The 55,386-nt window shown below is 64.5% G+C and carries 55 protein-coding genes and 1 pseudogene (2 of these 56 cut by a window edge); 9 read left to right on the forward strand and 47 right to left on the reverse strand.

Translation table 11 applies throughout. The features are described from left to right. A protein-coding gene (locus QX132_RS25920) for a hypothetical protein (RefSeq protein WP_315776614.1) crosses the window boundary here: on the forward strand, window positions 1-48 show its 3' end. Its footprint begins 393 nt before the window's first position; 48 of the gene's 441 nt are visible here — the last part of the coding sequence; its start codon lies off the left edge, out of view; its stop codon occupies window positions 46-48. 101 nt (window positions 49-149) lie between these two features. Here QX132_RS25920 and QX132_RS25925 read toward each other — a convergent pair whose 3' ends face one another. Next, window positions 150-1,538, reverse strand: a complete 1,389-nt coding sequence (locus QX132_RS25925; RefSeq protein WP_315798654.1) for an RluA family pseudouridine synthase — start codon at window positions 1,536-1,538, stop codon at window positions 150-152. 106 nt (window positions 1,539-1,644) lie between these two features. On the opposite strand from QX132_RS25925, the gene QX132_RS25930 reads away from it, so the two are divergent. After that, on the forward strand, window positions 1,645-2,592 hold the full coding sequence (locus QX132_RS25930) for an alpha/beta hydrolase (protein WP_315798655.1): 948 nt from the start codon (window positions 1,645-1,647) through the stop codon (window positions 2,590-2,592). A 133-nt stretch (window positions 2,593-2,725) separates the two neighbouring features. On the opposite strand, the gene QX132_RS25935 is transcribed toward QX132_RS25930, so the two are convergent. The 4 genes from QX132_RS25935 to QX132_RS25950 all read right to left on the reverse strand — a co-directional run bounded on the left by QX132_RS25935 (window position 2,726) and on the right by QX132_RS25950 (window position 7,448). Then, complete coding sequence (locus tag QX132_RS25935) at window positions 2,726-3,820, reverse strand: hypothetical protein (protein WP_315737616.1); 1,095 nt, start codon at window positions 3,818-3,820, stop codon at window positions 2,726-2,728. A 465-nt stretch (window positions 3,821-4,285) separates the two neighbouring features. Beyond that, the gene (locus QX132_RS25940) at window positions 4,286-5,620 is read right to left on the reverse strand and encodes a replication-associated recombination protein A (protein WP_315776617.1); all 1,335 of its coding nucleotides are present in this window, start codon (window positions 5,618-5,620) and stop codon (window positions 4,286-4,288) included. Next, entirely contained in the window at window positions 5,617-7,011 is a 1,395-nt protein-coding gene (locus tag QX132_RS25945; RefSeq protein WP_315776618.1) for a DegQ family serine endoprotease, read from the reverse strand. The genes QX132_RS25940 and QX132_RS25945 overlap by 4 nt, the downstream gene beginning before the upstream one ends. Before the next feature lie 59 nt (window positions 7,012-7,070). Beyond that, entirely contained in the window at window positions 7,071-7,448 is a 378-nt protein-coding gene (locus QX132_RS25950; protein WP_315737613.1) for a helix-turn-helix domain-containing protein, read from the reverse strand. Between the two features lie 117 nt (window positions 7,449-7,565). Between QX132_RS25950 and QX132_RS25955 the strand changes: the two genes are divergently transcribed. After that, complete coding sequence (locus QX132_RS25955) at window positions 7,566-8,582, forward strand: zinc-binding alcohol dehydrogenase family protein (protein ID WP_315776619.1); 1,017 nt, start codon at window positions 7,566-7,568, stop codon at window positions 8,580-8,582. 223 nt (window positions 8,583-8,805) lie between these two features. Next, window positions 8,806-10,026, forward strand: coding sequence for a chromate efflux transporter (gene chrA / locus QX132_RS25960; protein ID WP_315776784.1), 1,221 nt, complete (start codon window positions 8,806-8,808; stop codon window positions 10,024-10,026). A 78-nt stretch (window positions 10,027-10,104) separates the two neighbouring features. Here chrA and QX132_RS25965 read toward each other — a convergent pair whose 3' ends face one another. Next, entirely contained in the window at window positions 10,105-10,401 is a 297-nt protein-coding gene (locus QX132_RS25965) for a hypothetical protein (protein ID WP_316163222.1), read from the reverse strand. Window positions 10,402-10,765: 364 nt separating this feature from the next. Here QX132_RS25965 and QX132_RS25970 point away from each other — a divergent pair, with 364 nt between their 5' ends. Continuing rightward, window positions 10,766-12,229: a hypothetical protein gene (locus QX132_RS25970; protein WP_316163223.1), complete on the forward strand. Its 1,464-nt coding sequence runs from the start codon at window positions 10,766-10,768 to the stop codon at window positions 12,227-12,229. 142 nt (window positions 12,230-12,371) lie between these two features. On the opposite strand, the gene QX132_RS25975 is transcribed toward QX132_RS25970, so the two are convergent. Together QX132_RS25975 and QX132_RS25980 are read right to left on the reverse strand one after the other, a co-directional pair. After that, window positions 12,372-12,551 (reverse strand): hypothetical protein, encoded by a 180-nt coding sequence (locus QX132_RS25975; RefSeq protein WP_316163224.1) that lies wholly within the window; start codon window positions 12,549-12,551, stop codon window positions 12,372-12,374. 4 nt (window positions 12,552-12,555) lie between these two features. After that, window positions 12,556-12,799 (reverse strand): annotated as a pseudogene (locus tag QX132_RS25980) (chloride channel protein); the annotation flags it as partial. Window positions 12,800-13,008: 209 nt separating this feature from the next. Here QX132_RS25980 and QX132_RS25985 point away from each other — a divergent pair. After that, entirely contained in the window at window positions 13,009-15,009 is a 2,001-nt protein-coding gene (locus QX132_RS25985; RefSeq protein WP_316163225.1) for a HAMP domain-containing methyl-accepting chemotaxis protein, read from the forward strand. 199 nt (window positions 15,010-15,208) lie between these two features. Here QX132_RS25985 and rplQ read toward each other — a convergent pair whose 3' ends face one another. From rplQ to rpsL, 31 genes are all read right to left on the reverse strand, one after another. After that, window positions 15,209-15,622 carry a 50S ribosomal protein L17 gene (gene rplQ / locus QX132_RS25990; protein WP_315754213.1) on the reverse strand — a complete coding sequence of 138 codons (414 nt, stop codon included), beginning with the start codon at window positions 15,620-15,622 and terminating at the stop codon, window positions 15,209-15,211. Window positions 15,623-15,782: 160 nt separating this feature from the next. Beyond that, window positions 15,783-16,814, reverse strand: a complete 1,032-nt coding sequence (locus tag QX132_RS25995) for a DNA-directed RNA polymerase subunit alpha (RefSeq protein WP_315737606.1) — start codon at window positions 16,812-16,814, stop codon at window positions 15,783-15,785. A 112-nt stretch (window positions 16,815-16,926) separates the two neighbouring features. After that, window positions 16,927-17,316, reverse strand: a complete 390-nt coding sequence (rpsK, locus tag QX132_RS26000; RefSeq protein ID WP_012045029.1) for a 30S ribosomal protein S11 — start codon at window positions 17,314-17,316, stop codon at window positions 16,927-16,929. A gap of 128 nt (window positions 17,317-17,444) precedes the next feature. After that, entirely contained in the window at window positions 17,445-17,813 is a 369-nt protein-coding gene (gene rpsM, locus QX132_RS26005) for a 30S ribosomal protein S13 (protein ID WP_006611860.1), read from the reverse strand. Between the two features lie 196 nt (window positions 17,814-18,009). Continuing rightward, on the reverse strand, window positions 18,010-18,891 hold the full coding sequence (locus tag QX132_RS26010; protein ID WP_316163226.1) for an adenylate kinase: 882 nt from the start codon (window positions 18,889-18,891) through the stop codon (window positions 18,010-18,012). Window positions 18,892-18,975: 84 nt separating this feature from the next. Next, on the reverse strand, window positions 18,976-20,310 hold the full coding sequence (gene secY / locus QX132_RS26015; protein WP_315714557.1) for a preprotein translocase subunit SecY: 1,335 nt from the start codon (window positions 20,308-20,310) through the stop codon (window positions 18,976-18,978). A 156-nt stretch (window positions 20,311-20,466) separates the two neighbouring features. After that, window positions 20,467-20,952: a 50S ribosomal protein L15 gene (gene rplO, locus QX132_RS26020; RefSeq protein WP_315737604.1), complete on the reverse strand. Its 486-nt coding sequence runs from the start codon at window positions 20,950-20,952 to the stop codon at window positions 20,467-20,469. 11 nt (window positions 20,953-20,963) lie between these two features. Then, window positions 20,964-21,155 (reverse strand): 50S ribosomal protein L30, encoded by a 192-nt coding sequence (gene rpmD / locus QX132_RS26025; protein ID WP_006611856.1) that lies wholly within the window; start codon window positions 21,153-21,155, stop codon window positions 20,964-20,966. A gap of 45 nt (window positions 21,156-21,200) precedes the next feature. Further along, window positions 21,201-21,773, reverse strand: a complete 573-nt coding sequence (gene rpsE / locus QX132_RS26030) for a 30S ribosomal protein S5 (RefSeq protein ID WP_006611855.1) — start codon at window positions 21,771-21,773, stop codon at window positions 21,201-21,203. A gap of 48 nt (window positions 21,774-21,821) precedes the next feature. Then, window positions 21,822-22,184 (reverse strand): 50S ribosomal protein L18, encoded by a 363-nt coding sequence (rplR, locus tag QX132_RS26035; protein ID WP_006611854.1) that lies wholly within the window; start codon window positions 22,182-22,184, stop codon window positions 21,822-21,824. 11 nt (window positions 22,185-22,195) lie between these two features. After that, on the reverse strand, window positions 22,196-22,729 hold the full coding sequence (gene rplF, locus QX132_RS26040; RefSeq protein WP_172108074.1) for a 50S ribosomal protein L6: 534 nt from the start codon (window positions 22,727-22,729) through the stop codon (window positions 22,196-22,198). Between the two features lie 13 nt (window positions 22,730-22,742). Further along, the gene (gene rpsH, locus QX132_RS26045) at window positions 22,743-23,141 is read right to left on the reverse strand and encodes a 30S ribosomal protein S8 (protein ID WP_315714559.1); all 399 of its coding nucleotides are present in this window, start codon (window positions 23,139-23,141) and stop codon (window positions 22,743-22,745) included. 13 nt (window positions 23,142-23,154) lie between these two features. After that, window positions 23,155-23,460: a 30S ribosomal protein S14 gene (gene rpsN / locus QX132_RS26050; protein ID WP_315737603.1), complete on the reverse strand. Its 306-nt coding sequence runs from the start codon at window positions 23,458-23,460 to the stop codon at window positions 23,155-23,157. A 43-nt stretch (window positions 23,461-23,503) separates the two neighbouring features. Beyond that, window positions 23,504-24,061, reverse strand: coding sequence for a 50S ribosomal protein L5 (gene rplE, locus QX132_RS26055; protein ID WP_315737602.1), 558 nt, complete (start codon window positions 24,059-24,061; stop codon window positions 23,504-23,506). Next, a complete protein-coding gene (rplX, locus tag QX132_RS26060; RefSeq protein ID WP_315737601.1) occupies window positions 24,054-24,368 on the reverse strand; it encodes a 50S ribosomal protein L24 in 315 nt (104 codons plus the stop codon). The genes rplE and rplX overlap by 8 nt, the downstream gene beginning before the upstream one ends. Further along, a complete protein-coding gene (rplN, locus tag QX132_RS26065) occupies window positions 24,368-24,736 on the reverse strand; it encodes a 50S ribosomal protein L14 (RefSeq protein ID WP_006611848.1) in 369 nt (122 codons plus the stop codon). The genes rplX and rplN overlap by 1 nt, the downstream gene beginning before the upstream one ends. A gap of 99 nt (window positions 24,737-24,835) precedes the next feature. Continuing rightward, window positions 24,836-25,084, reverse strand: a complete 249-nt coding sequence (gene rpsQ / locus QX132_RS26070) for a 30S ribosomal protein S17 (protein ID WP_008963469.1) — start codon at window positions 25,082-25,084, stop codon at window positions 24,836-24,838. Between the two features lie 10 nt (window positions 25,085-25,094). After that, complete coding sequence (rpmC, locus tag QX132_RS26075) at window positions 25,095-25,301, reverse strand: 50S ribosomal protein L29 (RefSeq protein ID WP_006611846.1); 207 nt, start codon at window positions 25,299-25,301, stop codon at window positions 25,095-25,097. A gap of 5 nt (window positions 25,302-25,306) precedes the next feature. After that, window positions 25,307-25,720 (reverse strand): 50S ribosomal protein L16, encoded by a 414-nt coding sequence (rplP, locus tag QX132_RS26080; protein WP_315737600.1) that lies wholly within the window; start codon window positions 25,718-25,720, stop codon window positions 25,307-25,309. 40 nt (window positions 25,721-25,760) lie between these two features. Beyond that, entirely contained in the window at window positions 25,761-26,471 is a 711-nt protein-coding gene (gene rpsC, locus QX132_RS26085) for a 30S ribosomal protein S3 (protein WP_012045041.1), read from the reverse strand. Window positions 26,472-26,492: 21 nt separating this feature from the next. Next, a complete protein-coding gene (gene rplV / locus QX132_RS26090) occupies window positions 26,493-26,873 on the reverse strand; it encodes a 50S ribosomal protein L22 (protein WP_315714562.1) in 381 nt (126 codons plus the stop codon). A 10-nt stretch (window positions 26,874-26,883) separates the two neighbouring features. Then, window positions 26,884-27,162: a 30S ribosomal protein S19 gene (gene rpsS, locus QX132_RS26095; RefSeq protein WP_006611842.1), complete on the reverse strand. Its 279-nt coding sequence runs from the start codon at window positions 27,160-27,162 to the stop codon at window positions 26,884-26,886. 12 nt (window positions 27,163-27,174) lie between these two features. Next, window positions 27,175-28,008 carry a 50S ribosomal protein L2 gene (gene rplB / locus QX132_RS26100; protein WP_006611841.1) on the reverse strand — a complete coding sequence of 278 codons (834 nt, stop codon included), beginning with the start codon at window positions 28,006-28,008 and terminating at the stop codon, window positions 27,175-27,177. 12 nt (window positions 28,009-28,020) lie between these two features. After that, on the reverse strand, window positions 28,021-28,320 hold the full coding sequence (locus QX132_RS26105) for a 50S ribosomal protein L23 (protein ID WP_315737599.1): 300 nt from the start codon (window positions 28,318-28,320) through the stop codon (window positions 28,021-28,023). Then, window positions 28,317-28,937: a 50S ribosomal protein L4 gene (gene rplD, locus QX132_RS26110; protein ID WP_316163227.1), complete on the reverse strand. Its 621-nt coding sequence runs from the start codon at window positions 28,935-28,937 to the stop codon at window positions 28,317-28,319. The genes QX132_RS26105 and rplD overlap by 4 nt, the downstream gene beginning before the upstream one ends. Continuing rightward, window positions 28,938-29,657: a 50S ribosomal protein L3 gene (gene rplC, locus QX132_RS26115; RefSeq protein ID WP_006611838.1), complete on the reverse strand. Its 720-nt coding sequence runs from the start codon at window positions 29,655-29,657 to the stop codon at window positions 28,938-28,940. It abuts the gene before it with no gap. A 58-nt stretch (window positions 29,658-29,715) separates the two neighbouring features. Next, on the reverse strand, window positions 29,716-30,024 hold the full coding sequence (gene rpsJ, locus QX132_RS26120) for a 30S ribosomal protein S10 (protein ID WP_002712302.1): 309 nt from the start codon (window positions 30,022-30,024) through the stop codon (window positions 29,716-29,718). Between the two features lie 91 nt (window positions 30,025-30,115). After that, entirely contained in the window at window positions 30,116-31,306 is a 1,191-nt protein-coding gene (gene tuf / locus QX132_RS26125) for an elongation factor Tu (protein ID WP_006611837.1), read from the reverse strand. 39 nt (window positions 31,307-31,345) lie between these two features. Continuing rightward, a complete protein-coding gene (gene fusA / locus QX132_RS26130) occupies window positions 31,346-33,418 on the reverse strand; it encodes an elongation factor G (RefSeq protein ID WP_315798658.1) in 2,073 nt (690 codons plus the stop codon). 33 nt (window positions 33,419-33,451) lie between these two features. Beyond that, window positions 33,452-33,922 (reverse strand): 30S ribosomal protein S7, encoded by a 471-nt coding sequence (gene rpsG, locus QX132_RS26135; RefSeq protein ID WP_006611835.1) that lies wholly within the window; start codon window positions 33,920-33,922, stop codon window positions 33,452-33,454. 30 nt (window positions 33,923-33,952) lie between these two features. Beyond that, window positions 33,953-34,324, reverse strand: coding sequence for a 30S ribosomal protein S12 (gene rpsL, locus QX132_RS26140; RefSeq protein WP_006611834.1), 372 nt, complete (start codon window positions 34,322-34,324; stop codon window positions 33,953-33,955). 648 nt (window positions 34,325-34,972) lie between these two features. Between rpsL and QX132_RS26145 the strand changes: the two genes are divergently transcribed. After that, window positions 34,973-36,199 carry an NAD(P)/FAD-dependent oxidoreductase gene (locus QX132_RS26145; protein WP_316163228.1) on the forward strand — a complete coding sequence of 409 codons (1,227 nt, stop codon included), beginning with the start codon at window positions 34,973-34,975 and terminating at the stop codon, window positions 36,197-36,199. On the opposite strand, the gene QX132_RS26150 is transcribed toward QX132_RS26145, so the two are convergent. The 6 genes from QX132_RS26150 to rplJ form a co-directional block, all read right to left on the reverse strand. Continuing rightward, a complete protein-coding gene (locus QX132_RS26150) occupies window positions 36,133-38,436 on the reverse strand; it encodes an ABC transporter ATP-binding protein (protein WP_316163229.1) in 2,304 nt (767 codons plus the stop codon). The genes QX132_RS26145 and QX132_RS26150 overlap by 67 nt on opposite strands. Window positions 38,437-38,523: 87 nt before the next feature. Beyond that, complete coding sequence (locus QX132_RS26155) at window positions 38,524-40,587, reverse strand: FAD-dependent oxidoreductase (RefSeq protein WP_315811483.1); 2,064 nt, start codon at window positions 40,585-40,587, stop codon at window positions 38,524-38,526. 338 nt (window positions 40,588-40,925) lie between these two features. After that, complete coding sequence (gene rpoC / locus QX132_RS26160; RefSeq protein ID WP_315737593.1) at window positions 40,926-45,125, reverse strand: DNA-directed RNA polymerase subunit beta'; 4,200 nt, start codon at window positions 45,123-45,125, stop codon at window positions 40,926-40,928. Window positions 45,126-45,256: 131 nt separating this feature from the next. Beyond that, window positions 45,257-49,375: a DNA-directed RNA polymerase subunit beta gene (gene rpoB / locus QX132_RS26165; protein WP_315737592.1), complete on the reverse strand. Its 4,119-nt coding sequence runs from the start codon at window positions 49,373-49,375 to the stop codon at window positions 45,257-45,259. 543 nt (window positions 49,376-49,918) lie between these two features. Then, on the reverse strand, window positions 49,919-50,290 hold the full coding sequence (rplL, locus tag QX132_RS26170) for a 50S ribosomal protein L7/L12 (RefSeq protein ID WP_315737591.1): 372 nt from the start codon (window positions 50,288-50,290) through the stop codon (window positions 49,919-49,921). A gap of 60 nt (window positions 50,291-50,350) precedes the next feature. Next, a complete protein-coding gene (gene rplJ, locus QX132_RS26175) occupies window positions 50,351-50,869 on the reverse strand; it encodes a 50S ribosomal protein L10 (RefSeq protein WP_315737590.1) in 519 nt (172 codons plus the stop codon). Between the two features lie 794 nt (window positions 50,870-51,663). Here rplJ and QX132_RS26180 point away from each other — a divergent pair. Together QX132_RS26180 and QX132_RS26185 are read left to right on the forward strand one after the other, a co-directional pair. Then, window positions 51,664-52,083, forward strand: a complete 420-nt coding sequence (locus QX132_RS26180; RefSeq protein WP_315811485.1) for a carboxymuconolactone decarboxylase family protein — start codon at window positions 51,664-51,666, stop codon at window positions 52,081-52,083. A gap of 106 nt (window positions 52,084-52,189) precedes the next feature. After that, a complete protein-coding gene (locus tag QX132_RS26185) occupies window positions 52,190-52,714 on the forward strand; it encodes an OsmC family protein (protein WP_315798664.1) in 525 nt (174 codons plus the stop codon). 275 nt (window positions 52,715-52,989) lie between these two features. On the opposite strand, the gene QX132_RS26190 is transcribed toward QX132_RS26185, so the two are convergent. Both QX132_RS26190 and QX132_RS26195 read right to left on the reverse strand, forming a co-directional pair. Further along, a complete protein-coding gene (locus QX132_RS26190) occupies window positions 52,990-53,637 on the reverse strand; it encodes an Isoquinoline 1-oxidoreductase subunit (RefSeq protein WP_315798665.1) in 648 nt (215 codons plus the stop codon). Continuing rightward, window positions 53,634-55,386: the 3' portion of a xanthine dehydrogenase family protein molybdopterin-binding subunit gene (locus QX132_RS26195; RefSeq protein WP_316163230.1), read on the reverse strand. Its footprint extends 431 nt past the window's final position; the window shows 1,753 of its 2,184 coding nt (coding positions 432-2,184); its start codon lies off the right edge, out of view; its stop codon occupies window positions 53,634-53,636. The genes QX132_RS26190 and QX132_RS26195 overlap by 4 nt, the downstream gene beginning before the upstream one ends.

The following is a 55,386-nucleotide window of genomic DNA, read 5'->3' on the forward strand; positions in this document are numbered from 1 at the left end:
ACGCCGCACGATTCACTGCGGCTGTTCCTGGAGCAGTTCCGGAACTGAGCGGCTGCGTAGCCCGGATGAGCGAAGCAACATCCGGGGCCTTACGCGCCGTGCGGATGAACCCGCATGTCGCTTCGCTCATCCGGGCGACGAGATGCCGCTCACTCCTCCGGCGCGTTCTCGATCGGGTCGAAGCGGTCGTGCTCCAGCCCGAGCAGATTCCACGACTGCAGCATGTGCGGCGGCAGCGGTGCGGTCGCATCGATCACGCCGCCGCGCGGATGCGGGATGACGATGCGGCGCGCCAGCAGATGCAGCCGATTCTGCAGGCCGCCGGGCAGCGCCCAGTTCTCGATGTTGAAATATTTGGGATCGCCGACGATGGGGTGGCCGATATGGGCCATGTGCGCGCGCAACTGATGGGTGCGCCCCGTGACCGGCTTCAAGGACACCCAGGCGAGCTTGTTGGCCGAGGCCTCGACCACGGCGTAATAGGTCACCGCGTGGCTGGCGCCCTCGTCGCCATGCGCAGCGACGCGCATGATGGTATCCTCCTCGCTCTCCTCCTTGGCGAGATAGGTCGAGATGCGGCCCTGCTTCGGCTTGGGCACGCCGGCCACCAGCGCCCAATAGACCTTGCGGGCCGAGCGATGGCGGAACGCGCCGGTCAGATGGGTCGCCGCAAAGCGGGTCTTGGCGACCAGCAGACAGCCCGAGGTCTCGCGGTCGATGCGGTGCACGAGCCGCGGCTTCTGGCCCTTGGCGTCGCGCATCACCTCCAGCATCTGGTCGATGTGGCGGGTCATGCCGGAGCCGCCCTGCACCGCGAGCCCGGCCGGCTTGTTGAGGACGAGCACGTCGTCGTCCTCGTACAGCGTCATCGACTTCAGGCTTTCGAGCGTCTTGCGCTCGCCCTCGGTGAGGCCAGCGCGCTCCTTCGGCGCATCGAGCTTGAGCGGAGGGATGCGCACGCTCTGGCCTTCCTCCAGGCGATCCTTGCTATCAGCGCGCTTGCCGTTCACCCGCAGCTCGCCTTTGCGGACGATGCGCTGGATGTGGGAGAACGACAGGCCGGGGAAGCGTGCCTCGAGGAAGCGATCGACGCGCATGCCGTTCTCGTCGGCGGTGACGACGACGGTCTGCACCTTGGTCGGCAGCACCGGCGTCTCGGGCTCGGGCTTCTTCGGCGGCGGTGCGGCGACCGGCTTGCGCTCGGCCCGCTCGGCGCCAAAGCGCACGGGCTTGCCGGCACTGGTGCGCTTGGCCGGCGGCCGCTCGCGCGACTCGAACGCGTCGCGACGATCCTCGCGCTCGGCGCGCGGGGCGCGGACGCGATCGCCCTTGCCCCGACCAAACTCGCTACGCGGTGCCGCCTCGCGCTCGCCGGCAAAACGGTCGCGCCGCAGCCGCTCGCCATCCGGACGCTTGGATGGCTCGCGCTTGGATGGCGCGCCTGCGCTGCGCGCAGCCTCGGCCTTCGGCCGCTCGCCCTTGCGGCGGTCGGCGGGACGGTCGGATTTGCTCTGGGTTCGCTTGATGCGGCGGCTCATGGCAGGTTGCGTATCTCAAAAGCCACTGCCAGTCACGGCGAAATCGGGATAAATCGGCCCGGCGAGGCCTTGCCCCGCGAAATCGGACGTGATCGGAGCGAATTGAATGACGCTGACGAAAGTGGCCCTGAGCATCGTAGCGACCGCGCTGACGCTGGGTGCCGCGCAAGCTCAACAAAGCCCGATGCCCGACGACATTGCCTGGAAGCTGATCGAGATCGGCCGGGCCATCGACCCGCCGAAGACCGCCGCGATCTACGCGCCGCTGCAGGCCAGGGAACCCTACATCGGCGTCAAGGTTCAGCGCGATGTGAGATACGGCACGGCCGAGCGCAATCTGCTCGACGTCTTCACGCCGGACAGCGCCGCCGCGCCCCGCCCGATCCTGATCTTCGTGCATGGCGGCGCCTTCATCGGCGGCAACAAGCGCACCACGCCGGACGGCCCGTTCTACGACAACATCATGCTATGGGCCACCAAGCACGGCTTCGTCGGCATCAACATCACCTACCGCCTGGCGCCGAAATTCCCCTGGCCCGCCGGCGTCGAGGACGTCGCCAGCGCGGTGCAATGGGTGGCCGCCCACGCCGCCGAGAACGGCGGCGATCCCGCGCGCGTCTATCTGATGGGCCATTCGGCCGGCGCGGTGCACGTCGCGACCTATGTGGCGCATCCCGAATTCCACAAGGTCGCCGGTGGCGGCCTTGCGGGCGCGATCATGGCCTCGGGCGTCTACGACCTCACCGCGACGCCGCTCGGCGACCAGGAGATGGCCTATTTCGGCACCGATCCCTCGCGCTTCAAGGAGCGCTCGTCGCTATCAGGCCTGCAGGCCTCGAGCCTGCCGCTGATGATCGCCTCCGCCGAGCTCGACCCGCCGCGCTTCGTCGAGCAGTTCGACCTCCTGAAGCAGGCCGCCTGCAAGCGGCCTGCGGGCTGTGCGCGCGCGGTGATGCTGCCGCAGCATAGTCACATGTCGGAGGTCTACTCCATCAACACCGAGGACGACCGGCTGACGCGGGAGATCGTGGAGTTCGTGCAGAGCGGGAAGTAAACTAACGTTCTGCTGTCACCGCAACGACGGCAGCTCTCTCAACCTAGGACGCGCCGGGTCGTCGGGCGCGTCCTCCGGCCCTAGCGCTGCGCGTGCAATTGGAGAGACTGCATTTCCGCTGCAGCGCTTGCGTCTATTTTCCGATCACCGATATGCTGACATTCTTTGGAATGTTGATTGGGTCGTTGGACTGGTTGGCAAAGTCCATGTGCCACCAGGTATTATCTATGAAGACGCTGATTACAGGAAGCGCCCCCGACTGTTTAACAGTGATGTTGTTACCGTTGCTCTGGAAGCTTGTTCCGATGCCGGCATTCACAGTATCGATGGTGCCGCCAGAAGACTTGGCAAGATCGAAGACCTCGGTCTCCTTGTCTCCAATGAATTTGATCTGCGAATGCCAGTTTAAGCGGACCGGTCGTGCCGCACTGGGCACAACGCTCAACGAAACTGCGTAGGTGCCAGCCCTCAACCTGTCGCAAGTCCATGAGAACGAATTGCCTCTAGTCACGGGTCCGGGGTCATCGGTCTGTGTAATAACACACCGGTTGGCGAATTTTTGCTCCGGAGGAATCGGAGGCGGCAAAGGCGTCAGAATCAGCGAATCGGAAAAACCGGCGTTTGCATCGTCGTTGAGCGCCAGCATGGAGGACTTGGCCGGTCTGTCGATGACGATAATTTTTTCACCGGCACTCACCGTTCCCGGCAGGGAGGCGTCCTTCGCCGCGGCACCCATCCATTTCACAGGAAGCGGGTTGGGACTGCCGCCAACCACGCCGTAAACTACACGGAACGACAGGTCGGAATCGGTTGCCTTATCGGGAACAATGTACAAGCCTCGACTCTTCTGCCTGATACATTCCTTGTAAGCATCCGCCGCCTCGGCCCCGAGGCCTGTCCAAGAAATGTTGTGGAATTGCTCCTGCGAAAAACTCTCCGTCGTGCTTGTCTTGTAGCGGTCGATACTCTCGCGGAACTGGTCGTAATTTGCGCCCACCGGCACTCCGTATATGACAGCAGATGCACCGGCCGATTCCTTGATCTTGTTATAAGCCTCCTTGTCTACGAACGTCGCCATTCGCCAATCGGACTTGGAAGCATCTATTTTGTTGTAGGTAGAGACGATCAGTGCTGCGTTGCACTCCGACAAGGACGCAGCCGCTGCACTTCCAGCGCCGAAAATCACAAGGCTTACAGTGGATGCGACCGCTCCCAGCTTGAATATCATGGCTCGCTCCTGCGGGTATGAATTGTAAAAAAAGCTTTCCTAATGAGAGGAAGCTGCCCTTAAAGAATCGCTTTGTCCAGCTCCGAAAATGAGTTGCGACCGGACAGGGTCTCACAACAACTAGGGCTGCTGTCGAACTGCAGTCCCGCCTTCACAACACTCGCCGACAACGCACTTGTTGGGCCAACGAGAAAGATGAGCTGGACGCGCGACGCAAAAATCGGTCTCGGGATTTCAAAAGTAGTCGCCAGAGTCGATGAAGGTGTCAAGCGAAGTCCAAGATCGATCCCGCCTGCTTAACAAGGCCGCATCGCGACCGCTGCACCCAACGGCAGGCTTGCTGCACTGCGCAAAATGGCGGAAGCTAGAAGAAGGGCCGCGGTACCAGTCTGATTTTCTTGCTGGACGGTAAAATCAACGTAGTCCGGCGGAGCAACGATCAACGCCTCTGGAACGAGGCGCTATTCAACCGCCCCGCTCCTTCCTCAGCTTCGCCCAATAATCCAGCCGTTTCCTGATCTCGCGCTCGAAGCCGCGCTCGGGCGGGTCGTAGAACTGCTGGCGGCCGAGGGCTTCGGGGAAGTAGTCCTGCCCGGAGAACGCATCGGGGGCGTCGTGGTCGTACTGGTAGCCGGCGCCGTAGCCTTCGCCCTGCATCAGCTTGGTCGGCGCGTTGAGGATGTGCTTCGGCGGCAGCAGCGAGCCGCCCTCCTTCGCCACCCGCTTGGCGGCGCCGAAGGCCTTGTAGGCGGCGTTGGATTTCGGCGCGGTCGCGACATAGATCACGGCCTGCGCGATCGCGAGCTCGCCTTCCGGCGAGCCCAGGAAATCATAGGCGTCCTTGGCGGCGTTGGCGATGACCAGCGCCTGCGGATCGGCAAGGCCGATGTCCTCCACCGCCATGCGCACGATGCGGCGCGCCAGGAACAGCGGGTCCTCGCCGGCGTCGAGCATGCGTGCGAAATAGTACAGCGCCGCATCCGGATCGGAGCCGCGCACCGCCTTATGCAGCGCCGAGATCAGGTTGTAGTGGCCGTCGGCCGACTTGTCGTAGATCGGCGCCCGGCGCTGCAGGATGTCCTGCAGTTGCACCGCGTTGAAGATCTCGTCCTTGCGCGCCGAGCGCCAGACTTCCTCGGCGAGCGTCAGCGCGGCGCGGCCGTCGCCGTCGGCCATGCGGATCAGCACGGCGCGCGCCTCGTCGTCGAGCGGCAGCTTGCGGCCCTCGACCGCTTCGGCGTTGCTGTAGAGCCGCTCGATCGCGGCGGCGTCGAGCGAGTGGAACACCAGCACGCGCGAACGCGACAACAGAGCGGCGTTGAGCTCGAAGGACGGGTTCTCGGTGGTGGCGCCGACCAGCACGACGGTGCCGTCCTCCATCACCGGCAGGAAGGAATCCTGCTGGGCGCGATTGAACCTGTGCACCTCGTCGACGAAGAGAAGCGTGCCCTGCCCGGTCTCGCGGCGGGCGCGCGCGGCGTCGAACACCTTCTTCAGGTCGGCGACGCCGGAGAACACCGCGGAGATCTGCTCGAAATGCAGCTCGGTGGCATCGGCCAACAGCCGCGCCACCGTGGTCTTGCCGGTGCCGGGCGGGCCCCAGAAGATCAGCGAGCCCAGCGTCCGCGTCTCCAGCATGCGCGTCAGCGCGCCGTCGGGGCCGAGGATGTGATCCTGTCCGACGACGTCGGAGAGCTTGTGGGGGCGCAGCCGCTCCGGCAGCGGCCGCGGCGCATCGTGCTCCATCCCCGCCGCGGCGAAGAGGCTCGGGCCTCCCTGCTGGGGGCGCTTCGGACTCATCCGCCGAGCGTGACGTTGATCTGCTGGCCGCCGCGCAGCACGGTGATGCGCCAGACGCGGGCGGTCTCGCGCGCGGCCTTGTCGAGATCAGCGGTCTTGGCGATCTTCTGGTTGTTGACCGCCATGATCACGTCGCCCTTCTGGAAGCCGACATTGGCCGCCGTGGTGCCGTCGCCCGGCTCGAGAATGACGACGCCCTCGGTGTCGGCATCGAGATGCAGCTCGTCGGCCACCGCGGGCGAGATGTTGGCGACCTTGGCACCCTGGAACGGCGAGCGGCCGTTGATGACCATCTCGTTGCGCCCCGTGTCCGGCGCCGTCTCCAGCGCGACCGCGACCTTCACCGGCTTGCCGCCGCGCTGCACCTCGATCTGCGCGGTGCCGCCGAGCGGCCGCGTGGCGAAGCGGTAGTCGAAGGCGTTGGGATCGTCGACGGTCTGGCCGTCGATCGACACGATCAGGTCGGACGACTTGATGCCCGCCTTCGCCGCCGGGCTGTTCGCGACCACGGAGGCGACCAGCGCGCCGGTCGGTGAGCGCAAGCCGAGGCTCTCGGCGATCTCAGGGGTCACCGCCTGCAGCCGCGCGCCGAGCCACGGACGCTTGACCGCCTTGCCGCCGCTCTTGGCAGACGCCACGACGACCCGCACCATGTTGGCGGGAATCGCGAAGCCGATGCCCTGCGAGCCGCCGGACTTGGAATAGATCGCGGTGTTGATGCCGACCAGACGGCCGTTGATATCGACCAGCGCACCGCCGGAATTGCCGGGATTGATCGCGGCATCGGTCTGGATGAAGAACTGATAGTCGGTGATGCCGACCTGCGTGCGCGCCAGCGCCGAGACGATGCCGTGCGTCACGGTCTGGCCGACGCCGAACGGATTGCCGATCGCCAGCACGATATCGCCGACCAGCAGATCGTCGGAATTGGCGAGGTCGAGCGTGACGAACGACTCGCGCGTTCCCTTCAGCTTGAGCACAGCAAGGTCGGTGCGGCTGTCCTTCAGCACGATCTCGGCCTCGAATTCGCGCTTGTCGGACAGCGACACCTTCACCTCGTCGGCGCCCTCGATGACGTGCACGTTGGTGACGACGAGACCCGACTGATCGATCATCACGCCCGAGCCGAGCGAGCGCTGCATCTGCTCCTGCGGTCCGCCCTGCAGGCCGAAGAAGCGGCGGAAGATGGGATCGTCGAGGAAGGGATTGCGGTTCTGCACCACCTTGGCGGCGTAAACGTTGACGACTGCCGGCTGCACCCGCTGCACGATCGGCGCATAGGACAGCCGGAGCTCGGCCTGGGACTGCGGCACGCGCCGGTCCTGGGCCGCGAGCGGAGAGGCGGCCAGCAGGGACAGCAGCAGGACCACGGAAGTGCGAATCAACGTCATGCAAAGAATCCCGGACAATGAGGACTTCGATATAGGCGGAACGGCGGGTGCGGCCAAGCTCAGGCGGTCTGATGCGGCGCTTTGATGGTCTCCGCAACGGGTGCGCAGGACAGCCGTTCCTGGTGCCGCTCGCCCCAGCTTCTGAGAACCTCGATCACCGGCCGCAGGCTCTCGCCGACCTCGGACAGGCTGTATTCGACGCGCGGCGGCACCTCGGCATAGACCTTGCGGACGACCAGCCCGTCGTCCTCGAGCGCCCGCAGCTGCTTGGTCAACATGCGCTGAGTGATGCCGGGCATCAGCCGGCGCAGCTCGCCGAAGCGCTGGCTGCCACCCTGCAGGTGGTAGAGGATCACGCCCTTCCACTTGCCGTCGATCAGATCGAGCGTGGCTTCGACCGCGCAGCCGGGACGGCGGGTGAAATTCTTCCGTTTCATCGCGTTTTGGCCCAATAGTATCCAAATGGGGACTAGTTCCCCATTTTTACAGTACTTGCTGAAGTGATGCCAGCAGGACAAACAGATCCTATTGCCAAGCCAACCAGGAGGCTGTTCATGAAGGCCGTCGGATACCAGCAGTCGCTGCCCATCACCGAGGACCGCGCGCTGTTCGATTTCGAGACCGCCAAACCCGAGCCGAAGGGACGCGACATCCGCGTCGCCGTGAAAGCGGTCTCGGTCAATCCGGTCGACACCAAGGTGCGCAAGCGCGCCGCACCGCCCGCCGGCGAAACCAAGATCCTGGGCTATGACGCCGCTGGCGTGGTCGAGGCTATCGGCCCGGACGTGAGCCTGTTCAAGCCCGGTGACGAGGTGTTCTACGCCGGCTCGATCCTGCGCCAGGGCACCAATGCCGAATTCCATCTGGTCGACGAGCGCATCGTCGGCCGCAAGCCGAAGAGCCTGTCGTTCGCCGAAGCCGCCGCCCTGCCCCTGACCTCGATCACGGCCTGGGAGCTCTTGTTCGACCGGCTCGGCGCAATCCCCGGCAAGAGCCTCGACGACCGCACTTTGCTGATCACGGGCGCCGCCGGCGGCGTCGGCTCGATCCTGATCCAGCTCGCGCGCCGGCTCACCGGGCTGACCGTGCTCGCCACGGCGACGCGACCGGAGTCGCGCGACTGGTGCCTGAAGCTCGGCGCCCATGCCGTGATCGATCATGGCAAGCCGATGAAAGAGCAGATCGACGCGCTGAAGCTGCCGCCGGTCGCGCTCATCGCGAGCCTCACCCACAGCGACCAGCACTACAAGGCAATCGCCGACTTCATGACGCCGCAGGGCAAGTTCGGCCTGATCGACGATCCCGCCGAGTTCTCGCTCGCCGCCTTCAAGGGCAAGGCGATCTCGATCCACTGGGAGTCGATGTTCACGCGCTCATCTTTCACGACACCCGACATGATCGCGCAGCACCATCTGCTCAACGACGTGTCCGACCTGATCGACAAGGGCGTGATCCGCACCACCCTTGGCGACAATTACGGCACCATCAACGCGGCCAACCTCAAGCGCGCGCACGCGTTGATCGAGAGCAACACCTCCCGCGGCAAGATCGTGCTGGAGGGATGGAGCTAACTAGCAGGCAACAATGGGCAAAGGCGCACAGGCGGTCTCCTCGCGCGAGATCGCGGGGGCGCCGTGCCCACCATTCCACCGATCGAAAGCATGAGATGGCCAGCAGCCGACGCGCGGTCCGATCAGCGGCCATGAGCGATTGAGACTGGCCGACGGTCCCGTTTCCCCTTAACGAAAGCCGATAGGAACCTCCTCGCGACTGGAACGAACGTCCGTGAGCAGCCTGAAGTCCGCGACCAACCCGCCCGCCGATCACGGCGGGCGCTCCGGATCTGCGCTCGAGGTCCTGCGGATCTTCCTCACGCTCGGCCTGACCTGCTTCGGCGGTCCGATCGCCCACATCGGCTACTTCCGCGACGAGTTCGTCGTCAGGCGGAAGTGGATCGACGAGCATGCCTATGCCGATCTGGTGGGCCTCTGCCAGTTCCTGCCCGGCCCCGCCAGCAGCCAGGTCGGATTCTCCATCGGGCTGATGCGGGCCGGCTATCTCGGCGCGCTCGCCGCCTGGACCGGCTTCACCCTGCCATCGGCCGCGATTCTCGTGCTGTTCGCCTATGGTGCCGGCCAATTGAGTGGTCCGGTCGGCGACGGCCTGCTGCATGGACTGAAGCTGACCGCGGTCGCCATCGTCGCGCAGGCGGTCTGGGGCATGGCGCGCACGCTCTGCCCCGACCGGACGCGCGCCTCGATCGCGGTCGCCGCAACCCTCGTCATCCTATTCAGCACCGCCTCGCTCGCCCAGATCGGAGCGATCGTTCTCGGCGGACTCGCCGGTCTGTGGCTCTGCCGCGGCGAGGCGGCGCCGTCCGGACACGTCGCGATTCCGGTGTCGCGGACCGTGGGGCTGGTTGCGCTCGCCATGTTTGCCATCCTGTTGGCGGGACTTCCGCTGCTGCGCGGCGTGACGGGATCGACCGGCGTCGCCTTGTTCGATGCCTTCTATCGCTCGGGCGCACTCGTGTTCGGCGGTGGGCACGTCGTGCTTCCGCTGCTGCGCGAGGCCTTCGTCGGACCTGGCTGGCTGAGCGACGACGCCTTTCTCGCTGGCTACGGCGCCGCGCAGGCCGTACCGGGCCCGCTCTTCACCTTCGCCGCCTATCTCGGCACCGTCGTCGCTCCGGAGCCGCATGGGATCGTCGGAGCCGCGCTCGGTCTCCTGGGCATCTTCCTGCCGGGCATGCTTGTCCTGCTCGCCGCGCTGCCGTTCTGGGACTCGTTCCGCAAACGCGCAGGCGCCCAGGCCATGATGCGGGGGGTCAACGCCGCGGTCGTCGGTGTGCTGGGAGCGGCCCTGTACGACCCGGTCTGGACAACCACCATCCACAACGCCGCGGATTTTGGCATCGCCCTGATCGGCTTCGTCCTGCTGGTCGCATGGCGCGCGCCGCCGCTCGTCGTGGTCGCGTTCAGCGCCGCTGCCGGCGTCACGGTCGCGCTGGTGTGAGCGGCGCCGCCGTCGCATCACATGATGGCAAAGCGCCGCCACGGCGGCGCCTTGCCGCCAGCGAACCGCCGTGCGCGGCTAATTGTGCTTCTTCCAGAAGATGCGCGCGCCCTGCACGGATTGCGCGACGTTGATGCGGGCACGCTCGAACGGCGTCACCACGCCGTCCACCTTGGCCTTGTTTTCCAGCTTCTGGACGTGGATCTGACCGCGGACGAGCTGCTGCGCCTCCGGATAGGTCAGCCGTCCGCTCGCGATGCCGCTGTAGACGCGATGTGACTGGTTGTGCTGACGCGCATCGATCAGCGGCGTGCCCGCAAGGCTTGCGCCCGATGTCAGCACGAGCAGCAACGCAGCGGCCATGATGGACTTCATTTCACTCTCCTGTGGTTGTCGTCCACTGGCGTGAAGACCTCATTGTCCGCACTTCTCCAGCGAACGGCCGCAAGGATGCGCGCGATCAGCGGTGCCGGCCGTGCCCGCGCTCACACTGCAGCCCCTGTCGGCCGATGAAGACGAATGCAGCCGCGATCGACCGTCCGGCAGAGCCGCATTTCACGCCGCGAGGCGCCTCCGAAAAAAAACGCGGGTTGCGTGAGCTACCGGTCTTGCAAATCTCACCTTTGGGTGCATGTTCGCCGCGCACTACTTTTGAATGAATCATTTTCAGCAATCATTTGCGACGCATGGCGGCGAGACCATCGGCCCATCCCAGCGCGCACATCAATGGAGACCGGCCATGAAGACGATTCAGTGGCTCATGCTCACTTTCGCGACGACCATCACCGCAAGCGGCCTTGCCGGCGCCTTCAGCCCGGCCAGCGCCGCCCCTCCACCGCCGGCGAAGAACTGCCCGGCCTTCGGCTGGTCGGAGGGACTGGGCAATTATCTCAAGCCGGACGCCGCCTTCCCCACCTCCGACACCAAGACCATCCCGACGCCGGACTGCAATTTCCATCAATGGTCGTGGGAGGCGTTCGTCTGGGCGACGGCGCTGGTGAAGGATTCGGGCTCCGGCGCCGCCGTCCCGCGGTTCATGACCTTGGCGACGCCCGACGAGTTGCTCGGCAACGCCGAGAATGCCGGCGCACCACGGCCGCGCCCGCTGACGCTGGCGGCCCGTGCCCAGGTCTTCCACGGCACGGCCGGCTTCACCGAAGGCGCCGGCGCTATCGTCGAAGCCGACGGCAACATGCTGGTCGCGCAGAACGGCTATCCCGTCTACGCCTCGGTTCACATGAACCAGAGCTATTTCAGCACGGCGCGCAAGAACCTGATCGTGACCGGCGGCTACCAGAGCCAGCCGGCGGATTCCTCCTTCGCCGTTGGCGATGCGGTGTTCAAGGCGACGTGGCTGCGGCTCGACCCCGGGCAGGCACCGCCTGCGGGCGCCTATACGACCCAGGCGCAGGTGCCGGTGCTGGAGAACAACATCACCCCCGGCCTGATCACGATCCGCCCGGTGCCCGGCAAATTCGTCACCGTGACCGTGGCGCTGATCGGGCTCCACGTGGTCGGCTACACCGAGAACCACCCCGAATTCCTGTGGGGCACGTTCGAGCTGAAGAACAACTCGCCGCAGACGCCGGACAACACCTTTGCGCCATCGGCGAGCCGCTCGGATCCGAAGAGCTACACGCTCTACAAGGGCCGCACGCCGTTCTCACAGGTCAACATCCCGGCTCTGCCCGGCGCCAACCGGCCGCAACTGCGGCTCGATCCGGCGACCCAGAAGCTCACACCGGTGAGCAACGTCGTGCTCGAGAATCAGACCGGCGGCGAGAACCAGCCCAATGGCGTCGGCAACATCTTCGCGATCACGGCGCAAGCCCAGGGCTTTCTCTCCGGCCTGAAAGGCCCGCAATCGACGTTCGCGAACTACGCCCTCGACGGCACGGTCTGGATGCTCCCCAACTCGTATAATCTGAACAGCAACCAGACCAGCGCGGTCGGCTCGGTCAATCTCGCCAACGCCACCGCCGAGACCTTCGTGCAGAACGCCGACAACACGCCGATCAAGAACGTGCTGAATTGCTTCCTGTGCCACAACCCGACGTCGTATTCGTTCCAGACGCCGCCGCCGGCCAAGCTGCCGAACCGGCTGATCGCGCTGAGCCACGTGCTGTCGATCGGCTCACCCTACGAGGTGCCGAACTCGATCTCCGGCCGGCTCCTGATGCGGCCAGATCCGTTCAGGAAGTAGAGCGACGAACCTTGCGCGACGGCGCCGGCAACGGGGCCGCCGACGGTCATTTCGCACTGATGGCAGATCCCAGGATCTGCCATCAAGCGATTGAACCGACGCCGTTATCGGCGCGCGCCGAACACTGTGGATGAGCGCGAGGTCAGGACGGCGCGGCAAACCGCTTCGGTCCTTGCGCTGCCTCAGCCTTTGTCTCAGCTCTGGCGACGAAGCCCTTGGCGAGGGCGTGATGGAGCCCCTCCTCACAAATGAGACGCGAGGTGCCGTAGGCGATCAGCGCGGCCGTCATCAGCGGCACCACCATGACGTGGTTGTCAGTCATCTCGCAGCACCTTGCCGATGGCGATGCGGATCGACACCAGCGGGCTGCGCGCGCTTGTATCCGTCAGGTGGCGTGCGGCGATCGCCTGCGGGATTGCCGCTGCCTTGCGCGTTCAGGAAGAAGCGCTGGGTCAGATAGACCGACAGCGCGAAAACCGGCGGGCGTCACCACCAGCGACGCGTAGCGTGACTTCGACAGCAGCCAGTTGAAGGCGAGCCGGCCAGGTCGGCGAGCTCAGCCAGCGCGACGCCGCACAACCGGCTGCAGTGCGCAAGAAAACATCCATGCGTTTGACTCCGCGGGAGATTTTGTCTCCATTTCGAACTTTCCGTCACGAATGTTTTAAGATCGACGAGGTATTTGCGTAGTTGCGCGTGTGAAACGTCGCGAACACTCTCAACCTTCTCTGCGACGTCTCTCCGCCCGACGGCTCCCGTTCAGACCTGATGTGACAGAAATGCAGCAAGCCCTGTTTGCGCACGCAAGCCGCCTCCTCTCCGTGCTCTTCCAGCGACTACGTCCAAGCCTCGCCACCCAGATCGCGGCGCTCGGCACCGCCGGCGTAATCGTGGTCGGTGCGCTCTGCCTCGGCGGCCTGGAGCATGCGGCCCAGATCCAGCAGGCCGCGGACGACGGCATGCGGTTCCGCATTCACATCGCCACCCTGTCGGAGGGCTTTCTTGAGACCCAACAGCTCGCCACGCGATTCCTGCGCAGCCGCGACGAGAGCCTGATCGCCAGGCACGCCGATCGCCTCGCGCAGGGGCTGCGCGCGCTCGACGCCGTCGAGGCCTATGTCGCGACCGCGCCCCAGGGAGACCCCATCGGCGAGGTCGGCGCGCTCCGCCCCGGCATCAACCTCTACGCGACGCGGTTCCAGAACATCGTCGGCGCGCAGCGCGTGCTTGGCTTCCGCGACGGCGACGGGCTGCAAGGCCGGCTGCAGAATGCCGCCCGCCCGTTCGAGACCGTGGTCACTCAAATCAGCGATCCCAGGCTGTCGCTCGCCATGCTGGCCATGCGCCGGCTCGAGACCGAGTTCCTGCTGCGCGGCGAGGAGAGGATCAGCGACCGCTTCGACGAGGCCGAAAGCGAGTTCGAGGCGGCGCTGGCGCGCGCGCCGGTCGCGGCAGCCAGCAAGTCGGAGCTCCTGCCGTTCGTCCGCGCCTACAAGCAGGCCTTCGCGGCGGTGGCGGTCTCGCGCCAGGCGCTGGACGAGCAGGCCGAGGACCTCGACCAGATCTTCGATCGCATCCGCCCGGCGCTGGTCAAGGCAGCGGCCGCCGCTCAGCGGCGCGCCGACGCGGGGGAGCGCAGGGCGGCGGAAGTCCGGCAGCTGCTGACATGGATCACCGGTGCGACCGCAATCGCGCTCGCGGTCGCCGCCGTGCTGTTCGGCCGCCGCGTCGCGCGGTTGATCCGGCGTATGAGCACGGCGATGTACGAGCTCGCCGCCGGCCGCTTCGAGATCGTGCTGCCCGGCCTCGGACGAAGCGACGAGATCGGCGCGATGGCGCAGGCGGTCGAGCAGTTCAAGCTCAAGGCCCGTGAGCGCGCGGACGCCGAGCTCGAAATCCGCCGCGAGGAGGACCGGCGCGCTGCCGAGCGCCATCGCGCCGGGCTCGCGCGGCTGGCAGAGGCGTTCGAAGCCACCGCCGGCCAGGTGATCGTGTCGGTGTCGTCCGCATCGCAGGAGCTGACGCAGTCGGCGCATGGACTGACCGAGACGGCCCATCACACCCAGGCGCTCTCGGCGGCCGTGGCCTCGGCCTCCCAGGAGGCCTCGCACAACGTGCAGCGCGTCGCCGCCGCGACCGAGCAGATGATGGCCTCGGCGGCCGAGATCGGCCGGCAGGTCGACATCTCCGCAGCCATTGCGCGCGACGCCGTCGATCAGGCGAGGCAGACCGACGAGCGGATGGCAATGCTGGCCGCCGCGGCCGACCGCATCGGCAGCGTCATCCAGCTGATCGCCACGATCGCGCAGCAGACCAACCTGCTGGCGCTCAATGCGACCATCGAAGCCGCGCGGGCCGGTGAAGCCGGTGCCGGCTTTGCCGTGGTCGCCCAGGAGGTCAAGACGCTCGCCAAGCAGACCGCGGATGCGACCGAGGATATCCGCGAGCAGATCGCCGGCATCCAGACGGCGACGCGGGATTCCGTCGGTGCCATTGGCGCCATCGTCGACATCATCAGCCGCATCTCGGAGATCGCCTCGCACGTCGCAACCGCGATCGAGGGTCAGGGCAATGCCACGCGCGACATCGTCCGCAACATCCAAGGCGCGTCCGAGCGCACCGCCCAGGTGGCGCACAGCATCGGCGAGGTCACACAGGGCGCCTCACGGACCGGCGAGGCCTCATCTCAGGTCCTCAGCGCCGCCCGGCTGCTGACCGAAGGCAACGACCGCCTCCGCCATGACCTCGATGACTTCGTCCGCACCATCCGCGCGGCGTGAGTGAGCGCGACCGTCCCACTTCATGTCGCTGCGAGCACAGCGACGGAATCAACTTTGCGCAGCCCTGGATGCGTCGCTGCGCGCGCGTGACGATGTGGCAAGAGGACGAGACACCCTCCCCGCCTCATCCGGCCACGCCACCTCAAACGAAAACGGCGCCCGAAGGCGCCGCTCTGCAAACCCTGGATCGGAGCGACCGTTACGCCGCTTCCGAGGTCTCCTGCACCGGACCGGAGTCCAGGCCCTTGGCATCGACGTCGCGGTCGACGAACTCGATCACGGCCATCGCGGCGTTGTCGCCGTAGCGGAAGCCGGCCTTGATGATGCGGGTGTAGCCGCCGTTGCGGTCCTTGTAGCGCGGCGCCAGGACGTCGAACAGCTTCTTGACCTGGTCGACATCGCGCATCTCCGCGATCGCCTGGCGGCGCAGCGCCAAGCCGCCCTTCTTGCCGAGCGTGACGAGCTTCTCGACGATCGGCCTGAGCTCCTTGGCCTTCGGCAGCGTGGTGACGATCTGCTCGTGCTTGATCAGCGCGGCGCACATGTTGGCGAACATCGCCTTGCGATGCTCGGCGGTGCGGTTGAGCTTCCGATGAACCTTGCCGTGACGCATTGTCTTAGTCCTTCATTTCAATCTGCCGCGACGGTTCGTCGGACATGTTGCTCAGGTGGGCTGCCTGCGTTCGCCCAGAAGTGCGAGTAGCGAATGGCGAGTAGCGAATAGTTCTTCCTATTCGCCACTTCCTACTCGCTATTCGCCACTCCCTATTCGCTCAGTAATGATCTTCGAAGCGCTTGGCGAGCTCGTCGATGTTCTCCGGCGGCCAGCCCGGCACTTCCATGCCGAGATGCAGACCCATCTGGGCCAGTACTTCCTTGATCTCGTTCAGCGACTTGCGGCCGAAGTTCGGGGTGCGCAGCATCTCTGCTTCCGACTTCTGCACGAGGTCGCCGATGTAGACGATGTTGTCGTTCTTCAGGCAGTTCGCCGAACGCACCGACAGCTCGAGCTCGTCCACCTTCTTGAGGAAGGCCGGGTTGAAGGCGAGGTCCGGGATGATCTCCTGGGCGACTTCCTTGCGCGGCTCTTCGAAGTTGACGAAGACGTTGAGCTGGTCCTGCAGGATGCGGGCGGCATAAGCCACCGCGTCCTCCGGCGTGATCGCGCCGTTGGTCTCGATCGTCATGGTCAGCTTGTCGTAGTCGAGGATCTGGCCCTCGCGGGTGTTCTCGACCTTGTAGGAGACTTTGCGGACCGGAGAGAACAGGCTGTCGACCGGGATCAGGCCGATCGGCGCGTCCTCGGGGCGGTTGCGATCGGCGGCGACATAGCCCTTGCCGGTCGCGACCGTGAACTCCATGCGGATCTCGGCACCCTCGTCCAGGGTGCAGAGCTGCAGGTCGGGGTTCAGAACGACGATGTCGCCGACGGTCTGGATGTCACCGGCGGTGACCGCGCCCGGGCCCTGCTTCTTCACGACCATCCGCTTCGGGCCTTCGCCCTGCATCTTGATCGAGATGTCCTTGATGTTCAGCACGATGTCGGTCACGTCCTCGCGGACACCGGCGATCGAGGAGAACTCGTGCAGCACGCCGTCGATGTGCACCGACTGCACAGCGGCGCCCTGCAGCGACGACAGCAGGATGCGACGGAGCGCATTGCCGAGCGTCTGGCCGAAACCGCGCTCCAGCGGCTCGGCAACCACGGTGGCGAAACGGGTCGCGTCGGAGCCCGGCGTGACCTGGAGCTTGTTCGGCCGAATCAATTCTTGCCAATTCTTCTGGATCGTCACTGTTTCACCCATGGGCCAGTCATGGGATCTGACTGACTGGCGTTGGAGAACCGCGCTTCAGATCGCGGCAGTCGAAATGTCTCAAAAGCACGACGAGGCGGACATGCTGTCCGCCTCTTTCAGATTAGACGCGCCGACGCTTGCGCGGACGGCAACCATTGTGCGGGATCGTCGTCACGTCGCGGATCGAGGTGACGGTGAAGCCCGCAGCCTGCAGCGCGCGCAGCGCCGATTCGCGGCCAGAGCCAGGGCCGGCAACCTCGACCTCGAGGGTGCGCATGCCATGTTCCTGGGCCTTCTTGGACACGTCCTCCGCCGCGACCTGCGCGGCATACGGGGTCGACTTGCGCGATCCCTTGAAACCCATCGTACCGGCGGACGACCAGGCAATGGTGTTGCCCTGTGCGTCGGTGATGGTGATGGTGGTGTTGTTGAACGACGAATTCACATGAGCGACGCCGGAGGCGATGTTCTTGCGCTCGCGACGGCGGACACGTGTGGCTTCCTTGGCCATATAAGTACCTTTCTTGAGATCTCAACGCCGCCGTAATGCCAGCGGCTACACCAAACGAGCGAATGGTAAATAGCGAATAGCGAGAAGGGCTTCCCCTACCCGCTATCCGCGCATTCGCAATTCGCCAATTACTTCTTCTTGCCGGCGATCGCCTTGGCCGGCCCCTTGCGCGTGCGCGCATTGGTGTGGGTGCGCTGACCACGCACCGGCAGGCCGCGGCGATGACGCAGGCCGCGATAGCAGCCAAGGTCCATCAGCCGCTTGATGTTGATGCCGGTCTCGCGACGGAGGTCACCCTCGACGACGTAGTCACGGTCGATGATCTCGCGGATCTGCAGGACTTCCTGGTCGCTCAGCTGGTTGACGCGGCGATCTTCCGCGATCTTCACCTTCTCCACGATCTCACCCGCGATCTTCGGGCCGATGCCATGGATGTACTGGAGCGCGATCAGGACGCGCTTGTTGGTCGGGATGTTGACACCGGCAATACGGGCCACGGACTTCTCTCCTGTCACCGATCCCAGGACGGACCGGCCTTCATTCTCGCTATCTCGGGCAGGTGTCCGCAAACGCGAACAAGACGCCCACCCCTCGATTCGTGGGGCCCGGCATCTCTGGGAAAACCATCCGACTTTGATGCGGGCTTATTAATGGATTCACACGGCGGTCGTCAACCGCCCCTACAAGATTCGATCACCTCGCCGCACGCTTTTTTGCAGCCTTTGCAGAGGTTTTGCGGGTTCCCCTGGTGGCCTTGGCGGCGGGCCTGGCAGCCTTCTTCGAAGCCTTGGAGGCCTTCTTCGGCGTCGTCTTGACTGCCTTTCTTGCGGTCTTGGCGGACTTATTGACTGCCTTTTTCGCCGGTGCGGCTGCCTTAGGAGCCTTTTTGGCAGCCTTCTTGGCCGATTTTGCCGGCCCCGTCTTGCCCGGTGCCTTGGCGCTGCGCTTGGCCGGGCTCGCCTTCTTGGCCGCCCGGTTACCGCCGGTCTTGCCAACGGCGGCCAGGATCCGACCGATCTCCTCGGTCACCTGCTCGATCGGCATCATGCCGTCGACGGTCGCCAGCATCCGATGGTCGGAATAATAGTGGATCAGGGGTGCGGTCTGGTCGCGGTAGCTGGCCAGGCGCTTGGTGAGGACCTCCGGCGTGTCATCGGCCCGAACAGCTTCGCCGCGCGCGCGGGTCTCGGCGGCCCGGCGCTCGACGCGCTCAAGCAGCACACCTTCATTGACGCGGAGTTCGATCACCGCGTCGAGCTTCATCTGCTTCTGCTTCAACAGCGCATCCAGCGCCTCGGCCTGCGGCACCGTGCGCGGGAAGCCATCGAGGATGAAACCATTGGCCGCGTCGGGCTGCTCGATCCGGTCCGCGATGATGCCGACCACGACCTCGTCCGGGACCAGACCGCCCGCCGCCATGATGTCCTTGGCCTTCAGCCCGATCGGCGTCTGCGCCGCCACCGCGGCGCGCAGCATGTCACCGGTCGACAGCTGGACGATGCCATACTGCTGCACGAGGCGCTGCGCCTGCGTTCCCTTGCCCGAGCCGGGCGGTCCCAGAAGAATGAGTCTCATCGAATTTCGCCCCCCGGCACACGGTGAGCGACCCTCCCGCACACCTTGTTCTTGGCTTTGTGGTTCCCGGGCCGCGATCCGCCGCTATCCGCGGCGGCGCCCCCGCAGCTTCGACTTCCTGATCAGCCCCTCATATTGATGGGCGAGCAGATAACCCTGAACCTGCGCCACAGTATCCATCGTAACGCTGACCACGATCAGAAGCGAAGTGCCACCAAAGTAGAACGGGACGGAAGCGTAGGAAATCAGAATTTCCGGGATCAGACACACGATCGCCAGATAGATGGCGCCGAGCACGGTGATCCGCGACAGCACGTAATCGATATATTCCGCGGTGCGCTCGCCCGGCCTGATGCCGGGGATGAATCCGCCGTGCTTCTTGAGGTTGTCCGCGGTCTCGGTCGGGTTGAACACGATCGCGGTGTAGAAGAAGGCAAAGAACAGGATCAGCGCCAGATACAGCACCAGGAACAGCGGCCGGCCATGACCGAGCTGCGTCGTGATCCACTGGAACCACTCGGGTCCCTTGCCGGCGTTGAAATTGGCGACCGTGGTCGGCAGCAGCAGCAGCGACGAGGCGAAGATCGGCGGGATCACGCCCGAGGTGTTCAGCTTGAGCGGCAGATGCGAGGACTGGCCCTCGAACATCTTGTTGCCGACCTGGCGCTTCGGATACTGGATCAGGAGCCGGCGCTGGGCGCGCTCCACGAACACGATGAAGGCGATCACGGCAACTGCCATCACGATGACAATCAGGATCAGGCCGGTCGACAGCGCGCCCTGACGTCCGAGCTCGAGCATGTTGGCGAGCGCCGAGGGCAGCTCGGCCACGATGCCGGACAGGATGATCAGCGAGATGCCGTTGCCGATGCCGCGCGAGGTGATCTGCTCGCCCAGCCACATCAGGAACATGGTGCCGCCGGTCAGCGTGATCGCGGTGGAGAGGCGGAAGAACAGGCCGGGATCGGCAACGACGTTGCCCGCGCCTTCGAGGCCGACGGCGATGCCGTACGACTGCACCGCGGCGAGAATCACCGTCAGATAGCGGGTGTACTGATTCAGCATCTTGCGGCCAGCCTCACCCTCTTTCTTGAGGGCTTCGAGCTGGGGCGAGACGGTGGTGAGCAACTGAATGATGATCGATGCCGAGATGTACGGCATGATGTTCAGCGCAAAGATCGCCATGCGGTGAATGCCGCCGCCGGCGAACATGTTGAACATGCCGAGAATGCCGCCGGCCTGGGTCCGGAACACCGAGTCCCAGATGTTCGGATCGATGCCTGGCAGCGGAATGTAGGTGCCGAGGCGGTAGACCAGCAGCGCACCGAGGGTGAACCAGATGCGCTTCTTCAGCTCATCGGCCTTCGCGAGCGCGCCGAAATTGAGGTTTGCCGCCAGTTGTTCCGCTGCTGAGGCCATGTCTAGCTTTCTCCCGCCGCCCTTCTTCACCGCATTGGGCCCCGCGAGGGCTCGCAGGGCCGGGCAGACGCCGGATATTATCTGGTGCGCGGGCGCGTTCTGTCCATTGCCCTGCCCTATCCGGCATGCGCCGGAGGCAGGGCAATGACGCAGATGTTACGCAGCCTCGCCTTCGTCCTTGGCTGGCGCCAGGAGCTTGACGGTGCCGCCGGCCTTCTCGACCGCCGCGATCGCCGACTTCGAGGCGCCATGCACCTCGATGTTGATCTTCGCAGTGAGCTCGCCACGGCCGAGCAGACGCACGCCGTCCTTCGGCCGCCGCAGCGCGCCCGACTTCACCAGCGCCTCGGCGTTGATCACGCTGCCGGCGTCGAGCTTCTTGGCGTCGATCGCCTGCTGGATCCGGTCGAGATTGATCTCGACGAAATCGAGCGCGAAGATGTTGTTGAAGCCGCGCTTCGGCAGACGGCGATGCATCGGCATCTGACCGCCTTCGAAGCCCTTGATGCGCACGCCGGAGCGCGCGGTCTGGCCCTTGCCGCCACGGCCCGAGGTCTTGCCCTTGCCGGAGCCGATGCCGCGGCCGACGCGCATGCGCTTCTTACGCGCGCCGGCGTTGTCGGCGATATCGCTGAGCTTCATCGCCCTTCTCCTTACTTCTCGTCGACGATGCGGACGAGATGATGAACCTTGGTGATCATGCCGCGGACCGCCGGCGTATCCGGCAGCTCGGTCACGCGGCCGATCTTGTTGAGCTTCAACCCGATCAGCGTCTCGCGCTGCGAGTGATGCCGGCGGATCGGGCTGCCGATCTGCTCGATCTTGATCGTCTTGGCGCTAGCCATGGTGTTCACTCCGAGTTGCGCCATCCGCAGGACGACGCGCGTTCGTTAGTCGGCTGCTGCCTCGGCATCGCCACCGACGCGGCGGGCCTGCAGAGTCGACACCTTGATGTTGCGGCGCGCGGCGACCGAGCGCGGGCTATCCTGGTGCTTCAGCGCGTTGAAAGTCGCGCGCACCATGTTGTACGGGTTGGACGAGCCGATCGACTTCGCCACCACGTCCTGGATGCCCAGCGTCTCGAACACGGCGCGCATCGGGCCGCCGGCGATGATGCCGGTACCGGCCGGAGCCGCACGCAGATAGACGCGGCCCGCACCGTGACGACCGAAGATGTCGTGGTGCAGGGTGCGGCCCTCGCGCAGCGCGACGCGGGTCAGGTTGCGCTTGGCGGAGTCGGTCGCCTTGCGGATCGCCTCCGGAACCTCACGTGCCTTGCCGTGGCCGAACCCGACCCGGCCCTTCTGATCACCGATCACGACGAGCGCCGCAAAGCCGAAGCGCTTACCGCCCTTCACGACCTTCGCGACTCGGTTGATGTGGACGAGCTTGTCGACGAACTCGCTGTCGCGCTCCTCGCGCTCCTTGCGATCGCGACCGCCTCGTTCCCGTTCACCTGCCATGGTGCTATCCAATCTTCTGAGGGGCACTGACGCCCATATCCATTGATGTTAGAAGCTCAGCCCGCTCTCGCGCGCCGCGTCGGCCAGCGCCTTGACGCGCCCGTGATAGAGATAGCCGCCGCGATCGAACACGACTTCCTTGATCCCCGCCTTCACCGCGCGCTCGGCGAGCAGCTTGCCCACCGCCTTCGCCGCGTCGATGTCGGCACCGGTGTTGCCGGCCGAGCGCATCTCCTTCTCCATCGACGACGCAGAGGCGAGCGTCTCGCCCTTCTGGTCGTCGATGACCTGAGCGTAGATGTGCTTCGACGAGCGGAACACCGACAGACGCGGACGGCCGCCGGCGGAGCGGCGCAGCGACAGCCTCACACGCTGCTTGCGCCGGGCATTCGTAACCTTGGCTCTCGACATGTCCGGCTCCGTTACTTCTTCTTGCCTTCCTTGCGGAAGATGAATTCACCCGCGTACTTCACGCCCTTGCCCTTGTAGGGCTCCGGCGGCCGGTAGGCGCGGATTTCGGCGGCCACCTGGCCGACGCGCTGCGGGTCGATGCCCGTGACCGTGATCTCGGTGGGCTTCGGCACCGCGATCGTGATGCCTTCCGGGATCTGGTAGACGACGTCGTGGCTGTAGCCGAGCGCGAGCTGCAGGTTCTTGCCCTGCATCGCGGCGCGGTAGCCGACGCCGGTGATCTCGAGCTTCTTCTCGAAGCCCTTGGTGACGCCTTCGACCAGATTCGCGATCTGGGCGCGAGCGGTGCCGTACAGCGAACGGGCGCGCTTGGTCTCGGCGCGCGGGGCAACCTTGACCTGGCCGTTCTCGAACTTCACGTCCACGTCGTCATGGACGATGAACTGAAGCTGGCCCTTCGGCCCCTTCATCTTGACGGTCTGTCCATCGACGGAGGCCGTCACACCGGACGGCACCGCCACAGGCTTCTTGCCAATACGTGACATGGCTCAATCCTTCTTAGAACACCGTGAAGAGAACTTCACCGCCGACATTCGCGTCACGCGCGCTATGGTCGGCCATGATTCCCTTCGGTGTCGACAAAACAGAAATTCCGAGCCCGTTGTTCACGCGCGGCAGGTTCTTCACCGAGGTGTAGACGCGGCGGCCGGGCTTGGAGACGCGCTCGATCTCGCGGATCACGGGCTCGCCGTCGAAATATTTCAGCTCGATCTCGATCTCGCTGCGGCCCGACGGATGCTCCAGCGTGGCATAGCCACGGATGTAGCCTTCGGACTTCAGCACCTCGAGCACGCTGGCGCGCATCTTGGAGCCGGGAGTCGAGACCTTCGACTTCGAGCGCATCTGCGCGTTGCGGATGCGGGTGATCAGATCGCTGATGGGATCGTGCGTTGACATGGTGCGACCCTCCTTACCAGCTCGACTTCACGAGGCCCGGGACCAGGCCCTTGGACCCGAGCTCGCGCAGCGCGATGCGGCTCAGCTTGTTCTTGCGATAGTTCGACCGCGGACGGCCGGTCAGCTCGCACCGGTTGCGGATGCGGGTCGCCGACGAATTGCGCGGCATCTCGGCCAGCTTCAGGGTCGCGGCAAAGCGCTCCTCCATCGGCTTGGACTTGTCGGCGATGATCGCCTTCAACCGGGCGCGCTTCGGGGCGGCGTTCTTCGTCATCCGCTTGCGCCGGTTGTTCTTCTCGATTGAACTCTTCTTTGCCATGCTTGGCTCCTGGGTATCCGCGTTTGAGAAGCTGGTCAGCGTCTCACTGCCGGAACGGGAAATTGAATGCGGTCAGAAGGGCACGGGCTTCGTCGTCGGTCGTCGCGGTGGTGCACACCGTGATGTCCATGCCCCAGCTCTCCCCGGCCTTGTCGAAGTCGATCTCGGGGAAAATGATGTGCTCCTTGATGCCGAGCGAGTAGTTGCCGCGGCCGTCGAAGCTCTTCGGGTTCAGACCGCGGAAGTCGCGGACGCGCGGCAGCGCGACGTTGATCAGGCGGTCGATGAACTCGTACATCTTGGTCTTGCGCAACGTGACCTTGCAGCCGATCGGCTGGTTCTCACGCAGCTTGAAGGTCGCGATGGCGACGCGCGAATAGGTCACGACCGCCTTCTGGCCGGCGATCAGCGACAGGTCGGCCGCCGCCGTCTCCGCCTTCTTGCGGTCGTTGACCGCCTCGCCGATGCCCATGTTGAGCACGACCTTGTCGAGCCGCGGCACCTGCATGACGTTGGCGTAGCCGAACTTCTCGGTCAGCTGGCTCTTGATCTGGCGATCATATTCCGTGCGGAGGCGCGGGGTGTAAGCAGTCTCAGCCATCGATCTCAACTCCCGAGCTCTTGGCAACGCGGACCTTCTTGCCGTCCGCCTGAATCTTGAATCCAACGCGCGTCGGCTTGCCGTCCTTACCGACATACGCGACGTTCGACAGGTTGATCGGCGCCTCCTTGGAGATGATGCCGCCCTCCTGGTTCTGCGTCTGCTTCTGGTGACGCTTCACCAGGTTGATACCGCGCACCAGCGCGGTGCCCTCGTCGGGACGCACCTCGAACACCTCGCCGGTGCGACCCTTGTCGCGTCCGGTCAGGACGATCACCTTGTCGCCCTTGCGGATCTTGGCAGCCATCACAGCACCTCCGGCGCAAGCGAAATGATCTTCATGTGGTTCTTGGCGCGCAGCTCGCGTGGCACCGGCCCGAAGATGCGGGTGCCGACCGGCTCCGACTGGTTGTTGATCAGAACGGCCGCGTTGCGGTCGAAGCGGATCACCGAGCCGTCGGCGCGGCGGATGTCCTTGCGGACGCGCACCACGACGGCCTTCATGACGTCGCCCTTCTTCACCTTGCCACGCGGAATGGCTTCCTTGATCGACACCACGATGATGTCGCCGACGGTGGCATAGCGGCGCTTCGAGCCGCCCAGCACCTTGATACACATGACACGGCGTGCGCCGGAATTATCGGCCACGTCGAGGTTGGTCTGCATCTGAATCATTGATGCACCTCGTCCTCTTCATCTGCTGCGCAGGAAAGCTGCGCCTTGTTTGATCCCGAAAGCGAAATGGGCCCTCTTCGACGAGGGCCGCTTCGCGCCTCAGGCGGTTTTCTTGTGCTCGCCCCGGACCACGGTCCAGCGCTTCAGCTTCGAGATCGGCTTGCTCTCCTCGATCCACACCATGTCGCCCGGCTTGAACTCGTTGTTCTCGTCGTGGGCGTGGTAGTTCTTCGAGCGGCGGATGGTCTTCTTGTAGATCGGGTGGGTGAAGCGCCGGTCGACGCGCACGACCACCGTCTTGGCCTGCTTGTCGCTGACGACAACGCCCTGGAGGGTCCGTTTCGGCATGTCGAGCCTCTTACTTCGTCTTGGCGCGCTGCTGCGCGGCGATGGTCTTGATACGGGCGATGTCGCGACGCGCCTCGCGCAGCCGAGCGGTGTTCTCGAGCTGGCCGGTGGCACGCTGGAAGCGCAGGTTGAAACGCTCCTTCTTCAGGTTGACGATCGCATCGTCCATCTGATCGGGGCTCATCGCGCGAATGTCGGCAATCTTCATCTCGGCCATGACCATTACTCCGCAATGCGTTCGACGAAGCGCGTCTTGATCGGCAGCTTGGCGGCCGCCAGCAGCAGCGCCTCGCGCGCGATCTGGGTGCTCACGCCGTCGATCTCGAACATCACCCGGCCCGGCTTGACGCGGGCCACCCACAATTCCGGCGAGCCCTTGCCGGAGCCCATGCGGACCTCGGCCGGCTTCTTCGACACCGGAAGATCCGGGAACACCCGGATCCAGACGCGGCCGGCGCGCTTCATGTGACGGGTCAAGGCACGACGGGCGGCCTCGATCTGGCGCGCGGTGACGCGGTCCGGCTCCATCGCCTTCAGCCCGAACTGGCCGAAGGCCAGCGTCGCGCCCGAGGACGCAACGCCGTGGATACGGCCCTTATGCGCCTTTCGGAACTTGGTCTTCTTTGGTTGCATCATGGCTTTGAGCCCTCAAACCTGTCTTGTCGCGGCTGATCGATCAGGCCGCGTCGCGGCGCGACCGCGGCTGCGAGCTCTCGCCGCCGCCTTCGTTCATCCGCTTGTCCTGTGCCATCGGATCGTGCTCGAGGATCTCGCCCTTGAAGATCCAGACCTTCACGCCGCAGGTGCCGAAAGTGGTGAACGCGGTGGCCACACCGTAGTCGATGTCGGCGCGCAGCGTGTGCAGCGGCACCCGGCCCTCACGGTACCACTCCATGCGGGCGATTTCCGCGCCGCCCAGACGACCCGAGCAGTTGATGCGGATGCCCTCGGCGCCGAGACGCATCGCCGACTGAACGGCGCGCTTCATGGCGCGGCGGAACGCCACGCGGCGCTCGAGCTGCTGCGCGATCGACTCGGCGACCAGGGTCGCATCGAGCTCGGGCTTGCGGATCTCGACGATGTTGATGACAACGTCCGACGAGGTGATGTCGGCGACGCGCTTGCGCAGCTTGTCGATGTCGGCGCCCTTCTTGCCGATCACGACGCCCGGACGTGCCGAGTGGATCGTGACGCGGCACTTCTTGTGCGGACGCTCGATCACGATGCGGGCGACGGCCGCCTGCTTGAGCTCCTTGTGCAGGATCTCGCGGATCTTGACGTCTTCATGCAGCAGCTTGCCGTACTCGGCCTTGCCAGCGAACCAGCGCGAATCCCAGGTCCGGTTGATGCCGAGACGCAGACCGATCGGATTGATCTTTTGACCCATCGTATTCTCCCAGCGCCTGCTTTAAGCGCTCGCCTCGACCTGACGGACAATGATCGTCAGCTGCGAAAACGGTTTGAAAACTCGGCCCGAACGGCCACGGCCGCGCGGCGAGAAACGCTTCATCACGATTCCCTTGCCGACGAAAGCCTGCGAAACGACGAGATCGTCGACCTCGAGCTCGTGATTGTTCTCGGCATTGGCGATCGCCGATTCCAGGCACTTCTTGACGTCGACCGCAATCCGCTTGCGCGAGAACTGCAGGTCGGCGAGGGCTGCCGACGCCTTGCGGCCGCGGATCATCTGCGCCACCAGGTTCAGCTTCTGCGGGCTCACCCGAAGCATCCGGGCCACAGCCTTGGCCTCGTTTTCGGGGAGGCTCCGTTCGCGCTTTGGTTTGCTCATCGCTTAATCCTCAAGCCTTCTTGGCTTTCTTATCGCCCGAATGGCCGTGGAAGGTGCGGGTCGGCGAGAACTCGCCAAACTTGTGGCCGACCATCTCTTCGTTGATCGCCACCGGCACGTGCTTCTGGCCGTTGTAGACGCCGAACGTCAGGCCGACAAACTGCGGCAGGATGGTCGAGCGGCGGCTCCAGATCTTGATGACGTCGTGACGGCCGGACGCGCGCGCCGCATCTGCCTTCTTGAGCAGCGACGCCTCGACGAACGGGCCTTTCCAGACTGAACGAACCATGTCCGTCGTTCCTTACTTCTTCCGCTTGTGGCGGCTCAAGAGAATGAATTTGTCGGTCGACTTGTTGGTGCGGGTCTTCTTGCCCTTGGTAGGCTTGCCCCACGGAGTGACCGGGTGACGACCGCCCGAGGTACGGCCTTCGCCGCCGCCGTGCGGATGGTCGATCGGGTTCATCGCGACACCGCGGTTGTGCGGGCGACGACCCATCCAACGCTTGCGGCCGGCCTTGCCGATCGAGGTGTTCATGTGGTCCGGGTTCGACACCGCACCGATGGTGCCGCGGCAACGGCCGTGCACCAGGCGTTGCTCGCCCGAGTTCAGGCGGACGATCACGTAGTCCTGGTCGCGGCCGACGATCTGGGCATACGTGCCGGCCGAACGCGCGAGCTGGCCGCCCTTCCCGATCTTGACCTCGATGTTGTGCACGATCGTGCCGACCGGCATGTTGCCGAGCGGCATGACGTTGCCCGGCTTCACGTCGACATAGTTGCCGGCGACGATGGTGTCGCCGACCGCCAAGCGCTGCGGCGCCAGGATGTAGGCGAGCTCGCCGTCCTGATACTTGACCAGGGCGATGAAGGCGGTGCGGTTCGGATCATACTCCAGCCGCTCGACGGTGGCCGGAACGTCGACCTTGTCGCGCTTGAAGTCGACCGTACGATACGACTGCTTGTGGCCGCCACCGAGGAAGCGAACCGTGATGCGGCCGGTGTTGTTGCGACCGCCGCTCGACTGCTTGCCTTCGGTCAGCGCCTTGACCGGCTTGCCCTTGTAGAGGGCCGAACGATCGACCATCACCAGCTGGCGCTGGCCCGGCGTCGTGGGATTGAATGTCTTCAGTGCCATGGCAGCTCAGCCTTACAGTCCGGTGGTCACGTCGATACGGTGGCCCTCTTCGAGGGTCACGATCGCGCGCTTGCTGTCCGATTGCGAACCGAAATTGCCGCGGAACACCTTGGTCTTGCCCTTGCGGACGAGCGTGTTGACGCTCCTGACCTTGACGTCGAACAGCTTCTCGATCGCCTCTTTGATCTGAGGCTTGGTCGCCTTGGCGGCCACCTTGAACAGAACCTTGTTGTGCTCGGAGGCGAACGTCGCCTTCTCGGTCACGACCGGCGCGATGATGATGTCGTAGTGGCGCGGATCAATGGTCTTCATTTGAAGCGCGCCTCCAGCGCATCGATCGCCGCCTTGGTCAGCACGAGCTTCTGACGGCGCAGGATGTCGTAGACGTTGATGCCCTGGATCGGCAGTACGTCCAGGTTCGGGATGTTGCGGGCCGCGGCGGCGAAGCCGTTGTGCAGCTCGGCGCCGTCGATGATCAGCGCGTTGGTCAGGCCGAGACCGGAGAAGTGACCGATCAGCGCCTTGGTCTTCGCCGCCTCGAGCGTGGCGTTCTCCAGCACGACAAGATCACCGTCCTTGGCCTTGGCCGACAGCGCATGCTTCAGCGCCAGCGCACGGACCTTCTTCGGCAGGTCGGTTGCATGCGAGCGCACGACCGGACCGAAGGCGCGGCCGCCGCCACGGAACTGCGGCACGCGGGCCGAGCCGTGACGAGCACCGCCGGTGCCCTTCTGCTTGTACATCTTCTTGCCGGTGCGCCAGATCTCGGCGCGGCCCTTGGCCTTGTGGGTGCCGGCCTGGCGCTTGTTCAGCTGCCACTGAACGCAGCGCTGAATGATGTCGACGCGCGGCTCCAGACCGAAGATGGCGTCGGAGAGCTGGACGGAGCCGGCTTCCCTGCCCTCGAGGGTGGTGACTTTCAGTTCCATTTATGCGCCCTCCTGCACGGCCGGCGCTTCGGCAGCCTGCTCACCCGCGACCTTGAACTTGCCGGGCTTCGGCGCTTCCTTCGGCAGCGGCTTCTTCACGGCGTCGCGCACCGAGATCCAGCCCCCCTTGGAGCCGGGCACCGCGCCTTCCACCAGGATCAGGCCACGCTCGACATCCGTCTGCACCACACGCAGGTTCAGCGTGGTGATGCGATCGACACCCATGTGACCGGGCATCTTCTTGTTCTTCCAGGTCTTGCCGGGGTCCTGACGGCCACCGGTCGAACCGATCGAACGGTGCGAGATCGACACACCGTGCGTGGCGCGCAGACCGCCGAAGTTCCAGCGCTTCATGCCGCCGGCGAAGCCCTTACCGACCGAGGTGCCGGTGACGTCGACGAACTGGCCGACGACGAAGTGATCGGCCTGGATCTCGGCGCCGACCGGAATCAGCGAGTCTTCGCTGACACGGAATTCGGCGAGCTTGCGCTTCGGCTCGACCTTGGCGACCGCGAACTGACCGCGCTCGGCCTTCGGCATGTAGACCGTCTTGCGGCTGCCGCTGCCGAGCTGCAGAGCGACGTAGCCGTTCTTCTCGGTGGTGCGGTGACCGACCACCTGGCAATTGCCGAGCTTCAGCACGGTCACGGGGATATGTTCGCCGGTCTCCGTGAAGACCCGCGTCATCCCGACCTTTTGTGCGATCACTCCGGAGCGCATCGGCGTGCTTCCTGTTCTTCTCTATGTCCGCGTGAGGTGCGAACGTGAATCCAAAAACTTAGAGCTTGATCTCGACGTCGACACCGGCGGCCAGATCGAGCTTCATCAAAGCATCGACGGTCTGCGGGGTCGGATCGACGATGTCGAGCAGGCGCTTGTGGGTGCGCATCTCGAACTGCTCGCGGCTCTTCTTGTCGACGTGCGGCGAACGGTTCACGGTGAACTTCTCGATGCGGGTCGGCAGCGGAATGGGTCCGCGAACCTGCGCGCCGGTCCGTTTCGCCGTGTTGACGATCTCGCGCGTCGACGTATCGAGGATACGATGGTCAAACGCCTTGAGACGGATGCGGATATTTTGGCCGTTCATTGCCGTATCTTTCTGTGAGTAGTGAGTGGCGAGTAGCGAACGGCGAATGGATAATCTCCATTCGCCACCCGCCATTCCCTATTCGCTGTTGTTACTCGATGATCGAGGCGACGACGCCGGCGCCGACGGTGCGGCCGCCCTCGCGGATGGCGAAGCGCAGCTTCTCCTCCATCGCGATCGGCACGATCAGGTGCACTTCCATCGCGATGTTGTCGCCCGGCATCACCATCTCGGTGCCTTCCGGCAGATGGACGACGCCGGTCACGTCGGTCGTGCGGAAGTAGAACTGCGGACGATAGTTGGTGAAGAACGGCGTGTGACGGCCGCCCTCTTCCTTGGTGAGGATGTAGGCCTCAGCCTTGAACTTGGTGTGCGGCTTGACCGAGCCCGGCTTGCACAGCACCTGGCCGCGCTCGACGTCCTCGCGCTTGGTGCCGCGGAGCAGCGCGCCGATGTTGTCGCCGGCCTGGCCCTGATCGAGCAGCTTGCGGAACATTTCGACGCCGGTGACGGTGGTCTTCTGGGTCGGGCGGATGCCGACGATCTCGATTTCCTCACCGACCTTGATGATGCCGCGCTCGACACGGCCGGTCACCACGGTGCCGCGGCCCGAGATCGAGAACACGTCTTCGACCGGCATCAGGAAGGGCTGGTCGATCGGACGCTCCGGCTGCGGAATGTACTCGTCGACATTGCGCATCAGCTCGAGGATGGCGTCGTGGCCGAGCTTCTTGTCCGAATCTTCGAGAGCGGCGAGCGCCGAGCCCTTGATGATCGGGATCTTGTCGCCCGGGAATTCGTACTTCGACAGCAGCTCGCGGACCTCGAGCTCGACGAGCTCCAGCAGCTCCGGATCGTCGACCATGTCGCACTTGTTGAGGAACACGACCAGCGCCGGCACGCCCACCTGGCGAGCGAGCAGGATGTGCTCACGGGTCTGCGGCATCGGGCCGTCAGCGGCCGACACGACCAGGATCGCGCCGTCCATCTGCGCGGCGCCGGTGATCATGTTCTTCACGTAGTCGGCGTGGCCGGGGCAATCGACGTGCGCGTAGTGGCGGTTCTTGGTCTCGTACTCGACGTGCGCGGTCGAGATGGTGATGCCGCGCGCCTTCTCTTCCGGGGCCTTGTCGATCTGGTCGTAGGCAGTGAACGTCGCACCGCCCGTCTCGGCCAGGATCTTGGTGATTGCAGCCGTCAGCGAGGTCTTGCCGTGGTCGACGTGACCGATGGTGCCGATGTTGCAGTGGGGCTTGTTACGTTCAAACTTAGCTTTGGCCATTTGACTCTCCGTTCAGTCGCTCACTTGAGCTCGCGACAATCAGGCAAACTTCTTCTGGACTTCGGCCGACACGTTGGCCGGCGCTTCAGCGTAGTGCGAGAACTGCATCGTGAAGGTCGCGCGGCCCTGGCTCATGGAGCGCAGGTTGTTCACGTAACCGAACATGTTCATGAGCGGCACCATCGCGTTGATGACGTTGGCGTTGCCGCGCATGTCCTGGCCCTGGATCTGGCCACGACGCGAGTTCAGGTCGCCGATGACCGAGCCGGTGTAGTCTTCCGGGGTCACCACCTCGACCTTCATGATCGGCTCGAGCAGAACCGACTTGCCCTTCTGCAGCGCCTCGCGGAAAGCCGCACGAGAGGCGATTTCGAAGGCCAGCGCCGACGAGTCGACGTCGTGATACTTGCCGTCGACCAGCGCCACCTTGACGTCGACCACCGGGAAGCCGGCAACCACGCCCGCGCCGAGCACGCTCTCGATGCCCTTCTCGACGCCCGGGATGTACTCCTTCGGAACCGCACCGCCGACGATCTTGGACTCGAACACATAGCCGCCGCCCGGCTCGTTCGGCTCGACCACGAGGCTCACGGCCGCAAACTGGCCGGTACCGCCGGTCTGCTTCTTGTGAGTGTAGTCCACGTTGGCCGGCTTGGTGATGCGCTCACGGAACGCCACCTGCGGCGCGCCGATGTTCGCATCGACCTTGTAGGTGCGCTTGAGGATGTCGACCTTGATGTCGAGATGGAGCTCGCCCATCCCCTTGAGGATAGTCTGGCCCGACTCGTGGTCGGTCGACACGCGGAAGGACGGATCCTCCGCGGCCAGCTTCGCCAGCGCAACGCCCAGCTTCTCCTGGTCGGCCTTCGACTTCGGCTCGATCGCGATCTCGATGACCGGCTCCGGGAACTCCATCTTTTCCAGGATCACCTGGTTGGACGGATCGCACAGCGTGTCACCGGTGCGGGCTTCCTTGAGGCCTGCAAGAGCGACGATGTCGCCGGCATAGGCCTCCTTGATGTCCTCGCGGTTGTTCGCATGCATCAGCAGCATGCGGCCGATGCGCTCCTTCTTCTCGCGGGTCGAGTTCACGACACCGGTGCCCGAGGTCAGGACGCCCGAATAGATGCGGCAGAAAGTGATGGTGCCGACGAACGGGTCGTCCATGATCTTGAACGCCAGCAGCGCCAGCGGCTCCTTGTCGTCCGCCTTGCGCACGACCTCGTTGCCCTTGTCGTCGGTGCCCTTGATCGCGGGCACGTCGAGCGGCGACGGCAGATAGTCGACGACGGCGTCGAGCAAGGGCTGCACGCCCTTGTTCTTGAAGGCCGAGCCGCACAGCACCGGATAGAAGGCGCCGGTCAGCACCGCCTTGCGGATCAGGCGCTTCAGGGTCGCCTCATCCGGCTCGTTGCCGTCCAGGAACGCAGCCAGGGCGTCGTCGTCGAGCTCGACGGCAGCTTCCACCAACTGCTCGCGATATTCCTTGGCCTGATCGGCGAGATCAGCCGGAATCTCGGCGTAGTCGAACTTCGCGCCGAGCGCCTCGTCGTTCCAGACGATCGCCTTCATCGTCACGAGATCGATGCAGCCCTTGAAGTTGTTCTCCGCGCCGATCGGCAGCTGAATAGCCACCGGCTTCGCGCCCAGGCGATCGACGATGTCGGACAGGCACTTGAAGAAGTCGGCGCCGGTCTTGTCCATCTTGTTCGCGAAGACGATGCGCGGCACCTTGTACTTGTCGCCCTGACGCCAGACGGTCTCGGTCTGCGGCTCGACGCCCTGGTTGGAGTCGAGCACGCAGACGGCGCCGTCGAGCACGCGCAAGCTACGCTCGACCTCGATGGTGAAGTCGACGTGACCGGGGGTGTCGATGATGTTCAGGCGCTTGCCGTTCCAGAACGCGGTGGTCGCGGCGGAGGTGATCGTGATTCCACGCTCCTGCTCCTGCTCCATCCAGTCCATCGTCGCGGCACCTTCGTGCACTTCGCCGATCTTGTGGCTCTTGCCCGTGTAATAGAGGATGCGCTCGGTCGTGGTCGTCTTACCGGCGTCGATATGCGCCATGATGCCGAAGTTGCGATAGTCTTCGATGGCGTGTTGGCGGGGCATGGGTGTGTTCCCTGATTTCCGTCGGTTTCGCCGTTACCAGCGATAGTGCGAGAAGGCGCGGTTGGCTTCAGCCATCCGGTGCACGTCTTCACGCTTCTTCACGGCGTTGCCCCGGTTATTGGAGGCATCGAGCAGCTCCGCCGAAAGCCGCTCGGTCATCGTCTTCTCGTTGCGGTCGCGCGCGGCCGAGATCAGCCAGCGGATGCCCAGCGCCTGCCGGCGGGTCGAACGAACTTCGACCGGCACCTGGTAGGTCGCGCCGCCGACGCGGCGGGAACGGACCTCGATGGTCGGCATGACGTTTTCGAGGGCCTGCTCGAACACCGTCAGCGGGCTCTGCTTGGTCTTGGCCTCGATGATGCCGAACGCGCCGTAGACGATACCTTCGGCGACCGACTTCTTGCCGGCGTACATCACCGAGTTCATGAACTTGGTGACAATGATGTTCCCGAACTTCGGATCCGGAAGCACTTCACGCTTTTCGGCTGAATGGCGACGCGACATGTGATCTTGTTCCCGCTTCTCTCGAACGTCTTACTTCGGACGCTTCGCGCCATACTTCGAACGGCGCTGCTTACGGTTCTTGACGCCCTGGGTATCCAGCACGCCGCGGAGGATGTGGTAGCGCACGCCCGGCAAGTCCTTGACGCGGCCGCCGCGGATCATGACCACCGAGTGCTCCTGCAGGTTATGGCCTTCACCCGGGATGTAGCCGATCACCTCGAAGCCGTTGGTCAGGCGCACCTTGGCGACCTTACGAAGCGCCGAGTTCGGCTTCTTCGGGGTCGTGGTGTAGACGCGCGTGCAAACGCCACGCTTCTGCGGCGACTGCTGCAGCGCCGGCACCTTCTTGCGCGACTTCTGCACTTCGCGCGGATTTGCGATCAGCTGGTTGATCGTCGGCATCTTGGCCTTCACCCTTCTCAACGTTCGCACGGAGACCGCGACCGGCTTCCGCAAATTCTGTTCGAGGTTCCCCGCCTCACCGGGCCGTTCGCGCGATCAAAACCCACGCAAAACGAAATCGCGCCAACCGTTCATCGCTGAACGGAAAGCGCTTGACGCCACAGAGGACCGCGATCACCACCAGTCAGCTTGCGCTGGCGGGCGGCCTACCGAGGTCATGCATCCGAAATTGGTCTCAGGAGAACGAGCTCGAGAGATCTAATATCGTTTTGGCATTGCCTAGCTATGATCGACAGCGTTTGAGCGGCATTCGTCGAGGGTGGTGCCCGTCCCACCCTGTTCTGGGTGGTCTGGGTGATCCGTACCGACGCTGGCGAAGCTCACCGCCTGTCGTTGAGTGCCGGCCTTTTATAAGCGGTAAATATCCAAGTCAAGCAAAACGACGCCGCAGGACGCTCAAAGAAGCGCTTCTGGCCGCTGCAGTTTCCGCTCCGACGGTGCCCCCCGCGTCCTAAGGTATCTGTAGACCGCAGAGCCCTGCCCGCGCCTGCGCAGTCACCTCTCCAACCCCGGAAATATCCAGAGACATTGAAGATAAGGCTTTTTTCGGCTTTGGCCGACAAGGATGGCGCCACGACGAGGCGCCCGGTGACAGAATATACCGATATTGCGATCATTGGCGGCGGCCTGGCCGGCGCGATCACGGCCGCCATGCTCGGGCGTGCGGGCATCCCGGCGATTCTGGTCGATCCCCACGCGATCTACCCGGCCGACTTTCGAATCGAGAAGATCTCCGGTGCCGGGCAGATCGACCGGTTCCGTCGCACCGGGATCGCCGACAAGGCGTTAACCCAAGCCACCCTGGCCTCGGAGAACTGGATCGCCCGATTCGGCTACGTGCTCGAACGGGCGCCAGTCCAGCAATATGGCATCCCGTACGATACGCTGGTGACGGCCGTGCGTGACGAGATCCGTGGCCCTGTGACGCGAATCGTCGCCAAGGCCGTGGCGATCACGCCAGGCGAGGATCGCCAGTCGGTCGTGCTGTCCAACGGGCAGACGATCTCGGCCCGCCTCGTCGTGCTCGCCAACGGGCTGAACGTTGGGCTGCGGCACATGCTGGGAATCACCCGCAAGATCGCCAGCCCCGCGCATTCCGTCTCGATCGGCTTCGACCTGACGCCGGTCGGCCGCGCCGCCTTCCCGTTCCCGGCCATGACCTACTTCCAGGAGCGGGCCAGTGCGCGGGTGCCCTACATCACCCTGTTCCCGATCGGCGAGCGCATGCGGGCGAACCTGTTCGCCTATCGCGAGGTGGATGATCCCTGGCTGCGGGCGATCCGGCGCGCCCCGGTCGAAACGCTGACGACCGCCCTGCCCGGCCTGCGGCGGATCACTGGCGAGTACGCCGCGAGCGGCGAGGTGAAGGTCCGGCCGGCCGATCTGATCACCAACAGCGGATATCGCATGCCCGGCGTGGTGCTCGTCGGCGACGCCTTCTGCACCACCTGCCCCGTCACCGGCACCGGCTCCGACAAGGTGTTCACCGATGTCGAGCGCCTCTGCAACGTCCACATTCCGCGCTGGCTGGCGACTGACGGCATGGGCGAGGCCAAGATCGCGGCCTTCTATGCGGACCCGGTCAAGATGGCCTGCGATGCGTGGTCGCTCGAGAAGGCCTGGAATTTCAGATCCGTCTCGATCGGGACCAGACCCTATTGGCAGGCGCAGCGCTGGGCACGCTTTGCAGTCTCGCTCGGCCGCGGCACGCGGCAGCGGCTGACGAAGACCATTGCGCCGCTCAACGCTTATTCCTCGTCGTCGTCGTCGTCATCATCCTCATCGTCGTCTTCATCGCTGTCGTCGTCGGCCTGATCGGCCCGACTCGGCTGGTGGCCCTGGTCGTCCCACAGCTTGCGATAGACACCGTTCTTGGCCAAGAGCTCGGCGTGGCTGCCGCGCTCGATCGCCCGGCCGCCGGAGATGACGATGATCTCGTCCATCTCGACCACCGAGGTCAGGCGGTGGGTCGACCAGATCATGGTGCGGCCCTTGGCGACCTTGAGCAGGGTGCGGTTGATTGCGGCTTCCGTGGTCTGGTCGAGCGCCGAGGTCGCCTCGTCGAGCAGCAGCACGGAGGGATTGCGGATGATGGCGCGGGCGATTGCGATGCGCTGGCGCTGGCCGCCGGACAGCGTGTCGCCGCGCTCGCCGACGAGCGTGTCGTATTTCTGCGGCAGGCTCATGATGTAGCGGTGGATCTCGGCCTTCTTGGCCGCCTCCTCCACCTCGGCGTCGGTGGCGCCCTCCTTGCCGAGCCGGATGTTCTCCCGCAGCGACATGTTGAACAGCATGTTCTCCTGGAACACCACGGCCATGCTGCCGCGCAGCGAATCGCGCGTGACCCTGCGGATGTCGACGCCGTCGATGGTGACGCGGCCTTCGTTGGGCACGTAGAGTCGCAGGATCAGGTTGAGCAGCGTGCTCTTGCCCGAGCCCGAAGGACCGACGATCGCGATCCGCTTGCCGACGTCGAGCTTGAGGCTGAGATTGTCGAGCACCGGCGTCTGGCTGCCCTCGTACTGGAAGGTCACGCGCTCGAAGGTGATGTCGTGGCTGATGCGGGGCAGATCCGGCGCGCCCGGCCGGTCGGCGCCGCGGGTCGGCTCGTCCAGCAGCTCCTGCATGTGCCGGATTGCGGCCGCCGAGGAAATCGACACCGGCACGAAGTGCATGACATGGGCGATGTTGTAGGACACCTCCCAGAACGCGCTCTCGAAGGTGACGAAGGTGCCGATGGTGATCTGGCCCTTGGTCGCGAGATAGGCGCCTAGGGCGAGCACGACGAGATGCAGCAGCAGCACGGAGATCGTGACCGTGCGCTCGACCATGGTCGACAGGAACATCGCATCGGCCATCTTGCGCCGCGCCGCGTCGTTGCGGAAGCTGAACCAGCCGAATACCTTGCGGTGCAGGCTGAAGGCCTTGATGACGGCTTGCGCCGCGATGTTCTCCTGGATCACGCCGAGCAGCGACGCCTCGTTCAGCTTCTGCTCGTAATTGGCCTGAACCGCCTTCGGCGTCAGGATGCGCGGGCCGATCAGGGTGATCGGAAACACCAGCAGCGCGATCGCAGCGAGCTGCCAGTTGAGGAACAGCATCAGAATGATGCCCGCAATCAGCTCGAGGAACGGCAGCACAGCGCTGTTGGCGAAACTCTTCACGACGTTCTCGAACGCCGACATGTCGACCGAGAAGCGCGACAATATCTCGCCGCGCTTGGTGCGCTGGAAATAGGCGGCCGGCAGGTTCTGCACGTGGTCGAACAGACGGGTGCGGACATCCGAGATGACGCAGGCCGCCAGACGCGCGTCCCAGCGCTCGTAGAGCACGGCAACGATCGAGGTGAAGATGCCCGCAACGGCCAGCACGCCGAGGATGCGATAGAGCGCCTCGAAATCCTCCTCGCCGAGCGCATCGTCGATCAGGAACTTGAGGCTGAGCGGCATGATGACGTTGAACAGCGTCTCGATCAGGACGCCGATCGACACGAAGGCCAGCATCTTCTTGTATTTGGCCAGCAGCGGCCTGACGAAGCCGTAGATCGTCGCAAGCGCGCCGGCGGCCTCGCGGGCCGTATAGACGACGAGATCCTCGTCGTCGTCGTCATCGTCGTCGAGATCGTCGCCCTCGTCCTCGCCGTCCTCATCGGAGGGCGGCGGCGCAGGCTTGCTTGCCTGTGGTGGCTTGGTGGCCTGCGGCGGCTTGGATGCCTGCGGCGGTTTGGCCGCCTCCGGCACTTTGGCGGCCTGCGACGGCTCGGAGGGCTGCGGCGCTTCAGATGTGTGCTGCGCTTCGGCTGCCAGCGGCGCGTTGGCGGCGAGCGGTGTTTCCGGCGCTTGGGGTGCCTGCGGCGCTTGGGGCGCGGCGGTTCCAGAAAGCCGCTTCGCGATCTCGGCTGCGGCGCCCGCGGCAGCCGCAATTCGCTCGCCGGCAATCCGATCGTCCGCGGCCTGACCGGCCGGCGCCGAGGTCGAATTGGATTTCGAACCTCGTTTCGAGCCTGATTTGGAAGCCGGTCTCGACTCTGACTCTGGTTTCTTGGGCGCCATGCAACCAACCGAAGCAGCGCGGCCGACGAGAGCGCCAGCCTTGCGCGTCAGGCCTTTAACATCTGCACAGCGCCGCGGCCAGCGTCCTCAATCCTCGTCCTCGACCTTGTCGAAGAAGGAATAGCGCAGGCTGTCCGCGTCGGCGTACCATTGGCCCGGGCCTTTGTTGGCCGCGAGCGTCGCGGCCCACACCTCGTCGGTGCAATCGCGGCGGTGCATGGCAAGATCAAAGCCGTTGCCGAAGAACAGCTCCGACCACTCCCACCAGGTGCCGAGCTTCTTGACCCCACGGAGCAGGTCGTAGCGGTCGACCAGCGCCGGGGCCATGTCCGAGGTGATCGAGCCGAACACGAGGCCGGTCTTGACGACACGGTTGAGCTCGCGGACCGCGCGCGCAACCTGCTTGTCACCGAGGTGGCAGAGGCTGGTCTCGAACACGAAATCGAACTCACCGGTCTTGAACGGCATGTCGGTGATCGAGCCGAGCTTGTTGTACTTCTTCAGCGCCTTCGGCGTCTTGCCGTGGATGTAGCGGTTGTTCTCGATGCCCCAGGCATCGATGCCACGCTCGCGGAGCGCACCCACCAGCTCGCCGCTCGCGGAGCCGGCGACCAGGAGCTTGTAGCCCTTGCCCTTGCCGGCCCGGTTCCAGACGATCTTGATCAGGCTGGTCAGATAGTCCGGATCGGTGAACTGCGACCACGCTTCGCTGTACGGCCCCTGCCCGCGATAATTGTCGAAGTAGTCGCGGTCGATCTTGTCCGACAGCGGCATCTCGGCCTGCGAGCGGGCGCGGCGCAGCCGCATCATCTCGGTCAGGATGATGTCGGTGGCCGCATCCGAGGAATCGAGCAGCCCGTTCAAGGTCGAGTCGAACAGGTAGTCTCCGACCACGACGATACCGGGGTGCTCCTTCGGCTCAGGCCGGTGATTGGTCATGACGTCGCGCACCGGCAGACCGCCGGGCAGCGCGTTGACCGACGACAGCCAGCGATGGATCTTGCCTTCCATGAAGTGCGCGCGCGCATCGCCTAGCGCCGCCGGGAGCGACTTCAGCGCGGCATCGATCAGCTCCTGGTCCGACAGGTTGGCGAAGGCGAGCGCATCCGAGCCCGCGATCAGCCAGTTCAGCACGCCGTGCTTGCCGACGTCGTGGCGCGAGCCCTCGTTGTAGATGCAGCAGCCGCCGAACGCCTCCGACATGAACCAGGAGCCCGGAATCTTCTCGCCCCAGAACGGCTCGTCGAACAGGATCGAGACGCGCAGATAATGCGCGGGACGATCGAAATAGGCGATGTGCTTGACCATGGACTGGCGCAGCTTCTCGCCGTCCCAGCCGACCGTCGACAGCCAGGAATGCGGCAGACACACCAGCACGAGATCGAACTCGCGCGTCTCCGGCCCCTTGCCGTTCATCATGTTGAGCCGGTAGCGGCCCTGCTCGGTCTTGCCGATGCGGAGCACGCGATGATTGAGTTTGATGTCGGCATCGACCTCTGAGCGAAGGCACTCGATCAGCTGCTCATTGCCGTTCTGGATCGAGTACAGGCCGATATAGTCGTCGATATCCATCACGAAGTTCTTGAGCGCATTGAGGCCGTTGGTGTTGTGGGCCTCGGTCGCGAGGTCGGAGCGCGACATCACCTTGAAGAAGCGCTTGGCCGTGGGATCCTCGACCTCCTCGTCGAGCAGCTCTTCGCAGGTCTTGTAGGCCCAGGGGTGCTCGTTATCGTGGGCGCCGACGCCTTCGTAATATTCGACCGGCGACATTACCTCCGTACAACGCTTGCGGAACGCCTCGACGGCAGCGGCCGTCTTCGGGCCGTACTTGCGGCGCAGCCCGGGCACGTCGTCGAGCAGCTCGCCGTCGAGCTGGACCTGCAGCGCATCCATCGGAATCGTCTGCAGACCGAAATGCTGGATCAGCTCGCGCAGCGGATCAGGGCCGGTCATCGAGTAGTCGTAGATTTCTGCGACACCAGCCTCATACATCGCCGGTGCGGTATCGAACTTGCGCGTCACGATCTTGCCGCCGAGCCGGTCGGATGCCTCGAAGATCGTCACCTTGCAGAGATCGCCGAGTTTGCGCCTCAGGTACCAGGCGCTCATCAGGCCACCCGGACCGCCACCAACAATCGCAAGGTCAAGCATCGAAGTTCCGCCATCTCCGGCTGTCAGCGACGTTGCCGGTCGTCCATATCAGGGGTCCTGCCACCCTCGGGGCTCGATCGGCCATAGCGTACCCGGCCCGCAAAAGATTTGCGCCGGAGCAAATCGGCGCATCGCCACGGGAGTCGACGGAAATCAGCTCAGCGGATCTGATGCTTCCAAGAGCACCTCTGTCCCTGAAGGGAAGATGAACAACGGGGCAGCAGCGCGGCAACAGGAGAAGAAAATGTCAAAAAAAGGCCGGCAACCGCCGGCCTTTTCTACGCGTGATGAACGCACGGCAGACCCCAACACCGTCAGGGTCTGCCGCAATCGTCCGTTCACTCTGCCGGCGGCAGAGCGAGCGGCTGAGGCTCGGGCTGCGCCGGCACGATCGCCGCCTGCTTCTCGCGCTCGTCGAGAATCAGCTTGTCGCGCTTCAAGGCGACTTCGCGGATGCGGGCCATCGAGGCGCCGGTGCCAGCCGGGATCAGACGGCCGACGATGACGTTCTCCTTGAGACCCTCGAGCGGATCGATCTTGCCGTTGACCGCCGCCTCGGTGAGGACGCGGGTGGTCTCCTGGAACGAGGCCGCCGAGAAGAACGACCGGGTCTGCAGGCTCGCCTTGGTGATGCCGAGCAGAACCGGAGTGCCTGTGGCCGGCTTCTTCGCCTCCTCCACGGCCTTCGCGTTGAGCAGGTCGAACTCGATCTTGTCGACCTGTTCGCCCGAGATCATGTCGGTGTCGCCCTGGTCGGCGATCTCCACCTTCTGCAGCATCTGACGGACAATCACCTCGATGTGCTTGTCGTTGATGAGCACGCCCTGCAGCCGGTAGACCTCCTGGATCTCGTTGACCAGATAGGCCGCGAGCTCCTCGATGCCCTTGATCGCCAGGATGTCGTGCGGCGCCGGGTTGCCTTCGACGATGAAGTCACCCTTCTCGACGATGTCGCCATCCTGCAGATGGATGTGCTTGCCCTTCGGGATCAGGTACTCGCGCGGCTCCTCGGTCTTGTCGACCGGCTCGATCGAGATGCGACGCTTGTTCTTGTAGTCGCGACCGAACCGGATGGTGCCGGCGATCTCAGCGATGATCGCGGCATCCTTCGGCTTGCGCGCTTCGAACAGCTCCGCCACCCGCGGCAGACCGCCGGTGATGTCGCGCGTCTTGGCGCTTTCGGTCGAGATACGCGCCAGGATGTCGCCTGGCTTCACCGTCGCACCGACGTCGACAGAAAGAATCGCGTCGACCGACAGCATGTAGCGGGCATCGCCGCCGCGGGCGAGCTTGAGCACCTTGCCGTCCTTGCCCTTGATCACGATCGCCGGACGCAGATCCGCGCCACCGCGCGTTCCACGCCAGTCGATGACCACGCGCTTGGCAATACCGGTGGATTCGTCGAGCGTTTCCGAGATCGACAGACCTTCGGTCAGATCCTCGAACCCGATCGTGCCCTCCGCTTCCGTGAGGATCGGGCGGGTATAAGGATCCCACTCGGCGATGCGCTGGCCGCGCTTGATCATGTCGCCGTCGTCGACGTGCATGCGCGAGCCGTACTGGATACGGTGCGTCGCACGCTCGGTGCCGTCGGGGTCGACGATCGTCACGACCATGTTGCGGACCATCGCGATCAGGTGACCCTCGCTGTTGCGAGCGATCGACTTGTTCCTGATGACCACCTTGCCTTCGAAGTTCGATTCCACGAAGGACTGCTCGTTCAGCTGCGCCGCGCCACCGATGTGGAAGGTGCGCATCGTCAGCTGGGTGCCGGGCTCACCGATCGACTGCGCGGCGATGACGCCGACAGCCTCGCCATGATTGACCGGCGTGCCGCGCGCCAGATCGCGGCCGTAGCACATCTTGCAGATGCCGTTGACGAGCTCGCAGGTCAGCGCCGAGCGGATCTTCACCTCCTGCACGCCAGCCTGCTGGATGGCGTCGATGTGGCTCTCCTCCATCAGCGTGCCGGCCTTGACCAGCACGGCGTTGGTCGCGGGATCACGCACGTCATCGCAGGGCACGCGGCCCAGGATGCGCGAGCCGAGCGAAGCCACGACCGTGCCGGCATCGACGATGGCGCGCATCTTGATGCCGAGATGGGTGCCGCAATCGTCCTGCGTGATGATGCAGTCCTGCGCGACGTCGACCAGACGACGGGTCAGGTAGCCCGAGTTCGCGGTCTTCAACGCGGTGTCCGCGAGGCCCTTGCGGGCGCCGTGGGTCGAGTTGAAGTACTCGAGAACCGACAGACCTTCCTTGAAGTTCGAGATGATCGGCGTCTCGATGATCTCACCCGACGGCTTGGCCATCAGGCCGCGCATGCCGGCGAGCTGACGCATCTGGGCCGGCGAACCGCGGGCACCGGAATGCGACATCATGTAGATCGAGTTGATGTCGGCATCCGCCCCCGTCGCCGTCTTCTTGGTGACGGAGATTTCCTTCATCATCTCCTTGGCGATCTCTTCGCTGGCCTTCGACCAGGCGTCGACGACCTTGTTGTACTTCTCGCCATGGGTGATCAGACCGTCATTGTACTGCTGCTCGAAATCCTTCGCCAGCGTACGGGTGGTGTCGACGATCTTCCACTTGCCCGCCGGCACGACCATGTCGTCCTTGCCGAACGAGATGCCCGCCTTGAAGGCGTTGTAGAAGCCGAGCGCCATGATGCGGTCGCAGAAGATCACCGTCTCCTTCTGGCCGCAGTGACGATAGACCTGATCGATCACGCCCGAGATTTCGCGCTTGGTCATCAGCTTGTTGATGACCTCGAACGTGACGCGCGGATGCTTCGGCAAGAGATTGCCGAGCATGACGCGGCCCGCGGTGGTTTCGATCCAGCGCTTGGCGACCTTGCCGGTCTCGTCCATGCCCTCCCAGCGATACTTGATCTTGCTGTGGAGATGGATGGCCTTGGCGTGCAGCGCATGCTCGAGCTCGGCCATGTTGCCGAACGCCATGCCCTGGCCGGGCATGCCTTCGCGCATGATCGAGACGTAGTAGAGACCGAGCACGATGTCCTGCGACGGCACGATGATCGGCTGACCATTGGCCGGATGCAGGATGTTGTTGGTCGACATCATCAGGACGCGCGCTTCCAGCTGCGCTTCGAGCGACAGCGGAACGTGGACGGCCATCTGGTCGCCGTCGAAGTCGGCGTTGAACGCGGAGCACACCAGCGGATGCAGCTGGATCGCCTTGCCTTCGATCAGCACCGGCTCGAACGCCTGGATGCCGAGGCGATGCAGCGTCGGCGCGCGGTTCAACAGCACCGGATGCTCGCGGATGACCTCGTCCAGGATGTCCCAGACCTCGGGGCGCTCCTTCTCGACCAGCTTCTTGGCCTGCTTGACCGTCGTCGACAGGCCCTTGGCATCGAGCCGCGAATAGATGAACGGCTTGAACAGCTCGAGCGCCATCTTCTTCGGCAGGCCGCACTGGTGCAGGCGCAGCTCCGGACCGACCACGATGACCGAGCGACCGGAATAGTCCACGCGCTTGCCGAGCAGGTTCTGACGGAAGCGGCCCTGCTTGCCCTTGAGCATGTCGGCGAGCGACTTCAACGGACGCTTGTTGGCGCCGGTGATGACGCGGCCGCGGCGGCCGTTGTCGAACAGCGCATCCACCGCTTCCTGAAGCATGCGCTTCTCGTTGCGGATGATGATGTCCGGCGCGCGCAGCTCCATCAGCCGCTTCAGGCGGTTGTTGCGGTTGATGACGCGGCGGTAGAGGTCGTTGAGGTCGGAGGTCGCGAAGCGGCCGCCGTCGAGCGGCACCAGCGGCCGCAGGTCCGGCGGGATCACCGGCACCACGGTCATGATCATCCATTCCGGCTTGTTGCCGGAGTGGCGGAAGGCCTCGACGATCTTCAGGCGCTTGGCGAGCTTCTTGTGCTTGATGTCGGAGTCGGTCTCCTGCATCTCCGCACGCAGCGTCTGCTCGAGCTTCTCCAGCTCGAGGCCGCGCAAGAGCTCACGGATGGCCTCGGCGCCGATCATGGCGGTGAAGCTGTCCTGGCCGTATTCGTCCTGCGCCTTGAGGTACTCGTCCTCGGACAAGAGCTGACGGTCCTTGAGCGCGGTCAGACCCGGCTCGAGAACGACGTAGTATTCGAAATACAGGATCCGCTCGAGATCCTTCAGCGTCATGTCGAGCAGCAGGCCGATGCGCGACGGCAGCGACTTCAGGAACCAGATGTGCGCGACGGGAGCGGCGAGCTCGATATGGCCCATGCGCTCGCGCCGGACGCGCGACAAGGTCACCTCGACCGAGCACTTCTCGCAGATGATGCCCTTGTACTTCATCCGCTTGTACTTGCCGCACAGGCACTCGTAGTCCTTGATCGGCCCGAAGATGCGGGCGCAGAACAGGCCGTCGCGCTCGGGCTTGAAGGTGCGGTAGTTGATCGTTTCCGGCTTCTTGATCTCGCCGTAGGACCAGGACAGAATCTTCTCCGGAGACGCAATCGAGATCCGGATCTGGTCGAAGACCTGAGCCGGCGTCGTCGGATTGAAGAGATTCATAATTTCTTGGTTCATCGTATTCTCCTCGCGGGCCGATCGGGGGTCGGCCGCAAATTCGAAAATCTCTCAACGGGCGCCTTGTCCTGACCCGCGGGGGAAGGCGCCGGCACCCGGCCGTCCGAGACGGCCGGGCCTGACCTCTTGAACTACTCGGCGGCTTCCGACGTCGGCGCCGGTCCGAGCTTGGAGTTGTGCAGGTCGACGTTGAGGCCGAGCGAGCGCATTTCCTTGACCAACACGTTGAACGATTCCGGAATACCGGCCTCGAACGTGTCGTCGCCGCGCACGATCGCCTCGTAGACCTTGGTGCGGCCGGCGACGTCGTCCGACTTCACCGTCAGCATCTCCTGCAGCGTGTAGGCCGCGCCGTAGGCTTCGAGCGCCCACACCTCCATTTCGCCGAAACGCTGGCCGCCGAACTGGGCCTTGCCGCCCAGCGGCTGCTGGGTGACCAGCGAGTACGGGCCGATCGAACGCGCATGGATCTTGTCGTCGACCAGATGGTGCAGCTTCAGCATATAGATGTAGCCGACCGTCACCTTGCGATCGAACGCATCGCCGGTGCGGCCATCATAGACCGTCGACTGACCGGAGGCGTCGAGGCCGGCGAGCTTCAACATCTCCTCGATGTCGGCCTCCTTGGCGCCGTCGAACACCGGCGTGGCGATCGGCACGCCACGGCTCAGATTGTGACCAAGCTCGATCAACTCGTTGTCGTTGAGCGACTTGATGGTCTCGTCATCGCCGTAGATCCGCTTCAAGGTCTCCTTCAGCGGCTTCACGTCCTGCTTCGACAGGTAGGCATCGACCGTCTGGGCGATGCGCTTGCCGAGGCCGGCGCAGGCCCAGCCAAGATGCGTCTCGAGGATCTGTCCGACGTTCATGCGCGAGGGCACGCCCAGCGGGTTCAGCACGATGTCCGCATGCGTGCCGTCCTCGAGGAACGGCATGTCCTCGATCGGCACGATCTTGGAGACGACGCCCTTGTTGCCGTGACGGCCGGCCATCTTGTCGCCCGGCTGGATCTTGCGCTTCACCGCAACGAAGACCTTGACCATCTTCATCACGCCTGGCGGCAGCTCGTCGCCACGCTGCAGCTTCTCGACCTTGTCGAGGAAGCGCTGTTCCAGCCCCTTCTTCGACTCGTCGTACTGCTTCCGCATGGCCTCGATCTCGGCCATCAGCTTGTCGTTCGGCGAGGCGAACAGCCACCACTGCGACTTCGGATACTCGTCGAGCACCGCGCGCGTGATCTTGGTGTCCTTCTTGAAGCCCTTCGGACCGGAGATGCCCTGACGGCCATCCAGCATGTCGGCGAGACGGCTGTAGACGTTGCGGTCCAGGATCGCCTGCTCGTCGTCGCGGTCCTTGGCCAGACGCTCGATCTCTTCCCGCTCGATCGCCAGCGCACGCTCGTCCTTGTCGACGCCGTGCCGGTTGAAGACGCGGACTTCGACGATCGTGCCCTGCACGCCCGGCGGCACCCGCAGCGAGGTGTCGCGCACGTCCGAGGCCTTCTCGCCGAAGATGGCGCGCAGCAGCTTCTCTTCCGGCGTCATCGGGCTCTCGCCCTTCGGCGTGATCTTGCCGACCAGGATGTCGCCGGCGCGCACTTCCGCGCCGATATAGACGATGCCGGCTTCGTCGAGGTTCTTCAGCGCCTCTTCCGACACGTTCGGAATGTCGCGCGTGATTTCCTCCGGACCCAGCTTGGTGTCGCGGGCCATCACCTCGAATTCCTCGATGTGGATCGAGGTGAAGACGTCCTCCTTCACGATCCGCTCGGAGAGCAGGATGGAGTCCTCGAAGTTGTAGCCGTTCCACGGCATGAACGCGACGAGCACGTTGCGGCCGAGCGCGAGCTCACCGAGATCGGTCGACGGACCGTCAGCGATGATGTCGCCCTTCTTGACGATGTCGCCGACCTTCACCAGCGGACGCTGGTTGATGCAGGTCGACTGGTTCGAGCGCTGATACTTCATCAGCCGGTAGATATCGACGCCCGACTTGGTCGGATCGAGATCCTCCGTGGCGCGGATGACGACGCGGGTGGCGTCGATCTGGTCGATCACGCCGGAGCGGCGCGCCGCGATCGCGGCGCCCGAGTCACGGGCAACGACGCCTTCCATGCCGGTACCGACGAACGGCGCCTCGGCGCGAACCAGCGGCACCGCCTGGCGCTGCATGTTCGAGCCCATCAGCGCGCGGTTGGCGTCGTCGTTCTCGAGGAACGGGATCAGCGCCGCGGCCACCGAAACGAGCTGCTTCGGCGACACGTCCATATAGTCGACCTTGTCGGGCGTCATCGGCACGACTTCGCCGGCGTGACGGCAGACCACGAGGTCCTCGGTGAAGCGGCCCTTGGCATCGAGCGGCACGTTGGCCTGCGCGACGCGGTAGCGCCCCTCCTCCATGGCCGACAGATACACCACCTCGTCGGTGACCCGGCCGTCCTTGACCTTGCGGTACGGCGTCTCGACGAAGCCATACTTGTTGACGCGGGCGAAGGTCGCCAGCGAGTTGATCAGGCCGATGTTCGGACCTTCAGGTGTCTCGATCGGGCAGATGCGGCCGTAATGCGTCGGATGCACGTCGCGCACCTCGAAGCCGGCGCGCTCGCGCGTCAGACCGCCCGGTCCAAGCGCCGACAGGCGGCGCTTGTGGGTGATCTCCGACAGCGGGTTGGTCTGGTCCATGAACTGCGACAGCTGCGACGAGCCGAAGAACTCGCGCACGGCAGCGGCGGCAGGCTTGGCGTTGATCAGGTCCTGCGGCATCACGGTGTCGATGTCGACGCTCGACATACGCTCCTTGATGGCGCGCTCCATGCGCAACAGGCCGATGCGGTACTGATTCTCCATCAGCTCGCCGACCGAGCGGACGCGGCGGTTGCCGAGATGGTCGATGTCGTCGATCTCGCCCTTGCCGTCACGCAGGTCGACCAGGGTCTTGATGACCGACAGGATGTCTTCCTTACGCAGCGTGCGCTGGGTGTCGGGCGCATCGAGCTCGAGGCGCATGTTCATCTTGACGCGACCGACCGCGGAGAGGTCGTAGCGCTCGGCATCGAAGAACAGCGACTGGAACATCGCCTGCGCCGAATCGAGCGTCGGCGGCTCGCCCGGACGCATCACGCGGTAGATGTCGAACAGCGCATCCTCACGCGTCATGTTCTTGTCGGCCGACAGCGTGTTGCGGATGTAGGGGCCGACATTGACGTGGTCGATGTCGAGCAGCGGCAGGTCCTTGTAGCCCTGCTCGTTCAGCACCTTGAACAGCTTGTCGGTGATCTCCTCGCCGGCCTCGGCGTAGATCTCACCCGTCTTCGGATTGACGAGATCCTCGGCGATGTAGTTGCCGAGCAGCTCCTCGTCCGACATGCGCAGCGCCTTCAGCCCCTTCTCCTGGAGCTGGCGGGCGGCGCGCACGGTGAGCTTCTTGCCGGCCTCGAGCACGACCTTCCCGGTGTCGGCGTCGATCAGGTCGTTCACGGTCGAATAGCCGCGGAACCGGTTGGCGTCGAACGGAACGCGCCAGCCTTCCTTGATGCGCTTGTAGATCAGCTTCTTGTAGAAGGTCGACAGGATCTGCTCGCCGTCGAGGCCGAGCGCGAACATCAGCGACGTCACCGGCAGCTTGCGGCGACGGTCGATGCGCGCGAACACGATGTCCTTGGCGTCGAACTCGATGTCGAGCCAGGAGCCGCGATACGGAATGACGCGGGCAGCGAACAGCAGCTTGCCCGACGAATGGGTCTTGCCCTTGTCGTGGTCGAAGAACACGCCCGGCGAACGGTGCATCTGCGAGACGATGACGCGCTCGGTGCCGTTCACGATGAAGGTGCCGTTCATGGTCATGAGCGGAATGTCGCCCATGTACACGTCCTGCTCCTTGATGTCCTTCACCGACTTCGCACCGGTTTCCTCGTCGATATCGAACACGATGAGGCGCAAGGTCACCTTGAGCGGCGCAGCGAAGGTCATGCCGCGCTGGCGGCACTCGTCGACGTCGTATTTCGGCGGCTCGAACTCGTAGCGGACGAATTCCAGCATCGAGGTGCCCGAAAAGTCGGAGATCGGGAACACCGAGCGGAACACCGCCTGCAGGCCCTCATCCGCTCGCCCACCCGTGGGCTCGTCCACCATCAGGAACTGGTCGTAGGACGCCTTCTGAACCTCGATGAGGTTCGGCATCTCCGCGACTTCCTTGATGTGTCCAAAGAACTTGCGAACGCGTTTGCGACCGGTGAATGTCTGCTGCGCCATCGTGGCCTCTCATTTCGTCGCCCGGAGGGGCGAACCTTCCGAAACAGCGGCTGCCACCGCCCCTTCGGGTTGAATTTCGATCCATTTCGAGGATCTGAGGCCCAAAGCCGGAACGGAAACGTCCCAGCTCTGTTCTTCAGACCAGCAAAACGCAAAACGACGCGCGAGGCGCGAGGGCGCACCCGCTCGTCACAACCATCTCGTCACGGACTGCAAAAGCCCGAAATTGCCTATCTCCCAACGGTCTAAGGGCGGAGACGCCACTCCACCGATAACCGGCTTTTCGTGCTGCCGACCCAATATGGGCCGACGATAGCCGAGATTCGAGGGCGAAGCCCCTAAATCTCCACACTTTTCCGTGTTCGGCCCGCAACGGGCGATCCTGTTGCACGCCTTTTGCAGTATCCCGGCCCGACCCGACACCTCTGCAAAACTCTTTTGTCCCGATGATGACCGGGCGATGTTACCGCCCGGTCACCATAATCTCTCGAAACCTTCGGACCTGCCTTAGGCCGCCGGAAGGCTCCGCTTGCAATCTTGCGATTACTTGAGGTCGATCTTGGCGCCAGCCTTCTCGAGCTGAGCCTTGATCTTCTCGGCCTCTTCCTTGTTGACGCCTTCCTTGACCGGCTTCGGGGCACCCTCGACCAGGTCCTTGGCTTCCTTCAGGCCCAGGCCGGTGATGGCGCGGACTTCCTTGATGACCTCGATCTTCTTGTCGCCGGCCGAAGCCAGGACAACCGTGAACTCGGTCTTCTCTTCCGCCGGAGCGGCAGCGGCAGCGGCCGGGCCAGCAACCGCGACGGCGGCAGCGGCGGACACGCCCCACTTCTCTTCCAGGAGCTTGGCGAGCTCGGCGGCCTCGAGAACGGTGAGCGAGGACAGGTCGTCGACGATTTTCTGCAAGTCAGCCATTGATCTACTTCCTTAAGATGGTTCGGTTCGAAACCAGGTTTTGAGTGTTTGCGAAGGGCGTCAGGCCGCTTCGCCCTTTGAGGCATGAGCCTGAATGACGCGCGCGACCTTGGCCGCGGGTGCGTTGGCGAGCTGGGCGAGCTTGGTCGCCGGAGCCTGGATCAGGCCGACGAGCTTGCCGCGCAGTTCGTCCAGCGACGGCAGCGAGGCGAGAGCCTTGACGCTGTCGACATTCAGGACGGTTTTACCCATGGAGCCACCGAGGATGACGAACTTTTCGTTCGCCTTGGCGAATTCCATGGCAACCTTGGGCGCCGCGACAGGATCGTTCGAAGTTGCGATCACGGTCGGCCCCTTCAACAGGGGACCGATGCCGACGACGTCCGTGCCTTCAAGAGCAATTTTGGCGAGACGGTTCTTCGAGACCTTCACCGACGCGCCCGCCTGCTTCATCTGCATGCGCAGCTTCTGCATCTGGGCTACGGTGAGGCCGGAATAGTGAGCGACGACCGCGACGCCCGTGGTCTTGAAGACCTCGTGCAGTTCCTCGACCGCCTCTTTCTTTGCCGCTCGTTCCACAGCAAGCTCTCTCCGGTTGGCGGCCTTCGCCCGAAAGCGGGACCGCCGGGTTGCACCCGCCGCCCCACCAAACCTGACCTCCGGACGGAAGAACCCGAGGACACGCAAGGCAAAACGGCGATGAATAGCCTGCCCTTCCGCAAGGCTTTATCGGCCCACGGAGTGTCGAGGTTCGAACCAAACCTGCATGCCACCACGACCAGCGCAGAGGACATGCCGAAATCCGGTCTTCACCCGTCTATGCAGGCTGGACGATTAAGCCATTGAGGAAATTGAATTCCGCGCCGGCGCCTGCAGTCTCGGACAGGATCGGGGTGATCGGCGGACCGACCTCCCCTGCGGCATTCGAGAGCAGAAAGATCCTTCTTCCTTCCGGGTCATCCAAACGGATATCCTCAAAAGGAATGCTGATCCTCTAGGCTTTCGGAATGCGCGCACGAGCGCGCCAGCAAATGCCAGCCCGCCCGGAAGCCGGTTCTTTAACGGGTCCACGGCGACTTGCCAAGACCCCCAAGAGCAAAAATCGCACCAGTTGGGCAGTTCGCGAGGCCCCCACGAGCATCCGCCAGCGCCTGACAGGCGAAGGCGGGAGCAGCCATGCGGGTTCCCACGCTCGGTCTCTCCCCCGTCATTGCGAGCGAAGCAATCCAGGGTCGAGAAGGAACTCTGAATTGCTTCGTCGCAATGACGGCGCTCGTGACGGCGGAGGTCTCACACCGGATAAGTGTAGGCCGTTGCGGCGGTCACACCGGGTCTTCACGGGCGCTTTGGCTTCGGCCGTCATCTGTGCGGCCGTGTTCGCATCCAGCCTCGGCCTGGCCGGCCAGGCAGAGGTCGATGCCACCTACAAGGACATCAAGCAGACGCTCGGCAAGGTGCCAGGCTTTCTCCACCAGGTTTCGAAAGCCGCGCTGCCGGGCGCCTGGGCCGAGGTGAAGGCGCTGCAGTTTTCGAACGAAACCGCCCTGCCGCCGAAGGTGAAGGCTCTGATCTCACTCGCCGTCTCCGCCCAAATCCCCTGTCGGTACTGCATCTGGGAAGACACCGAGAACGCCAAGCGGGCAGGTGCAACGAAGGACGAAATCGAGGAAGCCGTCGCGATCGCCGCGGTGGCCCGGCACTGGAGCACGATCTTCAACGGCATGCAGGTCGATTTTGAGACCTTCAAGAAGGAGCTTGGCGGCGACGCGCAAGCGACTCCACCTGCCAAATAAGGCGAACACCATCGGCAATGTGCCAAAATCGGGATGCCGGACGGAAAACGCTGCCGTCGGCATCCCATGGCGTGACTTAGAAACCCACGATTGGAAGGAGGCAAGGATGCCCATCGTTTTCGGAGAAGCTGTCAGCACGGTGAAGGATATCGTGTCCGTGATGAAGAAGCATGGCGATGCGGTGCGCGGGACCTACCGTGCCCGCTACCGCTTTGATCCGCAGTCAAGCGATCCCTACACAACACCGCTTCTGGAGCGGCCGGCGAGCCTGAAGGACAATGCCCCGTCTGTCGTCTATCCCTGGGAACAGATCTTCGCCGCTGCAGCCGTCTGTGCCGGCTCGGACTATCCGATGCTGGCGGCGCATGCCGGCACCGATCTGCGTTCGGTCGAGTTCGTCGCGGAAGGCGTGTTCGACCCGCGTGGTGAATTCGATGGCCTCGAAGGGCTCGAGGCGCCCGTCGAGGCCCGGCATTGCTACCTATCCCTCCACCTCCGCGCCACCCTGAGTTCCTCCGCGCCGCGTGCCGAACTCGAGAAGATCCATGAGCGCGCCATTTCCCACAACATGGTGCTCGGCGCACTGAGGGGAATCCCCATGACCAGCGAGCTTGTGGTTCGGCAGGCATAGAGGTCAGATCGTCGCGTCCATGCCTGATGACTCGCGCCCACAGTCAAGCATCAAGGCTCTGATGGCCCACCATATCGCATCGTCCAGATCGGCACCTGACCGGGCCCATACTCATTTCCGATCCACAGTGTGCCGCAGATCTGCAGATAGGCGTAAGGCGTGCCATCGAACATCACCCACGCTCGCAATGACGAGGAGGGAGTTCGTCACGTCACGAGCATGGCAACGTTCGCGCGATCTGTCGGGTGTCGTGGCACCCGCCAGGGCCGTGCCGCCTACCCCTTCGGGCAGGCCCCACCGGCATCGGCCCAGGCCTTGATCAGCTCGCCGAACTGCTTCTGGCTGCCCGGCGCCGCCGTCCGCCCTGCTCCCGGATTCCAGCCCCAGCCGACTAGTTCGTCCTCAGCCATATGATGAATCAGCTGGGCCATGGTCTTGCCGCCGTTGAGCTTCGGGTCCTTGATCTGGGTGCAGATCTGGCCGAGCGATCGGCCCTGCCAAGCCATCTCGATCGGCGCCAGCTGCCACTTCGGATTGCCGGGCACGCGCGCCGGGTCGAAATTGGCTTCGTGGTGACAGGTCGTGCAGGCGAGCCCGCCGGGCGCGCCCATGCCGGCCTCGCCGCGGACCACCAGCGGCTGGTGCGGAATCATCTTGTCGGTCTGGGTCGGACGATCGCCGGCCGGATGGCAGTTCATGCAGCGCGGCGACTGCAGCACCTTGCCGGCCTCCTCGAACAGCGCCACCGCGCGCTCCTCCCTGTTCTTGATCTTCGCGAAGTCCGCTGCCGGCTTCAGGCCATTGGCCACGCGGGTCGCCTCGGGCGCGGCATAGGCGCGCTGAAGCCCCGGATAGGCCGCGACGGCAACCGCAGCCAGGCAGCCGGCGAGCAACGCCATCGCCCCCGTTCTAACCAGTCTCATGCAGTGTCTCCCGGCCGGATCGGCAATTGCGTGGGGCGCGGCAGGCCGAGCTTCGCCATGGCGTTGGCGACGGCCGGTCCGAGCGGCGGGACGCCGGGCTCGCCTACCCCCGATGGCTTCTCTGTCGACGGCACGATCGCGACCTCGATCTCGGGCATCTCGTGGATGCGCAGCGAGCGGTAGGTATCGAAATTGCCCGACACCGGACGTCCCTCGTCGAGCGGCTGCTGCGCATAGAGGATGTGGCCCAGCGCAAAGCCGATGCCGCCCTCCATCTGGGCGCGGATGATGTCGGGATTGACCGCGACGCCGCAGTCGACAGCGCACCAGACCTTGTGCACGACCGGTCCGTCGGCGCCCATCGACAGCTCGACGACCTGGGCGACGTAGGTGTTGAAACTCTCGACCACGGCAACGCCGCGGGCGCGGCCCGCCTCGAGCTTGGCGCCCTTCCAGTCCGCGAGCTCGGCGACCGCCTTGAGCACACCGGCGTGACGCGGCTTGTCGGCCATCATCGCCAGTCGCCCCTCCACCGGATCCTGGCCGACGGCTTCGAGCAGCTGATCGACGAACGCCTCGACAGCGTAGCCGGTATGGGTGTGGCCGACGGAGCGCCACCACAGCACGGGCACCCCGACATCGACCTGGTGCAGGTCGCAGCGGAAGTTCGGCACCTGGTACGGGATCTCGTTCGATCCCTCATAGGCGGTCGCATCGAGACCGTTCTTCATGGTCATCGCCTCGAACGGCGAGCCCTTCATGATCGACTGGCCGACGATCGTATCCGACCACGCCACGATCTTGCCGTCGCGAACGACGCCGCGCATGCGATGCAGGCTGAACGGCCGGTAGTAGCCGCCGCGCATGTCGTCCTCGCGGGTCCACACCAGCTTGACCGGACGTCCCGGCCCGATCGCCTTGGCGACCTGCGCCAGCTCCATGGCGACATGGGTCGACTGCTGCGCGCGCCGGCCGAAGCTGCCGCCGGCGAGAATCGTCTTGAGATCGACCTTGGCGATGTCGAGCCCCAGCACCTGCGCGATCACGGCGTGATCAGGCGTCGGAAACTGGCTGCCGTAGCGCGCCGACGCCGTGTCGCCCTTCCAATGCAGGAATGCGTTGATCGGCTCCATCGGCGCATGCGCCAGATAGGGGAAGACGAACTCGGTCTCGATCAGCTTGCCGCCTTTGGCGATCTCGGCATCGACGTCGCCCTCCTGCTTGACCAGCGCGCCCTGCTTCTTCGCACGCGCGCGAAACTCCTCCAGCAGCTGCGCCGTGCCGCGCGTCTCCGCCTTGCTGTCGTCCCAGGTGATCTTGAGCAGGTCACGTGCCATCTTGGCCGGCCAAAAGCCCTCGGCAGAGACGGCGACGCCATTCGGCACCTCCTTCACGTCGACGACGCCAGGCACGGCCATCGCTGCTGATGCGTCGAAGGAGGCCACCTTGCCGCCGAACCGCGGCGAGCGCGCCACCAGCACGGTCAAGGTCCCCGGATCCTTGATGTCGAGCGTGTACTCGGCCGAGCCGTTCGACTTCGCCACGCTGTCGAGCCGGGTCACGGCGCCTTCCTTGCCGATCAGCTTGAAGGCGGAGGGATCCTTGAGCTGCGGGTTCGCCGGCACCGGCTGTTGCATCGCCTTCGCGGCCAGCGCGCCGAAACCGCTCTGCTTGCCGGAGGGATGTCTGACGATGCCTTTATCGACCGTGATCTCCTCGGCCGGCACCTTCCATTCGTCGGCAGCCGCA

Source organism: Bradyrhizobium sp. SZCCHNRI20481, assembly GCF_032485055.1.
Classification (GTDB): Bacteria; Pseudomonadota; Alphaproteobacteria; order Rhizobiales; family Xanthobacteraceae; genus Bradyrhizobium.

What these genes read in the sequence shown, in the direction of transcription:
- QX132_RS25925 (WP_315798654.1), bottom strand. Translation starts at nt 1,538, where the DNA reads ATGAGCCGCCGCATCAAGCGAACCCAGAGCAAATCCGACCGTCCCGCC.
- QX132_RS25930 (WP_315798655.1), top strand. Translation starts at nt 1,645, where the DNA reads ATGACGCTGACGAAAGTGGCCCTGAGCATCGTAGCGACCGCGCTGACG.
- QX132_RS25935 (WP_315737616.1), bottom strand. Translation starts at nt 3,820, where the DNA reads ATGATATTCAAGCTGGGAGCGGTCGCATCCACTGTAAGCCTTGTGATT.
- QX132_RS25940 (WP_315776617.1), bottom strand. Translation starts at nt 5,620, where the DNA reads ATGAGTCCGAAGCGCCCCCAGCAGGGAGGCCCGAGCCTCTTCGCCGCG.
- QX132_RS25945 (WP_315776618.1), bottom strand. Translation starts at nt 7,011, where the DNA reads ATGACGTTGATTCGCACTTCCGTGGTCCTGCTGCTGTCCCTGCTGGCC.
- QX132_RS25950 (WP_315737613.1), bottom strand. Translation starts at nt 7,448, where the DNA reads ATGAAACGGAAGAATTTCACCCGCCGTCCCGGCTGCGCGGTCGAAGCC.
- QX132_RS25955 (WP_315776619.1), top strand. Translation starts at nt 7,566, where the DNA reads ATGAAGGCCGTCGGATACCAGCAGTCGCTGCCCATCACCGAGGACCGC.
- QX132_RS25965 (WP_316163222.1), bottom strand. Translation starts at nt 10,401, where the DNA reads ATGAAGTCCATCATGGCCGCTGCGTTGCTGCTCGTGCTGACATCGGGC.
- QX132_RS25970 (WP_316163223.1), top strand. Translation starts at nt 10,766, where the DNA reads ATGAAGACGATTCAGTGGCTCATGCTCACTTTCGCGACGACCATCACC.
- QX132_RS25975 (WP_316163224.1), bottom strand. Translation starts at nt 12,551, where the DNA reads ATGACTGACAACCACGTCATGGTGGTGCCGCTGATGACGGCCGCGCTG.
- QX132_RS25985 (WP_316163225.1), top strand. Translation starts at nt 13,009, where the DNA reads ATGCAGCAAGCCCTGTTTGCGCACGCAAGCCGCCTCCTCTCCGTGCTC.
- rplQ (WP_315754213.1), bottom strand. Translation starts at nt 15,622, where the DNA reads ATGCGTCACGGCAAGGTTCATCGGAAGCTCAACCGCACCGCCGAGCAT.
- QX132_RS25995 (WP_315737606.1), bottom strand. Translation starts at nt 16,814, where the DNA reads ATGGGTGAAACAGTGACGATCCAGAAGAATTGGCAAGAATTGATTCGG.
- rpsK (WP_012045029.1), bottom strand. Translation starts at nt 17,316, where the DNA reads ATGGCCAAGGAAGCCACACGTGTCCGCCGTCGCGAGCGCAAGAACATC.
- QX132_RS26010 (WP_316163226.1), bottom strand. Translation starts at nt 18,891, where the DNA reads ATGAGACTCATTCTTCTGGGACCGCCCGGCTCGGGCAAGGGAACGCAG.
- secY (WP_315714557.1), bottom strand. Translation starts at nt 20,310, where the DNA reads ATGGCCTCAGCAGCGGAACAACTGGCGGCAAACCTCAATTTCGGCGCG.
- rplO (WP_315737604.1), bottom strand. Translation starts at nt 20,952, where the DNA reads ATGAAGCTCAGCGATATCGCCGACAACGCCGGCGCGCGTAAGAAGCGC.
- rpmD (WP_006611856.1), bottom strand. Translation starts at nt 21,155, where the DNA reads ATGGCTAGCGCCAAGACGATCAAGATCGAGCAGATCGGCAGCCCGATC.
- rpsE (WP_006611855.1), bottom strand. Translation starts at nt 21,773, where the DNA reads ATGGCAGGTGAACGGGAACGAGGCGGTCGCGATCGCAAGGAGCGCGAG.
- rplR (WP_006611854.1), bottom strand. Translation starts at nt 22,184, where the DNA reads ATGTCGAGAGCCAAGGTTACGAATGCCCGGCGCAAGCAGCGTGTGAGG.
- rplF (WP_172108074.1), bottom strand. Translation starts at nt 22,729, where the DNA reads ATGTCACGTATTGGCAAGAAGCCTGTGGCGGTGCCGTCCGGTGTGACG.
- rpsH (WP_315714559.1), bottom strand. Translation starts at nt 23,141, where the DNA reads ATGTCAACGCACGATCCCATCAGCGATCTGATCACCCGCATCCGCAAC.
- rpsN (WP_315737603.1), bottom strand. Translation starts at nt 23,460, where the DNA reads ATGGCAAAGAAGAGTTCAATCGAGAAGAACAACCGGCGCAAGCGGATG.
- rplE (WP_315737602.1), bottom strand. Translation starts at nt 24,061, where the DNA reads ATGGCTGAGACTGCTTACACCCCGCGCCTCCGCACGGAATATGATCGC.
- rplX (WP_315737601.1), bottom strand. Translation starts at nt 24,368, where the DNA reads ATGGCTGCCAAGATCCGCAAGGGCGACAAGGTGATCGTCCTGACCGGA.
- rplN (WP_006611848.1), bottom strand. Translation starts at nt 24,736, where the DNA reads ATGATTCAGATGCAGACCAACCTCGACGTGGCCGATAATTCCGGCGCA.
- rpsQ (WP_008963469.1), bottom strand. Translation starts at nt 25,084, where the DNA reads ATGCCGAAACGGACCCTCCAGGGCGTTGTCGTCAGCGACAAGCAGGCC.
- rpmC (WP_006611846.1), bottom strand. Translation starts at nt 25,301, where the DNA reads ATGGCCGAGATGAAGATTGCCGACATTCGCGCGATGAGCCCCGATCAG.
- rplP (WP_315737600.1), bottom strand. Translation starts at nt 25,720, where the DNA reads ATGATGCAACCAAAGAAGACCAAGTTCCGAAAGGCGCATAAGGGCCGT.
- rpsC (WP_012045041.1), bottom strand. Translation starts at nt 26,471, where the DNA reads ATGGGTCAAAAGATCAATCCGATCGGTCTGCGTCTCGGCATCAACCGG.
- rplV (WP_315714562.1), bottom strand. Translation starts at nt 26,873, where the DNA reads ATGAGCAAACCAAAGCGCGAACGGAGCCTCCCCGAAAACGAGGCCAAG.
- rpsS (WP_006611842.1), bottom strand. Translation starts at nt 27,162, where the DNA reads ATGGTTCGTTCAGTCTGGAAAGGCCCGTTCGTCGAGGCGTCGCTGCTC.
- rplB (WP_006611841.1), bottom strand. Translation starts at nt 28,008, where the DNA reads ATGGCACTGAAGACATTCAATCCCACGACGCCGGGCCAGCGCCAGCTG.
- QX132_RS26105 (WP_315737599.1), bottom strand. Translation starts at nt 28,320, where the DNA reads ATGAAGACCATTGATCCGCGCCACTACGACATCATCATCGCGCCGGTC.
- rplD (WP_316163227.1), bottom strand. Translation starts at nt 28,937, where the DNA reads ATGGAACTGAAAGTCACCACCCTCGAGGGCAGGGAAGCCGGCTCCGTC.
- rplC (WP_006611838.1), bottom strand. Translation starts at nt 29,657, where the DNA reads ATGCGCTCCGGAGTGATCGCACAAAAGGTCGGGATGACGCGGGTCTTC.
- rpsJ (WP_002712302.1), bottom strand. Translation starts at nt 30,024, where the DNA reads ATGAACGGCCAAAATATCCGCATCCGTCTCAAGGCGTTTGACCATCGT.
- tuf (WP_006611837.1), bottom strand. Translation starts at nt 31,306, where the DNA reads ATGGCCAAAGCTAAGTTTGAACGTAACAAGCCCCACTGCAACATCGGC.
- fusA (WP_315798658.1), bottom strand. Translation starts at nt 33,418, where the DNA reads ATGCCCCGCCAACACGCCATCGAAGACTATCGCAACTTCGGCATCATG.
- rpsG (WP_006611835.1), bottom strand. Translation starts at nt 33,922, where the DNA reads ATGTCGCGTCGCCATTCAGCCGAAAAGCGTGAAGTGCTTCCGGATCCG.
- rpsL (WP_006611834.1), bottom strand. Translation starts at nt 34,324, where the DNA reads ATGCCGACGATCAACCAGCTGATCGCAAATCCGCGCGAAGTGCAGAAG.
- QX132_RS26150 (WP_316163229.1), bottom strand. Translation starts at nt 38,436, where the DNA reads ATGGCGCCCAAGAAACCAGAGTCAGAGTCGAGACCGGCTTCCAAATCA.
- QX132_RS26155 (WP_315811483.1), bottom strand. Translation starts at nt 40,587, where the DNA reads ATGCTTGACCTTGCGATTGTTGGTGGCGGTCCGGGTGGCCTGATGAGC.
- rpoC (WP_315737593.1), bottom strand. Translation starts at nt 45,125, where the DNA reads ATGAACCAAGAAATTATGAATCTCTTCAATCCGACGACGCCGGCTCAG.
- rpoB (WP_315737592.1), bottom strand. Translation starts at nt 49,375, where the DNA reads ATGGCGCAGCAGACATTCACCGGTCGCAAACGCGTTCGCAAGTTCTTT.
- rplL (WP_315737591.1), bottom strand. Translation starts at nt 50,290, where the DNA reads ATGGCTGACTTGCAGAAAATCGTCGACGACCTGTCCTCGCTCACCGTT.
- QX132_RS26185 (WP_315798664.1), top strand. Translation starts at nt 52,190, where the DNA reads ATGCCCATCGTTTTCGGAGAAGCTGTCAGCACGGTGAAGGATATCGTG.
- QX132_RS26190 (WP_315798665.1), bottom strand. Translation starts at nt 53,637, where the DNA reads ATGAGACTGGTTAGAACGGGGGCGATGGCGTTGCTCGCCGGCTGCCTG.